Annotated in this window: 48 protein-coding genes and 11 pseudogenes; 30 read left to right on the top strand and 29 right to left on the bottom strand. The window is 68.9% G+C overall.

Features of this window, described 5'->3' with window-relative positions; all coding sequences use genetic code 11:
* Positions 1 to 235: 235 nt before the first annotated feature.
* Positions 236 to 826, bottom strand: a complete 591-nt coding sequence (locus ACIBAD_RS34930; protein WP_134068384.1) for a TetR/AcrR family transcriptional regulator — start codon at positions 824 to 826, stop codon at positions 236 to 238.
* A gap of 127 nt (positions 827 to 953) precedes the next feature.
* Here ACIBAD_RS34930 and ACIBAD_RS34925 point away from each other — a divergent pair, with 127 nt between their 5' ends.
* The 4 genes and pseudogenes from ACIBAD_RS34925 to ACIBAD_RS34910 all read left to right on the top strand — a co-directional run.
* Positions 954 to 1910, top strand: a complete 957-nt coding sequence (locus ACIBAD_RS34925) for an SDR family NAD(P)-dependent oxidoreductase (protein ID WP_398910883.1) — start codon at positions 954 to 956, stop codon at positions 1908 to 1910.
* A 70-nt stretch (positions 1911 to 1980) separates the two neighbouring features.
* Positions 1981 to 2400: a hypothetical protein gene (locus ACIBAD_RS34920; RefSeq protein ID WP_398910875.1), complete on the top strand. Its 420-nt coding sequence runs from the start codon at positions 1981 to 1983 to the stop codon at positions 2398 to 2400.
* Between the two features lie 508 nt (positions 2401 to 2908).
* Positions 2909 to 3436 carry a hypothetical protein gene (locus tag ACIBAD_RS34915; protein WP_398910873.1) on the top strand — a complete coding sequence of 176 codons (528 nt, stop codon included), beginning with the start codon at positions 2909 to 2911 and terminating at the stop codon, positions 3434 to 3436.
* 40 nt (positions 3437 to 3476) lie between these two features.
* A pseudogene (locus ACIBAD_RS34910) lies at positions 3477 to 3557 on the top strand (IS5/IS1182 family transposase); the annotation flags it as partial.
* 52 nt (positions 3558 to 3609) lie between these two features.
* Here the strand turns inward: ACIBAD_RS34910 and ACIBAD_RS34905 are convergent.
* Positions 3610 to 4569, bottom strand: a complete 960-nt coding sequence (locus tag ACIBAD_RS34905; RefSeq protein WP_398910871.1) for a MerR family transcriptional regulator — start codon at positions 4567 to 4569, stop codon at positions 3610 to 3612.
* 643 nt (positions 4570 to 5212) lie between these two features.
* On the opposite strand from ACIBAD_RS34905, the gene ACIBAD_RS34900 reads away from it, so the two are divergent.
* From ACIBAD_RS34900 to ACIBAD_RS34885, 4 genes are read left to right on the top strand one after another with little or no spacing between them, the layout of a single operon-like run.
* Positions 5213 to 5773: a TetR/AcrR family transcriptional regulator gene (locus tag ACIBAD_RS34900; protein WP_398910869.1), complete on the top strand. Its 561-nt coding sequence runs from the start codon at positions 5213 to 5215 to the stop codon at positions 5771 to 5773.
* Between the two features lie 11 nt (positions 5774 to 5784).
* Positions 5785 to 6174, top strand: coding sequence for a cupin domain-containing protein (locus tag ACIBAD_RS34895; protein ID WP_398910867.1), 390 nt, complete (start codon positions 5785 to 5787; stop codon positions 6172 to 6174).
* A gap of 14 nt (positions 6175 to 6188) precedes the next feature.
* The gene (locus tag ACIBAD_RS34890) at positions 6189 to 6773 is read left to right on the top strand and encodes a DUF4865 family protein (protein ID WP_134068389.1); all 585 of its coding nucleotides are present in this window, start codon (positions 6189 to 6191) and stop codon (positions 6771 to 6773) included.
* Positions 6767 to 7678 (top strand): phosphotriesterase, encoded by a 912-nt coding sequence (locus ACIBAD_RS34885; RefSeq protein ID WP_398910865.1) that lies wholly within the window; start codon positions 6767 to 6769, stop codon positions 7676 to 7678. The genes ACIBAD_RS34890 and ACIBAD_RS34885 overlap by 7 nt, the downstream gene beginning before the upstream one ends.
* Before the next feature lie 470 nt (positions 7679 to 8148).
* Here ACIBAD_RS34885 and ACIBAD_RS34880 read toward each other — a convergent pair.
* Both ACIBAD_RS34880 and ACIBAD_RS34875 read right to left on the bottom strand, forming a co-directional pair.
* Positions 8149 to 8769 (bottom strand): annotated as a pseudogene (locus ACIBAD_RS34880) (DUF2268 domain-containing protein); the annotation flags it as partial.
* Positions 8770 to 9149: 380 nt separating this feature from the next.
* Positions 9150 to 10008 (bottom strand): annotated as a pseudogene (locus ACIBAD_RS34875) (integrase); the annotation flags it as partial.
* 139 nt (positions 10009 to 10147) lie between these two features.
* Between ACIBAD_RS34875 and ACIBAD_RS34870 the strand changes: the two are divergent.
* The 5 genes from ACIBAD_RS34870 (at position 10148) to ACIBAD_RS34850 (ending at position 14793) form a co-directional block, all read left to right on the top strand.
* Positions 10148 to 10579: a GntR family transcriptional regulator gene (locus ACIBAD_RS34870; RefSeq protein WP_398910863.1), complete on the top strand. Its 432-nt coding sequence runs from the start codon at positions 10148 to 10150 to the stop codon at positions 10577 to 10579.
* Positions 10576 to 11517: an ABC transporter ATP-binding protein gene (locus ACIBAD_RS34865; protein WP_398910861.1), complete on the top strand. Its 942-nt coding sequence runs from the start codon at positions 10576 to 10578 to the stop codon at positions 11515 to 11517. The genes ACIBAD_RS34870 and ACIBAD_RS34865 overlap by 4 nt, the downstream gene beginning before the upstream one ends.
* The gene (locus ACIBAD_RS34860) at positions 11514 to 12470 is read left to right on the top strand and encodes a transporter (RefSeq protein WP_398910859.1); all 957 of its coding nucleotides are present in this window, start codon (positions 11514 to 11516) and stop codon (positions 12468 to 12470) included. The genes ACIBAD_RS34865 and ACIBAD_RS34860 overlap by 4 nt, the downstream gene beginning before the upstream one ends.
* Before the next feature lie 70 nt (positions 12471 to 12540).
* The gene (locus tag ACIBAD_RS34855; protein ID WP_398910857.1) at positions 12541 to 13344 is read left to right on the top strand and encodes a class I SAM-dependent DNA methyltransferase; all 804 of its coding nucleotides are present in this window, start codon (positions 12541 to 12543) and stop codon (positions 13342 to 13344) included.
* Positions 13345 to 14094: 750 nt separating this feature from the next.
* Positions 14095 to 14793, top strand: a complete 699-nt coding sequence (locus ACIBAD_RS34850; RefSeq protein ID WP_398910855.1) for a winged helix-turn-helix domain-containing protein — start codon at positions 14095 to 14097, stop codon at positions 14791 to 14793.
* 327 nt (positions 14794 to 15120) lie between these two features.
* Here the strand turns inward: ACIBAD_RS34850 and ACIBAD_RS34845 are convergent, their stop codons facing one another.
* From ACIBAD_RS34845 to ACIBAD_RS34835, 3 genes are all read right to left on the bottom strand, one after another.
* Positions 15121 to 15594 (bottom strand): hypothetical protein, encoded by a 474-nt coding sequence (locus tag ACIBAD_RS34845; RefSeq protein WP_134068398.1) that lies wholly within the window; start codon positions 15592 to 15594, stop codon positions 15121 to 15123.
* Positions 15595 to 16488: 894 nt separating this feature from the next.
* On the bottom strand, positions 16489 to 17160 hold the full coding sequence (locus tag ACIBAD_RS34840; protein WP_398910852.1) for a response regulator: 672 nt from the start codon (positions 17158 to 17160) through the stop codon (positions 16489 to 16491).
* Positions 17157 to 18332, bottom strand: a complete 1176-nt coding sequence (locus tag ACIBAD_RS34835; protein WP_398910851.1) for a sensor histidine kinase — start codon at positions 18330 to 18332, stop codon at positions 17157 to 17159. The genes ACIBAD_RS34840 and ACIBAD_RS34835 overlap by 4 nt, the downstream gene beginning before the upstream one ends.
* Positions 18333 to 18539: 207 nt before the next feature.
* Between ACIBAD_RS34835 and ACIBAD_RS34830 the strand changes: the two genes are divergently transcribed.
* The 5 genes and pseudogenes from ACIBAD_RS34830 to ACIBAD_RS34810 all read left to right on the top strand — a co-directional run bounded on the left by ACIBAD_RS34830 (position 18540) and on the right by ACIBAD_RS34810 (position 23328).
* Positions 18540 to 19460, top strand: coding sequence for an ATP-binding cassette domain-containing protein (locus tag ACIBAD_RS34830; protein ID WP_208328898.1), 921 nt, complete (start codon positions 18540 to 18542; stop codon positions 19458 to 19460).
* Positions 19457 to 20290 carry an ABC transporter permease gene (locus ACIBAD_RS34825; RefSeq protein ID WP_398910848.1) on the top strand — a complete coding sequence of 278 codons (834 nt, stop codon included), beginning with the start codon at positions 19457 to 19459 and terminating at the stop codon, positions 20288 to 20290. The genes ACIBAD_RS34830 and ACIBAD_RS34825 overlap by 4 nt, the downstream gene beginning before the upstream one ends.
* Positions 20291 to 20640: 350 nt before the next feature.
* On the top strand, positions 20641 to 21105 hold the full coding sequence (locus ACIBAD_RS34820; RefSeq protein WP_134068403.1) for a hypothetical protein: 465 nt from the start codon (positions 20641 to 20643) through the stop codon (positions 21103 to 21105).
* A gap of 623 nt (positions 21106 to 21728) precedes the next feature.
* Positions 21729 to 21977, top strand: a pseudogene (locus ACIBAD_RS34815) (serine/threonine-protein phosphatase); the annotation flags it as partial.
* A gap of 202 nt (positions 21978 to 22179) precedes the next feature.
* Entirely contained in the window at positions 22180 to 23328 is a 1149-nt protein-coding gene (locus ACIBAD_RS34810) for a pentapeptide repeat-containing protein (protein ID WP_398910846.1), read from the top strand.
* A 307-nt stretch (positions 23329 to 23635) separates the two neighbouring features.
* On the opposite strand, the pseudogene ACIBAD_RS34805 reads toward ACIBAD_RS34810, so the two are convergent.
* Positions 23636 to 23859, bottom strand: a pseudogene (locus ACIBAD_RS34805) (transposase family protein); the annotation flags it as partial.
* Between the two features lie 131 nt (positions 23860 to 23990).
* Here ACIBAD_RS34805 and ACIBAD_RS34800 point away from each other — a divergent pair.
* Positions 23991 to 24479 (top strand): DUF4265 domain-containing protein, encoded by a 489-nt coding sequence (locus ACIBAD_RS34800; RefSeq protein ID WP_134068404.1) that lies wholly within the window; start codon positions 23991 to 23993, stop codon positions 24477 to 24479.
* Between the two features lie 12 nt (positions 24480 to 24491).
* On the opposite strand, the pseudogene ACIBAD_RS34795 reads toward ACIBAD_RS34800, so the two are convergent.
* Positions 24492 to 25955, bottom strand: a pseudogene (locus ACIBAD_RS34795) (NF041680 family putative transposase); the annotation flags it as partial.
* A 718-nt stretch (positions 25956 to 26673) separates the two neighbouring features.
* Here ACIBAD_RS34795 and ACIBAD_RS34790 point away from each other — a divergent pair.
* The 3 genes from ACIBAD_RS34790 (at position 26674) to ACIBAD_RS34780 (ending at position 28876) form a co-directional block, all read left to right on the top strand.
* Complete coding sequence (locus tag ACIBAD_RS34790; protein ID WP_398910844.1) at positions 26674 to 26856, top strand: hypothetical protein; 183 nt, start codon at positions 26674 to 26676, stop codon at positions 26854 to 26856.
* Positions 26857 to 27059: 203 nt separating this feature from the next.
* Entirely contained in the window at positions 27060 to 28310 is a 1251-nt protein-coding gene (locus ACIBAD_RS34785) for a CHAT domain-containing protein (RefSeq protein WP_398910841.1), read from the top strand.
* Positions 28310 to 28876 (top strand): hypothetical protein, encoded by a 567-nt coding sequence (locus ACIBAD_RS34780; protein WP_398910839.1) that lies wholly within the window; start codon positions 28310 to 28312, stop codon positions 28874 to 28876. The genes ACIBAD_RS34785 and ACIBAD_RS34780 overlap by 1 nt, the downstream gene beginning before the upstream one ends.
* A 1355-nt stretch (positions 28877 to 30231) precedes the next feature.
* On the opposite strand, the gene ACIBAD_RS34775 is transcribed toward ACIBAD_RS34780, so the two are convergent.
* On the bottom strand, positions 30232 to 33036 hold the full coding sequence (locus ACIBAD_RS34775) for a hypothetical protein (RefSeq protein ID WP_398910837.1): 2805 nt from the start codon (positions 33034 to 33036) through the stop codon (positions 30232 to 30234).
* A gap of 527 nt (positions 33037 to 33563) precedes the next feature.
* Between ACIBAD_RS34775 and ACIBAD_RS34770 the strand changes: the two genes are divergently transcribed.
* A complete protein-coding gene (locus ACIBAD_RS34770) occupies positions 33564 to 34046 on the top strand; it encodes an Imm21 family immunity protein (protein WP_134068408.1) in 483 nt (160 codons plus the stop codon).
* A gap of 169 nt (positions 34047 to 34215) precedes the next feature.
* On the opposite strand, the gene ACIBAD_RS34765 is transcribed toward ACIBAD_RS34770, so the two are convergent.
* The 4 genes from ACIBAD_RS34765 to ACIBAD_RS34750 all read right to left on the bottom strand — a co-directional run bounded on the left by ACIBAD_RS34765 (position 34216) and on the right by ACIBAD_RS34750 (position 36481).
* Positions 34216 to 35190: a transposase gene (locus tag ACIBAD_RS34765; protein WP_398910835.1), complete on the bottom strand. Its 975-nt coding sequence runs from the start codon at positions 35188 to 35190 to the stop codon at positions 34216 to 34218.
* Positions 35096 to 35494, bottom strand: coding sequence for a hypothetical protein (locus ACIBAD_RS34760; RefSeq protein WP_398910881.1), 399 nt, complete (start codon positions 35492 to 35494; stop codon positions 35096 to 35098). Before ACIBAD_RS34760 ends, ACIBAD_RS34765 begins: the two co-directional genes overlap by 95 nt.
* Positions 35491 to 35727 carry a hypothetical protein gene (locus ACIBAD_RS34755; protein ID WP_398910885.1) on the bottom strand — a complete coding sequence of 79 codons (237 nt, stop codon included), beginning with the start codon at positions 35725 to 35727 and terminating at the stop codon, positions 35491 to 35493. Before ACIBAD_RS34755 ends, ACIBAD_RS34760 begins: the two co-directional genes overlap by 4 nt.
* A 547-nt stretch (positions 35728 to 36274) precedes the next feature.
* The gene (locus ACIBAD_RS34750) at positions 36275 to 36481 is read right to left on the bottom strand and encodes a hypothetical protein (RefSeq protein ID WP_398910833.1); all 207 of its coding nucleotides are present in this window, start codon (positions 36479 to 36481) and stop codon (positions 36275 to 36277) included.
* A 37-nt stretch (positions 36482 to 36518) separates the two neighbouring features.
* Here ACIBAD_RS34750 and ACIBAD_RS34745 point away from each other — a divergent pair, with 37 nt between their 5' ends.
* Positions 36519 to 37424 carry an RICIN domain-containing protein gene (locus tag ACIBAD_RS34745; RefSeq protein WP_398910831.1) on the top strand — a complete coding sequence of 302 codons (906 nt, stop codon included), beginning with the start codon at positions 36519 to 36521 and terminating at the stop codon, positions 37422 to 37424.
* A gap of 186 nt (positions 37425 to 37610) precedes the next feature.
* On the opposite strand, the gene ACIBAD_RS34740 is transcribed toward ACIBAD_RS34745, so the two are convergent.
* Complete coding sequence (locus ACIBAD_RS34740) at positions 37611 to 38480, bottom strand: alpha/beta hydrolase family protein (protein WP_398910828.1); 870 nt, start codon at positions 38478 to 38480, stop codon at positions 37611 to 37613.
* Entirely contained in the window at positions 38477 to 38914 is a 438-nt protein-coding gene (locus ACIBAD_RS34735; RefSeq protein ID WP_398910826.1) for an RICIN domain-containing protein, read from the bottom strand. The genes ACIBAD_RS34740 and ACIBAD_RS34735 overlap by 4 nt, the downstream gene beginning before the upstream one ends.
* A gap of 23 nt (positions 38915 to 38937) precedes the next feature.
* Between ACIBAD_RS34735 and ACIBAD_RS34730 the strand changes: the two genes are divergently transcribed.
* The gene (locus ACIBAD_RS34730) at positions 38938 to 39612 is read left to right on the top strand and encodes a response regulator (protein WP_398910824.1); all 675 of its coding nucleotides are present in this window, start codon (positions 38938 to 38940) and stop codon (positions 39610 to 39612) included.
* A gap of 19 nt (positions 39613 to 39631) precedes the next feature.
* Here the strand turns inward: ACIBAD_RS34730 and ACIBAD_RS34725 are convergent.
* Both ACIBAD_RS34725 and ACIBAD_RS34720 read right to left on the bottom strand, forming a co-directional pair.
* Positions 39632 to 39994 (bottom strand): annotated as a pseudogene (locus tag ACIBAD_RS34725) (transposase); the annotation flags it as partial.
* Between the two features lie 88 nt (positions 39995 to 40082).
* Positions 40083 to 40892 carry an aminoglycoside phosphotransferase gene (locus ACIBAD_RS34720; protein ID WP_398910822.1) on the bottom strand — a complete coding sequence of 270 codons (810 nt, stop codon included), beginning with the start codon at positions 40890 to 40892 and terminating at the stop codon, positions 40083 to 40085.
* A gap of 717 nt (positions 40893 to 41609) precedes the next feature.
* Here ACIBAD_RS34720 and ACIBAD_RS34715 point away from each other — a divergent pair.
* From ACIBAD_RS34715 to ACIBAD_RS34705, 3 genes and pseudogenes are all read left to right on the top strand, one after another.
* Positions 41610 to 42153, top strand: a pseudogene (locus tag ACIBAD_RS34715) (GNAT family N-acetyltransferase).
* A gap of 49 nt (positions 42154 to 42202) precedes the next feature.
* Positions 42203 to 42328 (top strand): hypothetical protein, encoded by a 126-nt coding sequence (locus tag ACIBAD_RS34710; RefSeq protein ID WP_398910820.1) that lies wholly within the window; start codon positions 42203 to 42205, stop codon positions 42326 to 42328.
* Between the two features lie 124 nt (positions 42329 to 42452).
* Positions 42453 to 42749 (top strand): hypothetical protein, encoded by a 297-nt coding sequence (locus ACIBAD_RS34705; protein ID WP_398910819.1) that lies wholly within the window; start codon positions 42453 to 42455, stop codon positions 42747 to 42749.
* 11 nt (positions 42750 to 42760) lie between these two features.
* Here the strand turns inward: ACIBAD_RS34705 and ACIBAD_RS34700 are convergent, their stop codons facing one another.
* A complete protein-coding gene (locus tag ACIBAD_RS34700; RefSeq protein WP_351369912.1) occupies positions 42761 to 42892 on the bottom strand; it encodes a hypothetical protein in 132 nt (43 codons plus the stop codon).
* Between the two features lie 145 nt (positions 42893 to 43037).
* Between ACIBAD_RS34700 and ACIBAD_RS34695 the strand changes: the two genes are divergently transcribed.
* Positions 43038 to 44183, top strand: a complete 1146-nt coding sequence (locus ACIBAD_RS34695; protein WP_134068415.1) for a hypothetical protein — start codon at positions 43038 to 43040, stop codon at positions 44181 to 44183.
* A 6-nt stretch (positions 44184 to 44189) separates the two neighbouring features.
* Here the strand turns inward: ACIBAD_RS34695 and ACIBAD_RS34690 are convergent, their stop codons facing one another.
* The gene (locus ACIBAD_RS34690; protein ID WP_134068416.1) at positions 44190 to 44534 is read right to left on the bottom strand and encodes a hypothetical protein; all 345 of its coding nucleotides are present in this window, start codon (positions 44532 to 44534) and stop codon (positions 44190 to 44192) included.
* A gap of 147 nt (positions 44535 to 44681) precedes the next feature.
* Between ACIBAD_RS34690 and ACIBAD_RS34685 the strand changes: the two are divergent.
* Positions 44682 to 46163 (top strand): annotated as a pseudogene (locus tag ACIBAD_RS34685) (IS1182 family transposase).
* A gap of 445 nt (positions 46164 to 46608) precedes the next feature.
* On the opposite strand, the gene ACIBAD_RS34680 reads toward ACIBAD_RS34685, so the two are convergent.
* The 9 genes and pseudogenes from ACIBAD_RS34680 to ACIBAD_RS34640 all read right to left on the bottom strand — a co-directional run.
* Positions 46609 to 46785 carry a VOC family protein gene (locus tag ACIBAD_RS34680; protein WP_398910816.1) on the bottom strand — a complete coding sequence of 59 codons (177 nt, stop codon included), beginning with the start codon at positions 46783 to 46785 and terminating at the stop codon, positions 46609 to 46611.
* 504 nt (positions 46786 to 47289) lie between these two features.
* Positions 47290 to 47677, bottom strand: a pseudogene (locus ACIBAD_RS34675) (transposase); the annotation flags it as partial.
* A 159-nt stretch (positions 47678 to 47836) separates the two neighbouring features.
* A complete protein-coding gene (locus ACIBAD_RS34670) occupies positions 47837 to 48247 on the bottom strand; it encodes a RidA family protein (protein ID WP_134068418.1) in 411 nt (136 codons plus the stop codon).
* Positions 48248 to 48368: 121 nt separating this feature from the next.
* Positions 48369 to 48497 (bottom strand): annotated as a pseudogene (locus ACIBAD_RS34665) (IS630 family transposase); the annotation flags it as partial.
* Positions 48498 to 48740: 243 nt separating this feature from the next.
* Complete coding sequence (locus ACIBAD_RS34660) at positions 48741 to 48959, bottom strand: hypothetical protein (protein ID WP_134068419.1); 219 nt, start codon at positions 48957 to 48959, stop codon at positions 48741 to 48743.
* Positions 48960 to 49034: 75 nt separating this feature from the next.
* Positions 49035 to 49334, bottom strand: a complete 300-nt coding sequence (locus tag ACIBAD_RS34655) for a hypothetical protein (RefSeq protein WP_398910813.1) — start codon at positions 49332 to 49334, stop codon at positions 49035 to 49037.
* Between the two features lie 736 nt (positions 49335 to 50070).
* On the bottom strand, positions 50071 to 50439 hold the full coding sequence (locus ACIBAD_RS34650; RefSeq protein WP_398910879.1) for a transposase: 369 nt from the start codon (positions 50437 to 50439) through the stop codon (positions 50071 to 50073).
* Positions 50330 to 50878, bottom strand: coding sequence for a transposase family protein (locus ACIBAD_RS34645; RefSeq protein WP_398910877.1), 549 nt, complete (start codon positions 50876 to 50878; stop codon positions 50330 to 50332). Before ACIBAD_RS34645 ends, ACIBAD_RS34650 begins: the two co-directional genes overlap by 110 nt.
* Before the next feature lie 364 nt (positions 50879 to 51242).
* Positions 51243 to 51465, bottom strand: a 223-nt coding sequence (locus ACIBAD_RS34640) for a transposase (protein ID WP_398910811.1), incomplete at its 5' end; no start/stop codon positions are given.

Here is a 51465-nt window from a genome sequence, read left to right as displayed (position 1 = left end):
GTCGCAATCCACACCAGGCCAGAAGGCCCTCACCCATTTCAAGATCCCTCAGCGGAGACCTACATCACCCGTCCACAACCTCCCTGGACAGAACAACTAGGGCCTGTCCGATGGGTCCGAAACCGGTTCCGTGCCTGTTACGCATTTCCTGACCCGTGTCAGTGGCTCGCGCTCCGCAACGCGGTCGGGGCTGCTGGACCGCTGACGTCACAAGAGGATTGCGGCCAAATCCGGGTCACGAGCTGGACGCCGATCCGTCCGCTCCGTACCGGAGGCCGTCGAGGAGCAGGTCGAGGAGGCGTCCGGCCCGTTCGCGCTGGTCGGGAGCGCTGGTGATCAGCCCGATGCCGGCCAGGCTGAAGCCGACATCGAAGGGGTCGATGCCCGGGCGCAGGAGACCGGCGTCGGCGCCGGCGTGCATCAGGGTGCCCAGCGCGGTGGCGAGCTTGTCGAGGGTCTCGGCGAAGGGGTCCGCACCGGATGCGACCGCGGCCCGCAGCGCGTCCGCCATGCCCTGCTTGGCAGCCAGGTAGTCGATGAAGTCGTCCATCCACAGGCGGATCGCCCGGTCGGGCGGGTTGTCGGCCAGCAGCTTCCCGGCGCTGTCGCAGACGCGGGCCAGCTCGTTGCGGTAGGCCGCCTCGACGAGCGCCTCGCGCGTGGGGAAGTGGCGGTAGAGCGTGGCCGAGCCGACGCCCGCGGCCTTGGCGATCGTGTCGATCGCGACGTCCGGGCCCTTCTCGGAGAAGGCGCGTACGGCCGCTTCGAGGATGCGCTCCCGGTTACGGCGGGCGTCGGCGCGCAACACGCTCGGCTTGGTGGTCAAGGCTGCTCCCTTCATCGGGGACCAGTCTAACTGGACAACCGGGGAGTTCCCCGCTTACCGTCATGACTAACCGGGGAACTCCCCGGTTACGGCGTTGACCGTGACGCTCCACGCGCAAGGAATGGCGATCATGACAGCACAGCAGCCCCTCGGTTCCGGCTTCGGGGCCCGCAGCACCACGGCCGACGTCCTGGCCGGCCTCGACCTCACCGGAAAGCTCGCAGTCGTGACCGGCGGTAGTTCCGGACTGGGGCTGGAGACCACACGCGCCCTGCGGGGCGCCGGCGCGACTGTCGTCGCAGCCGTCCGCCGCCCGGAAGCGGCCGCGGAAGCCTTCACCGCAGTGGACGGGGTCGAGGTGCGCCGTCTCGACCTGGGCGACCAGGCCAGCGTGCACACCTTCGCGGACGAGTTCCTGGCAAGCGGCCGCAGCATCGACATCCTCATCAACAACGCCGGCGTGATGGCCCTGCCCGAGACCCGCCTCGGACCCGGCTGGGAGGCGCAGTTCGCCATTAACCACCTGGGCCACTACACCCTCACGAACCGGCTGTGGCCCGCCCTGGCAGCCGGCGGCGGCGCACGCGTGGTCGCGCTCAGCTCGGCCGGACACCGCTATTCGCCGATCCGCTGGGACGACGTCATGTTCGCAAACGACTATGACAAGGCCGTCGCCTACGGACAGTCCAAGACCGCGATCGCGCTGTTCGCCGTCCACCTCGACGCGCTCGGCCGCGAGCACCAGGTGCGGGCCTTCGCCGTCGCCCCCGGTGCCGTCATGACCCCGCTCCAGCGGCACATGACCCGCGAGGAGATGATCGCCTTCGGCTGGATCGACGACCAGGGCAACACGGCCCCCAGTTTCAAGACCCCCGAACAGGGTGCCGCTACCCAGGTCTGGGCGGCCGCCTCCCCGCAGCTGGCCCACACCGGCGGCGTCTACCTGAACGACTGCGACATCGCCCCGCTCTCCCAGGACGACGCACCCGGAGTACGGCCCTACGCGGTCGACCCCGAACAGGCCGCACGCCTGTGGACCCTGTCCGCCCAGCTGACCGGCACCAACGCGTTCGCGAACCGGTGACACGACGGCACAGCGCACTCCCCTCCAAGAAGCCCGCACCTGAAATCTCTGCAAGAAGGGTCACGAAATCATGACGCACACCGATCTGGCCGCCGTCGCGAACGAAGCACAGGCATGGTTCGACAGCTACGTCGAGACATTCATCGGACTGGCAGCAAAGGGGAGCACCGATCCCGCGCCGCTCCTCGACTACTTCTCGGTGCCGATCAGCATGACCACGGGCACGGCCCACACCGTTCTCACCTCCGCCGAGGCGCTCTCCCAGGGACTCGCACACGAGCTGCGCGCACTGCGCGACGCCGACTACGGGGGCAGCAAGGCCCTCGACCCGGTGGTACGCGTGCTCAACGAGCGGGCCGCGCAAATCGAGGTGACCTGGGCGCGCCAGGACAGCCCGGGGCGGGAGTTCCAGCGTGTCCGTGTGCTCTACCTGGCCGCCCGTACCGACGCGGGATGGCGGACGGTCGCCTCCGTGATCCTGGCCAGCTGACGAAGCACATTGCCCGCGCGATCGCCCGCGGTGCGCTCGCCAGTCAGCGAGGTGACAGGACTCCGCCACAAGATCGCCAACGTGCAGTACGCGCTGATCGACGTCACGTCGATGCTCGTCGCCACGGCTTAGGGGCTATCCGGTGGGTCGGCGGGGTCCCCTTGCCTGCCTTCCAGGCCGGCGCCATGGACAAAGTGGCTTTGTGCACGAAGGTTCTGGCACAGATCTTGGGGAGCAGTCGCAGAGGGTTACTAGAGGAGGCGTCACTGTGCTTTCCCCGGTTCCATCAGAGCAGCGGTATCGGCAGCAATCGCGCTCCGGCGTGCCCGGCTGGGCCTGTCTCTTCGGCGGAACGGCAAGGTTGGGGTGGTAAATGATCTACGAAGGGGCGCGAGTCGTTTCCGACCATCGACTGCCGATGCGAGCAATAGGCGACTCCCCCGTATGGGGGATCGTGATCCCTCGCGAAGCCGACGCCATGTCATCGAGGTTCGGCGACGGTGGAGTCATGCCGATCAACCTTTCTCTGGGCGACACCGAGCGTCCGGTTCCGGGTTGGGCGCTCCGGCTCGCGAAGGCCCTTCCGTTCGTCGTCCTGCCCCACTGCCTGTGGCGGCTTCCGTTCGCCTTCGACTTTTCGATGGGAATGGTAGATCCGTCGGCACCACCCATGCCGTGGTGGGCCCCGGTCTACGTTTTCAGGCTGAGCATGCTCACCGAGGCACTGGCCCTGCTCTGTACGGGCCTGGTCAGCGGGTGGGGCGAGAGAGTCCCGGACTGGGTGCCACTGATCGGCGGTCGGCGGGTCCCGCCGCTCGCCGCGATCACTCCGGCGGCCTTGGGCGGACTGGGCCTGGTCGCGCTGTGGGACACCATGCCCCTTGCCTGGTTCGACCTGCTGGGCTTTCACGAGATCGCCTTCAGTAACGGCTGGTGGATGGTCCTGGCACGTGTGTGCATCAGCCCGGTGATGCTGTGGGGCCCGATCGTGCTCGCCCTTACCTACGCCTACTACCGACGTCGCAGAGCAGTCTGACTCCCATAGGCCAGGCCGGTGTGAATGTGATGATCTTGACGTGGCTGGTGTGATCACGGCGTCGGAGCCGTCCTGGATAGCCCCGTTCACCGGGCTGAGCCCGCGCCAGTTCGGGAGGCTGGCCGGCAGCCCCTGCTCGTCTGCGTGCAGGCCGAGCTTCAGGTCGCGCGTCCTCATTGCATCAGACGTTTGCGATTGTCGTCGTCGCTCTTGGCGAAGACGGTGGTGAACCAGGAGTAAACGGGAGCAAGCGTTGGTGATGCGGGCCATCCATTGATCATTGCCAGGAGCTGCCAGTAGCGCTCCGCGTGTGGGTCGGCCGTTGTCTGCAGGCGGGCGAGGAGCCAGCGGCGCAGATCGCTGTCGCCGGCACGCTCGAATGCGTGGGCGTAGAGGCCGCCCAGTGAGTCTGTAAGGGATGCACCCTCGGCAGAGGCCGGCAGGAGGCCGAAGGACGCCGCTTCGTCGATTCGTTCACGCATCGCTTGCTTGAGAGCGTCGTGCAGGGTGCTGACGTCCTGCTGGAAAGGCTCTTCCGCCTGGTCCTCAGCTGTGCGGCGTACCGTGACACGGAAGTCTGCGTTCTGGCAGAGTCCGGCGAGCTCCACCCAGGCCTCGACCTGTTCGGGCGTGGGATCGTCGGGGAGCTCAGGCATGGAGGATCGCATCAGGGACACGAACTCCGGGTTGGCGTGAAGGCCTTTGAAGGTGGAGTCGATGAAACCGGATACCAGGCGGTGTCGTTCGGCCTGGGAGAGCGTGGCGAGTCGGTGCATGAGGTCCATCTCCATGGTGGTGGGGCCGCGTCTGGCGATTGCGCGGAGTACTGCCCGGCGCAGGCGGAGAGTCTGGATCTGCACGTCCAAGGCGTTGGCCTGTGCTTCCGTGACTTCCGGTATGGACGCCTCCCGGTCCAGCACCTTGCGCACGGTCGCCAGGTCGAGCCCAAGATCACGCAGCGTGCGGGCTAGGTCCAGGCGTGCGAGTGCGTCGAGGCCGTAGAGCCGGTATCCCGCCGGGCTCCGGTCGGTTGGCGGGACGATGCCCTTGTCGGAATAGAACCGGATCGTCTTCACCGTCAGGCCGGTCCGGCGGGATAGTTCTCCGATGGAATAGAGCGTGTCGCTGTCCATGCCCCCAGCTTGATGTCTCCCCCCACGGGAGACTCAACCAGAGCCGAGACTTCCTGCGAGGACCACAGGCTCTGTGCAGGCGCCCAGAAACCCCCGCCCAGCGACAGACCAGCATCGTCGCGAGGCGTAACTGGAGCAGGATCATTTTGCGGAGTAGTTCGAATCCCGCTCGACCGTAGAGCTATCTCTTGATCTTCTTGATGCGGTTCACAGCGCCCTCGATGCTGCCGGAGCTCCAGTCCAGGGTGAGCCCTGCTGTCACGGCATCGGTCCTGGAGCAGATGGAGTGCGAAGCCGGTGAGGCCAGGGAGTGTGGCGCTGAGGCGGCCGCTGAGTATCTCGCCGAACTCGCGGACATGCCCGGCGGCTGTGTCCAGTTCGGGACAGCGGGCCAGGACGTGCTTCAGACCGGCCCGGTCTCCTTTGCAATCGAACACCAAGGTGACGTCCTGCGACGGCTCCCCAAGATCTGTGCCAGAACCCCGCTCTCGCCTACGCAGCCAGTCCGGGCGAGCGCCGCGGGCGACGCCTGCGGCAGCTCCCACCGCGTGCCAACAGCTGCGGGAGCGGAAACGGGGGCAGCAACCCGATGATTGGCGACCCCGGCTCGCTTTCTGTACCTACTAGTATGTACACTGCCTGCATGAGCACTCAGGACCGACTGATCGAGTCCACCCGCGAACTGCTGTGGGAACGCGGTTATGTGGGCACCAGCCCCAAGGCGATCCTGGAGCGCTCGGGCGCGGGCCAGGGCAGCATGTACCACCACTTCCAGGGCAAACCGGACCTCGCGCTGGCCGCGATCCGCCGCACCGCTGAGGAGCTGCGCGCCTCCGCGCAGAGCGCGCTGGACGGGCCCGGGACGCCGTACGAGCGAATCCGGGCCTATCTGGAGCGCGAACGCGACGTGTTGCGCGGCTGCCCCGTGGGCCGCCTGACGATGGACCCGGACGTGGTCGCGAACGAGGATCTGCGGGCCCCGGTGGACGAGACGATCGGCTGGCTGCGCGAGCAGCTCGCCCGCATTGTCGAAGAGGGTCAGGAACAGGGCCAGTTCGCCCGGTCCCTCGACGCGCGGGAGATCGCCGCGACAGTGCTCGCCACGGTGCAGGGGGGCTACGTCCTGGCCCGCGCGTCGGGCTCGCCCGCGGCCTTCGACGCAGGGGTACGCGGTCTGCTCTCCCTTCTTCGACCGGCATCCTGAGGAGTTCCCGTATGCACATCACGACAAGGCGACCCGACACCCTGCAGGGCCCGGCGGAGCACTTCACGGGCACGGTGTGGCTGGACGAGATAGCCGCCCCTGAGTCACCGTCCCGGTTGCGGATATTCAGCGTGCATTTCGCCCCCGGCGCGCACACCGCCTGGCACCGCCATCCGCGCGGCCAGGTCCTGCACGTCCTGGAGGGCGAGGGACTGGTCCAGCGCGAGGGCGGTGACGTCGCGGCGATCCGGGCGGGCGACACCGTGTGGATCGAGCCCGGCGAACGGCACTGGCACGGCGCCGCTCCCGGCACCTTCATGACGCATATCGCCGTCGTGGAAGCGGCTGAGGACGGCTCGACCGTCGAGTGGCACGAACACGTGGGCCACTACCCCGCCTGAGGAAGGAGCTCACGATGCACGCCATGCAGTACGAGATGACCCTGCCCGCCGACTACGACATGACCATCATCCGCGACCGTGTTTCGCGCCTCGGGCACGCCCTGAACGACTGGGACGGCCTCGGCTTCAAGATGTATCTGATGCGCGAGCGCGGGGTGCACGGTTCGTCGGTCAACCAGTACGCGCCGTTCTACCTCTGGAACACCATGGAGGGGATGAACGCCTTCCTGTGGGGAGGCGCCTTCCAGCGGCCCGTCGATGACTTCGGTCGGCCCGAGGTGCGGCAGTGGACGGGCCTGGCCTACGAGGAGGGCTCCGCGGCCCGCTCCCCCGCCGTCGTCGCGGTGCGCCGGCGACAGCGGGTCCCGGACGCCGTGCCGCTGTCCGAGTTCATGGAGGACGCGGTGCGCGAAGCAGGGCGACTGGCCGCGCAGGACGGCGCCGTACTCGCGGCGGCCGTCGTCGACTCGCACCGCTGGGAGCTGGTCCACTTCTCGCTCTGGGACCACCACACGCCCAAGGCCTCGGGCGAAGTCTTCGAGGTGCTGCACGTGTCGGCGCCCGGTAGGCTCGAACTCCCGCGCGGACGGCAGTGGTGAACCGCGTCCGCACAGTCCTCGGAGACGTGCGCCCCGAGGATCTCGGCGTGTGCGATGCCCACGACCACCTCTTCATCCGCAGCCCGAAGCTCCCGGGCCAGGAGCTGGACGACGTCCCGGCCGCACGCTCCGAACTGGCTGCGTTCCGCGCCGCGGGCGGTGCGAGCGTCGTCCAGTGGACGCCGTACGGCATGGGACGGCGGACCGCGGACCTGCCGCCGCTGTCGCGCGCGGCCGGGGTGCACGTGGTGTGCGCGACCGGGCTCCACCAAGCCGCCCACTACGACCCGCAGTTCCTCGACGCGCTGCGCGCCAGGCTCCCCGACCTCTTCGTCTCCGAACTGACCACAGGCATCGGCGCATCCGGCGTCCGCGCCGGGCTCATCAAGGTCGCGGCCGGCTTCCACGCCCTCGATGCGCACGCACACTGGACGATGGCCGCCGCGGCCGAGGCCCACCACGAGACCGGCGCACCCATAGCCGTCCACCTGGAGCACGGCACGGCCGCACTCGACGTACTCGACCTGCTGTGTGACGAGCTGGAGGTCCCACCTCACCGGATAGTCCTCGGGCACCTCAACCGCTCCCCCGACGGCGTGGTGCAGCGCCAGGCCGCGGAGGCAGGCTGCTATCTGGCGTTCGACGGGCCCTCACTCGCCCATCACGCCACGGACTGGCGGATGCCCGACGCGGTAAAGGCGCTGGCCGACGCGGGATTCGGCCATCGGCTGCTGCTCGGCGGGGACACCGTTGTCTCCGGGGCGCGGTCGGTCGACGGCGGCCCCGGGATGCCGTACCTGCTGCGCCAGTTGCGACCCCGGCTGGTCGCTACCCTGGGTGCGGAGCTGGTGAATCACATCCTCACGCGGAACCCCGGGCGGGCCTTCGCCGTCGACTGGCCCTGAGCCGGTCGGTTCGGCTCGACAAGATGGGCGGAAGGCCGACGCTTGTCACCGGTCCGTGGCGGGCAAGGGAGCGGGATACCGCGTCGACCGCGCTGCGCGGTCGGCGCGGTAAAGAGCGACGGTATGCCCGACGCACCCGTGGCCGGTGTCGAGACGTGCTCCTTCGCCGCCGCGTTGCCGACCGTCCGCTGCGCCGGCACCGACGACGAGATCCTGGGTCGGTTCGCATGGGTGCTCGTGCCCCAGTACGAGCCCTGCGGGCCCTCGCGAACACCGTGGTCGGTCTGTTGGTGCTCAACGGCGGGAACGGAAGCAGGTCTACCTCGATCGGCCTGGCGCTGATGGCGCTCGTTGACATCGGCCGCCCGATACCCGGACGTGGCCTCAGACCTGCTCGCTGGACCTCCCCAGCCACCGGCCGGCCGGCTGTCGGACCTCTGGCTGTGGGTGACGGCGAAGAGCGGTGTACGTCAGGCGCTGCTCGATACACCTGCGTTCGCGAGGATGTCGCGTGCGGGCAGCACCGTGCTCTGGGCGGCGGTGAGGCCGGAGGCTGCCAGATGGGCGTCCACGATCCGAAGGCCGGCGGCATATCCGGCGAAGTCAGGCAGTCCGACAGGCTGGTGCCCCATGTGCTGTGCGGTGGCGTCGCCGTACACGTACGCGGGCAGATTCTGCATCCCGGCCACATCGATCCCGGCCGCGACCTTCTCGCAGACATCGTCCAGTTCCGGGCCGGACAGCGCCGTCGTCCAGGGGCCCATGGCCGGCTCGCCCGCCAGTTCCCGTACGAACGCCTCGGCCAGCCCCTCGGCCACGACCTGTTCGCCGACCGTGACCGTCATCGGGTTCCAGGCCACGTTGGCATAGCGCACGTTGTGGTGGAGCTCGTGCGCGGCGACGTAGCCGATCTTCGCCAGGCTGGTCTCGGTGGGCCACATCGTCAGCTGGATCGCCCCGGGGATACCGCCCATACCGAGGTAGCCCGCGTTGCGGACCGTCAGCAGGTCGTCGTCGGGGTCGCCGAGTACCAGCACGACATGCACGGTCTCGGCGCTCTTGGCTCCGGGCACCGAGCCGCTCAGCCGCCGTGAGCGCGCTCAGCGCACTGGGTGCCGTGTGGCACCTGGCCCGCCGCAAGCCACCCAGCACTACCTGCGCATGCCTGACCGGGCCCCCGGCCTGGGCCGGCGGCCGCGTCATGACGCGGCCCGTTCTCGCGGTGGCGGCTGGCCGCCCAAGGAGCATGGCCTGTGGTAGCCGAGGCCCCTCCCAGCCGGGTACCGCCACGCTGGGAGGACACCGTGGGCGAGAAGGTGGGGAAGGCCTGCTCTCGCTTTCGCACCGAGGCTGGGCGGATGCTGAGCTGGGCCCGAGCTCCCCCAGCACTCGCGTCACCCCGCAGACCGTCGCCCGGCGGCGGGGGGCAGCGCGCGACGCGGCCGGGGCTGCGGAAGCCATCGGCGAACGACTGGAGGGCCTTCTGCCGCGGTTCGGGCATCTCGCCCGGCTCAGGATTGCAGAGGGCGTTGTCGTGTTTGAACGCGCAGATCAAGAACGCGTTGGGGTTGTCATAGAGCACCACACCGTCCCGGTCGAGGAACTTGGCTGCCCTCCTCGCGAAAGTCCCAGGGACGATGCGTCCCTCGAAGCGCGGGGTTCTGGGCAGCAGCAGTGAGGGCCCGCCGGGCGCCGGGGCCGGAAACCTTCTCCCCGGCGGCGAGGCGGTCGCGCAGACGGGCGGCGGTGTCGGCTGCGGCGAGCGCGGTCCCGATGTCGAGCTCGCTGTGAATGCCGCCTCGGCTGCGGGAGCCGTAGCCGCTGGAGGTGCGGACATCCAGGATGGTGCGCATGTGCCCGTACTGAATCGCGAGCGCGATCAGTCCGCCAGGACGGCGCGCGATGTGCCAGGCAAGGCTCCTTCTGAACCGTCTCATGCCGATCGCGCCGTGCGGGTCCTCGGGGATTGCCAGTACGGGCAGGCCCTGCGCCTCGGCTTCATGATTCACCCAAGCCACGAATCTCTCGATCCGCTTGCTCAGGGCGTTCTTCTTCAACGTGCCGTGGTAGCCGCGAGGGTCGGGGAAGTCGTGGTGAGCCGCGCTGAGCAGCAGTTCCCCCTCGGGCACCATGCGTTCCAGAACGCGGATGGCCCGGACCACGGGCGTGATGGCGACCCAGGGGACCTCACGTTCCTCGGCGTCGGAGACGTGATTGCCGTCATCGTCGGTGACGCTCTTGTAGTGACGGCTGCGGATCAGGTGTCGTCCGACGGTGCCGTCGGCGGCGGGTTCGGGGTCGGGGCAGCACCCGGACCGCAGGCCCTGGACTGCGTCGAGGCCGCCGTTGTCGAGCCGCTGGTCCTCAGCGGCGAGCTGCCCGACAGCCCTCTGTTTGACTCCTTGCCACGCTTCCATCATGCTTGTATTAATTCATTAGTGGAAGCATGATGGAACCAAAGAAGGTGACGTGGTCGAGTACCGGATCGACCGGAGCAGCGGCGTACCGGCCTACGTGCAGATCATCGAGCAGACCGAACGGGCTCTGCGGATGGGCACGTTAAGGGTCGGGGACAAGTTGCCCACGGCCAGGGAAGTGGTGATGGCGACCGCCATCAACCCCAACACCGTGCTCCGCGCCTACCGCGACATGGAGCAGGCCGGCCTGGTCGAACTGCGTCGCGGGCTGGGGACCTTCGTGACGCGGTCGCTCGCGCGGCCCGGCGCGGAGGACGACTCCCCCCTGCGCGCCGACCTCACTGACTGGACGGCACGTGCACGGGCGGCGGGATTGGAACGCGCCGACATCCTCGCGCTGGTCACAGCAGCCCTCGACGCCTACGACAACGGACCACACAGCGACACCCCGGGGGACCGGGAGCGGAAAGAGGAGGACGCATGACCGGGCCAACCGCCCCGGCCGCGCTGCAGGCCACGGGACTCGGATTCCGGTACCGGGCAAGGGGCGGCTGGGCTTTGAGGGGTTGCGAGTTCACCGTGCCCAGCGGCCGTATCACCGCTCTCGTCGGACGCAACGGCGCCGGCAAGAGCACCCTGCTGCAGCTGGCGGGCGGCCTGCTGCGCCCCCGCACCGGGGAGATACGCGTGCTGGACGCCGGCCCGGGTACGCCCGAAGCCCGCGCCCGGGTCGCTCTGCTCACCCAGGACAAGCCGCTCTACCCCCGCTTCACCGTGGCGGACACCCTGCGGATGGGGCAGAAGCTGAATTCTCCGTGGGACCGGGCCGCCGCCGAGCGGACCGTCCGCGAGGGTGGCATCCCACTCGCCGCCCGCGTCGGCGAGCTGTCCCCCGGGCAGCGCACCCGCGTCGCACTAGCCCTTGCGCTCGGCAAGCGTCCCGAACTGCTGCTGCTCGACGAACCGATGGCAGACCTCGACCCCTTGGCGCGGGGCGAGATCATGGCGTTGCTGATGGCCGAGGCCGCCGAACGCCGCATGAGCATCGTGCTGTCGTCGCACGTCCTGCCCGAACTGGAGCAGACCTGCGACTGGGTGTTGCTGCTGCGGGACGGCCGCATCGAGTTGAGTGAGGACGCCGACGAACTGCGCGAGAGCCACACCGTGCTGACCGGACACGCCGACCAGGCCGCCCTCCTCACCGGACACGCCGGCCGGGGCGATTCCCCGACCGGACCGCACACCGTCGTGCACCACCGGGCCGGCGGCCGCCAGATGACCGCCCTGGTCCGACAGCGCGGACCGCTGCGCGGCGACTGGCACGTCGAGCGGCCCCGCCTGGAGGACGTCCTGATCGGCTACCTGCAGGACACCGACCCGCTGTGCCCCGCCACCGACGAGCGGACGGAGGCGGCTGCGTGAACGGCTCCCTCTGGCTGGCGTGGCGCCAGCAGCGGACAGTGGTCGGCGCCGGTGCGGCGATCTTGGCCGCGGCCGCGGTGGTCGCCGCGTACTACCGCTCGCGCATGCTGGGCGACCTGCACAGCGGCCTGTTCGACCACTGCGAACCCGGTCCGCTGTCCTGCACGATGTCCGCCACCGGCCGGCTCCTTCTGTTGGACGTCGATCCGCTGCGGTGCCTGGGTGCGCTGAACATCGTCCTGCCCGTCCTGATCGGCGTGTTCTGGGGCTCCCCGCTGCTGGGCCGCGATCGGGAACTGGGCACGCACCGCATGGTCCTCGCCCAAGGCGTGAGCCGGGGCCAGTGGTTCGCCTCCCGCTTCGCCCTCGCCGCAGCGGCCACGACGGTCCTCTCAGGCCTCCTCGCGTGGGTTTTCGCATGGTGGTGGCGGCCCGCCGCCGACCGCAGCTACGGCCTGTTCTGGTACGCCAACACGGCCCTGAGCGGCTCGGGTCCCCGCGTCGTCGCAGCTGCCCTGTTCGGGCTCGCCGCAGGTACGCTGCTGGGTCTGCTGGCCCGCCGGGTCCTGGTCGCGATGGGCCTGACCCTCCTGGTCACCGGGGCGGTGATGCTCCTACTGGAGTGGACGCACAGGACGCGCCTGCTGGTCCCACCGCACACCTACGTCAGCGCCGGCAGCGCTTCGAAGCCGCCCATGGGCGAGAAGTGGTCCACCGGCAACTACGGCCTGATCACCGCCTCCGGCCGCCACGACGACGTGCTGAAGTGCCCCTTCCCGTCGAGCGCCGAGCTCAGGCAGTGCATGACCGAGCACGGGTACGTCGCCCGCTTCTACGAGGCCAACCCGGCCGGCGACTACTGGGCCTTCCAGTGGACCGACACCGCCGTCCTCGGCGGCCTCGCCCTGCTGCTGACGGCCGTCACCGTGCTGCTCCTGCGCCGCCGCGTCTGACCGCGCCGGCACACCACCACACCTGTCATCCCGCATCCGGGGTCACCCTTCGTACGGAGGTCGCTTCACCATGCCCGCAGACGCCACGTCGCCGAAGAAGCTGCACAACAACCGCGCCGCCCTCACCCACAAAGTCGGCTACGCCCTGCGCCACCCCGGCCGCGTCGCCCCGTACCTCAGCCGCGCCGGCCGTGACGCCTGGCTGCGCCTGAAGCACCCCGACCACGTCGCCTACTACCGGGCCGTGATGGCCTCCGACACCCGCCGCAACCCGGAGGCCGCGGTCGGCAGCCAGACCCACGACCGCTGGCTGGCGCTCGGGCAGATGCAATTCGACTACCTCGTCGAACACGGGCTGCGCCCCGAACACCGCATGCTTGACATCGGCTGCGGCAACCTCCGCGGCGGCTGGCGCTTCATCAGCTACCTCGACGCCGGCCACTACTACGGCATCGACATCTCGCCCGACATCCTGATAGCCGGCAAGAAGACCCTCACCGAGCGCCACCTCCAGGACAAGCTGCCGCACCTGACCATCACCGGAGACCTCACCCTGGACTTCCTGCCGAGCGACCACTTCGACGTCATCCACGCGCACAGCGTCTTCTCGCACTCGCCGATGGAAGTCATCGAAGAGTGCCTCGCCCACGTCGGCCGCGTGCTCACCTGCACCGGGTTCTTCGACTTCACCTTCGACCGCACCGAGGGCACCGAGCACCAGGTGCTGCGCGAGGACTTCTACTACCGCACCGAGACCCTCCTGGCCCTGGCGGCCAAGCACGGCCTGCACGCGCGCTTCATGGAGGACTGGGAGAAGCGTCCGCACGGCCAGTCGAAGATCCGTGTCAGCCGCGCGCCCCTGCCCACCACCTGAGTGAGCTCCGGCTCCGACAGGCTGTCCCCCCGCGGTGTCGCCGGTCGCCCCCGACCCGCCCGCCATCGCCGTGGCCCGACCACCCCTCGTCCCGCAGCCGCCCGGGACCCCGTGCAGCACCCGCCCCGGCCGGGCTGCCGCACCTGCGGGTGATCCCCCGCAGGCGCAGGGCGAGCACCAGGCCGGCGGGTACGGCGGCCGAGGGCCATGCGGGGAGACGAGGCCGCCACCTGGAAGGTCACCCACCGCACTCTGCCCGTGATCCGGCACCCTCTCGACCACGTGGACATCGTCCATGCGCTGTACTGCACCCGCATGACTGCACCCGCGTGCACACGGTCTCCGGCGTTTCCGGGGGCGGTCCCCGACGTTGCGGTGTCCTCGGTCGTCGCCATGGTGGTGCCGGCCTCCCTCACCTCCGGCCTCGGCGTCCGGCTTGCGGGCCGGCTTGCGGGCCGGTGGAGCGGGCCGGTGGAGCAGGCTCGGCGCGGCGCCGGCCCTCACGCTGCAAGCCCACCCTCTGTGGCGTACGCACAAGATGGCCGTCCGTGCCCGAGCAGCGCGATGGGGGCCTCGCTCGGGCTCGGCTTCCAGGATCTCGCCCCGGACCGGGCGGCGGCGATCCGCCGGTCCCCGCCGGGCATGCATGTGTTGGTCGCCGCGCGGAGGCAGCCGCGCAGATGCGGGGTCGGCACGGCGGCATCGGACCCGAAAGATCGTGTAAAGCATCCCGACAGGAAAGTCAGAGGCGTGTGCGCATACATTCTCATTGCGGAAGGCGGCGACCTTCAGGCCGATCTCCTCCGCCGGCTGCTGCTGGGGGAAGGTCATACCGCCGTCATCGGGCAGGACGGCCGGACCGTGATCGACCTGGCCGTCGGCCGCAGGCCCGACCTGATCGTCCTGGATCTGACGCTTCCCGAGATCGAGGGTCCGGAGGTCTGCCGCGTGATCCGCCGCGACGACGACGTGCCCGTCCTCGTGCTGACCGCCCGTTCCTCCGAGGAGGACGTACTGCTCGGCCCGGACTACGGCGCAGACGACTACGTGACCTGGCCGGACAACCCGCCGGAGCTGCTCAGCCGCATCCGCACCGTGCTGTGCCGCACACTGCGCCCCGCTGACGACACCCCCCTGTTACGGGCCGGCGGCATCACCGTCGACCCCGTACGGCACGTGGTGACCTGCGACGGCACACCGGTGCCGTGCACACCTGGCGAATTCGCCATCCTCCGGGCCATGACCGCAGAACCCGACCGGGTCTTCTCCCGCCGTCAGCTGCTGCTGCACACCGGCGGGGGTCACCGCACGTCCACCGAACGCACCGTCGACGTGCACATCATGAACCTGCGCAAGAAGATCGAACCCGACCCTCGCGCCCCCGTCCGGTTGCTGACGGTCTTCGGCGTAGGGTACCGACTCGCCGGCGGACGCCCTCGCGACCGTTAATGTTTCGTGCTGCGGCGGGACGGATGAGGCCGTGCGGCACGCCCTCAAAGCCGGCGCCGCTGGGGTGAGGAACGACACTCCTCACCCCAGCGGCCCGGCGGCTGCAGAGAAAGCGCTTGAGCTGCTTGCCGGCAGGAACGTCCTACTGGAACATCCGCCTTCCGGCGCCGTCACCGCCGGGGGACGATGAGCCCCTTGTCCGGATGGTGAGCGAGTTCCACCCACTGCCGCCGACTGCCCTCGGGGAGAGGCCGCCGGTCCATGTCGGCGGCGCCCGGGGCAGTCACCGCCCCCGTTCCGGTGTGCCGCACAGCCGGTTCCCGGTAGTTACCAGTTCAGGTTCAGCTCGGGGCTGTACGACTTGTCCTTCTCGGCGCCCATGCACTTCAGGTGGAGCACCGTCTGGTAGTTCCCGCGAACGCCGCCGGCGGGCTCGTTGTAGACGACGTGGCCCGACGCAACGCGCGGGGTCTCCCACTTGCTTCCGCCGTTCGGGCCGGTGTACGAGATGTACAGCTGGCACGGGGCCTGCTGCATGACCGGTGTCACATAGGCGTCGGGGTAGACGCTCGCTCCTCTGGCGCTGATGCAGGTGCGGACGTCGAGGATGGTCCGCAGGGGGTGCGGGATGGGGCTGCTCGGGTCCTGCATGGATGCGACGAGCCGGCTGTTGCCGCAACCACCGCCACTGCTGTTCGCCGCAGCCATCGCGGTACCGGGCATTGCCGCGACGGCTCCGGCCGACATCAGTAGTGCCGCCACCGCGTAACTCGACTTGCGCATCACAGTGCTGCTTGTCATCACGACCTCCAACGAGTCATCTGTCGAAGACGCGCGAACAGCGCGTCTCCACGCCTCCCCGCCCCGGTGGGCGGGGAGGCGTGCGACGAGCATCGCGAACGGATGTCAGGAAGTTGTCAGGGCGCCCCGCACAGCGGGTACGTCAGGACATCGGATCTCGGGACGCGGCGATGTGGCGGACGGCCGTTGGCCCGGCTCGAGCCCGCGCTGCCACGGGGCGGCGAGCCGGGCCGTCCGCAGGCGTGGCGTGGGGCGTGGATCTCTGACTCAGGTCACTAGCGCTCAGGGTGACCTTTTCCCCGCGCAGCAGTGGGCGGCGGGGTCGCCGTAGATCGTCATCTGCATTGTCCGGGGCGAGCACGGCTGATGAAGCGCAAGGCAGGCGCCCATCCCTCCAGGGCGCCCCGGATCCGCTCGCACAACCCGTCGACACCCGTGTACGGGCCGACGGGCGCAGTACCACGTGGGCGGGTGCCGTGTGAACGCCGTGCTCGGCGCCAGTGCGTGCCCAGGTGCCCGCGACGTGCCGCTCGGCGGTGTCTGCCGGGACTCCCCCAAAGGCCAGGGGTAGGGGTGCCGGTAAGAACGCTGCCACCAGCCGCAAACGGCGGTGATCTTGCTGGGCGTCACCCGTGTGGGTGAGTCCGGGGCCGTACGGCTGCGGTGGGTGAAGCTCTGCGAGGACGATCGGCGATCGTGGCCCGTACTCCATTGCGGACGCGCACTCCGCGGGGGAGGCAGCGAGCATCCCGGTGTCACACTCCGGGCCTCGCCGGAGCCGTGGTGAAGACGACGTTGCCCGATACGCTGAAGCGCCCCCGGGCAACGTCGTGAGCGGCGGGGTAGGGCTGTGCGAGGAACGGACCAGGAATCCGGTGTTGCTGTCAGACGCGCTCAGCTGGGCAGCGTGACGACCCCCATCTCATAGGCGGTGATCACGAGCTGAACCCGGTCCCGGGCGCCCAATTTGGTGAGGAGGCGCGACACGTGGGACTTGGCGGTGGCCACCGTGATGAAGAGGTCCTCCGCGATCTCGGTGTTCGACCGGCCGCGCCCGACCAGGGTCAGGACTTCCCGCTCCCGCTCGGTGATGCCCTCGACCAGCCGTGGGGAGCGTGCCGGGGCGGCTTCGGGGCGCCCGGCGAACTCCGCGATCAGACGGCGCGTGACACCCGGGGCGATCAGCGCGTCGCCGGCGGCGACCACGCGGATCGCCGCGAGGATGTCGTCGACCGCCATGTCCTTGACCATGAAGCCGCTCGCTCCGGCCCGGAGAGCGCCGTAGACATGGTCGTCCTCGTCGAAGGTGGTCAGGACGAGGACGCGGGCGGTCGCCGGACCGGCGGTGATCAGGCGGGTGGCCTCGATCCCGTCCATGCCGGGCATCCGGATGTCCATCACCACGACGTCGGGGCATACGTCCCCGACCAGTTGGACCGCCTCGGCGCCGGTGGCGGCCTCACCGACGACCTCCAGGTCGTGGTGGTCGGCCATGATCACGCGCAGGCCGGACCGTACCAGCGGCTGGTCGTCGGCCAGCAGGATACGTACGGGACCGGTCATCATCGGGCCTGTACCGGAACTCCGGCGGGGTCGGGCAGGGGCAGCCGCGCCGCCACCCGGAAGCCGCCATCGGGACGCGGTCCGGCGCTGATGCGGCCGCGCAGCAGAGCGACCCGCTCGCGCATGCCCACGATGCCGAAGCCGTGGGCCGGGCCGTCCTCGGTGGCGCCGCGCCCGTCGTCGACGATTTCCACGGATAGTTCCCCGTCCCCGTACTCGATGCTCACCCGGCAGTGTCCGGTGCCCGCGTGGCGGACCACATTGGTCAGCGCCTCCTGGACGATACGGTAGGCCGACAGGTCGATGTCGGCCGGCAACGGGCGCTGTTCCCCGTCGAGGCGCACGTCCACGCGTACGCCGGCGTCCGCCGTCGCCGCCGCCAGTCGTTCGAGGTCGGCCAGACCGGGCGAAGGCGTGAGCGGTGCCCGCCCCGAACCCTTCGCGTCCGGGTCGGCCTGACGGAGTGCAACCAGCGTGCGCCGAAGGCCCGCCAAGGTCTCTCTGCTGGTGGCTTCAATGGCTCGCAGGGCCTCGCGGGCCTCTGCGGGCTGTGTCTCAATGACCCGGCTTCCCACCCCGGCCTGGATGGCGATGATGCCGATGCTGTGCGCGACCATGTCGTGCAACTCCCGTGCGATCCGCAGTCGTTCGGCGACCACCGCCTCGGCCACCTCCTGTGCGCGCAGGGCCGCCGCGTGCTCGCGGCGTTCACGGCTCAGCAGACCGACCGTGCAGGCCGCGGCCATCGCGAGGACGGCGATCACAAGGTTGACGATCAGGCCCTCGCCGTGCGCGAAGCCGCCGACGAGCAGCACTTGGACGACGAGGGATGTGGCCACGGCGAAGGTCGAAGCACGCCGTGCACAGGTGGCGATGATGAAGCCCAGGACCAGGTCCACCGCCAGATACGGCAGGAACTGGCCCTGGTACGAGGCCGACAGGTCCACCTGGGCGGAGCTCGGGGGACCCACGACCACGGCGGTGGATCCGAGGAGCATCATGGCCAGGGCCAGGATCGGCCTGCGCCGTAGGACGCCGACGAGCAGGCTCGCCGCCAGCAGTGCCCCGATGCCATGGACTGTGCCCGAAGCGCGCGGCCCACCTCCTATGAGCAGACCCAGCGCGAGGACGTAGAGGACGCCACCCACCCAGGCCATGACCTTCGTTCTCGTCATCGGCGATGTGCCCTCTCAAGAGGAAGGTCGTGCCGTGCGACGTGCACGGGCGGCGGGGTCGTCGATATGCCGTTCATCCCGCGAGGCTATCCAGCCACCGGCCCCGCGGCATCGGCCCGTGGGCGTACGCCCACGGGCGAACCCGGCCGCACGATTGCCGCCCACGGCCCCATGACCGGACGGGGCCCTCCCGGCAGTGTTGTCCACGTGATCGAAGTCAATGAACTCACCAAGCGCTACGGCGGCAAGACCGCCGTCGACCAGCTCTCCTTCACCGTGCGGCCGGGCCAGGTAACCGGCTTCCTCGGCCCCAACGGAGCCGGCAAGTCCACCACCCTGCGGATGATCCTTGGCCTGGAGTCGCCCACCGGCGGCGCCGCCACCGTCAGCGGAGTCCCCTTCCGCAGCCACGCCCGTGGCCTGCGCCACGTCGGCGCCCTCCTCGACGCGGGCCAGGTCCATGGCGGACGCACCGCCACGGCCCACCTGTCCGCCCTGGCCCGCAGCAACAAGATCTCCCCTCGCCGGGTCGAGGAAGTGCTGCACGAAGTGGGCCTGGCTGAGGCGGCGACCCGCCGCATCGGCGGGTTCTCGCTTGGCATGAAGCAGCGGCTGGGGGTCGCCACCGCCCTGCTCGGCGACCCGCCGGTGCTGATGTTCGACGAGCCGGTCAACGGCATGGACCCGGAGGGCGTGCTCTGGATGCGCCGCCTCTTCCGGCGCCTGGCGGCCGAGGGCCGCACAGTCTTCCTCTCCAGCCACCTCATGTCGGAGATGGAGAACACTGCCGACCAGCTCGTCGTCATCGGCCGGGGCCGGCTCATCGCCGCCGAGTCGGTAGGGGACTTCGCGGCCCGCAGCACCGGCCTCGGCGTGGTGGTGGGCACGCGGCAGGCAGCCGAGCTGACGGCGGTGCTGAGCGCCGCGGGCGCATCGGTCGAGCCGGAAGGATCGGCGGGCGCCGAGAAGCTCGCCGTGACCGGACTGCCGGCAGACCGAATCTCCGCGCTTGCCTTCGAGAACGGGATCCTGCTCAACGAGCTGACCACCCGCACGGCCTCGCTGGAAGAGGCCTTCATGGAACTCACCGCCGACAGTGTCGAATACCAGACAGGACAGCCCCGATGACCGCCCCCGCCCCCGCCCTCGCGACCGCGGCCGCCGCATCCCTCGCCGAGCCGCCCGCCCGCTTCCGTGACCTGATCGCCTCCGAGTGGATCAAGATGCGGTCCCTGCGCTCCACCCCGTGGACCCTCGCGCTGATCACCCTGTTCGTCATTGGGTCCGCCGCCGTGGCCACCCTGGCGGACAAGGCCGCCGGCTCCGAACCCGCTGACTTCCTGGCCTACGACGCGTACCCGTCTACCGGTTACATGACGCTGATACTCGTCGCCGGCACCATGGGCGCCCTCACCGTCGTGAACGAATACAGCAGCGGGCTGATCCGCACCACCACCGTGGCCGTCCCCGACCGTGGAACGGTGGTGCTGGCCAAGGCAGTCGTCACCGCCGTGCTGTGGACCGTGGTCGGCACAGCCGCCTCCATCGGATCCTTCCTGGTCTCCCAGGCCATCCTGGAAGGGCACGGTGCCGGCGTTGCGATCACCCACCCCGATGTGCTCCGGCCGCTGGTGGCATCCGCGTTGCTGGCTCCTGTGTGCGCCCTGGTCGGCCTGGGCCTCGGCGTTCTGCTCCGGCATACCGCCGGGACCATGCTCACCAGCGTATTCGCCTTGCTGATGCTGCCCACCATGTTCTCGGAGAGCAACCGCTGGTCGGCCGATGCCAAACACACCATGGTGTCGGCCGCCTGGACCCGCCTGGTCATGACCTGGGAGCCGGACCCCGGATCCCTGGGCTACACCGCCACGCTCCCCGGCTCCTGGATCGTGTACGCCCTCTGGCCGCTGGTCGCGGTCGCCCTCGCGGTGATCGTCGTACGGCATCGCGACGTGTGAACGTGCCTCCGAGGCGCGCGTATCGCACCCCGGAGGCACAGGGGCAAGGCTCTCGATGCTTCTCGCAGCCTCAATGAATGAGACCGCTGATCGATATGGGGCAGATCACGGCTATCCGAATAGTGCGCCATCCGGGGGAATTGCTCACCCTCCATGAACCCTAGCCGAACATCCGGTGGGATTAACAACGCACGGCACTCACCAGCGATCAAGAAAAAATTCTTACTGAGGAGGTAAAGCAAACAGCCGCTGCAATCCAGGCCAAAAATACAAGCTTCGGGCAGTTCGGATTGCTGGCAGTCTTGGTATTGGGTGCGGTAGCGGGAATTTCCAAGAGCGGTGGAGGAGAGGTGATCCTGCTGGCCGCGCCGCCAGCATTGTATGTCATCCTGGCCTTTAAGATGCAGCTTTTTGGCGATGCTCTGGCCCTTGGGGTCTACATCGAGACCCTGCAAAGCAAGCTTAACGAGAGCCTGGAGGGAACCGGCATCAAGCTTGCATACAACGACGTCATGCACAAGAGTCTCTATCTGAGCATTCTGGGAATTCAAGTCATCTTCTTGATGCTCATCGTCTCCGCTTACGCTATTTCGGGTGCGGTCGCGTTCCATCTGAAGACCTATCGATGTTTGGGTATCGCCTTCTTCATTGTGAGTGTGCTCGTTGGAGTTGGAACTCTAGTCTTGGCCGTAATTGACGGGATGTCGTCTGAGTCCGCCCCTCAACGGCTCCTCGGTGGAGGATCAGCCGAGATGAAAGGGGTATTCGGCATCCGGAAAGCCAAGCCGGGAAGCGGGCAGGAGAAGCCAGGCTGAGGGCGGACGGGGTGGACCTCGGCCCCCTCGCGGTCCGTGACAATCAGTAGTCATTGGCTGGCTGGCGATGCGAATACGCGATACCTGAACATGCGAGCCCACCAGAGACGGCCTAACGAAGAGGCTCATCGGCGTTCCGGCACTCCAGAGCGTCGGTGACGACGCCCTGGAGTGCCGTTTCTGCGGTGAAACATCACGCCCGCCCGGGTGAAGCGCCCGCCGCTTTCTTCCCGGCCCGGCGAGCGCAGCGGCTACAACCCGGAACATGATCAAGAACCTCCTGAGCCGCGATCTGCCCACCTTCGCCCTCTCCGTCCTGCCCTTGCTGGCCACCGCCGTTCCGGCCTCCGCCGACATCTCAGCTGCGGCTGTCACTCTGCCCGCCGCGCCCGAGACGGTGTCGCTGTTCGAGGGCATCGATCGGATCACGGCGGCCGCCGAGTCCCGCGACGGCTACGTCCGCACCGCGCAAGCACTGGAACGCCGGCGCCATCCCCGACGACGGCTGCAACACCCGAGCCGAAGTGCTCCTCCAAGAAGCCGTCGACTACCCCGAGATCGCACCGGGCTGCAAGCTCGCCGGCGGACGCTGGTTCTCCCCGTACGACGACACCTCCTTGGAGACCGTCGGCGAGGATGACCGGCGCCTGCTCCGCCGGCTCTCCGGCTTGGTCGCCGACATGCTGGTCACCAAGAACGTCTACACCGACCAGTTCTTCCTGGCCCGGCGGCGGGAGCCGATGAGCGAGTCCGCGGAGTTCCAGTGGGGCCTGCTGCCGCCGCTGACGATGACCGTGCCGCAGGTCGAGGTGGCAGGCATCCTGGAGCCCGCCTACCGCGTGGCCGACGACAGCTTCGACTACGCCCTCAATTCCGGCAGCCGGCCGCCCCGTCGGGCCCAGCTACCACCAGGGCGGCAAGGCGGGTGATCTCCGCCTCAGCAAGCAGGCCGTCATCCCCCCGCGGAACCGACGGCAACAGCCCGCCGTCGTGGTGAACGTGAGAATTCCCTTCCCCCGAACACCATCCGAGTCTCGCGGTCTACGACTGTGGCACGTCTGGCTCGTCCTTCCCTTGGTCTTCATAGCCGCGGTCAGCATCGCCGGCAGCGTGTTCTACGCAGGATGGGACCTCCTCGGCGCCCACGGGATCAAGACGGAACGTCGCATCGACTCCAAGACCCTCTTTGACCTCGTCAAGCTCTCCTTCGGCGTCGTTGCCGGAGCTGGCGCCCTCGTCGCCCTCATCGTCGCCTACAGGCGCCAGCGCGTCGACGAGGACGGCGCCCTACGAGACGCGACCCGACTCCACAGCGAACGCTTCACCACCGCCGTCGCCCAGCTCGGCAACGAATCCATCGCGGTCCGCCTCGGCGGGGTCCACGCCTTGGCTGGACTCGCCGACGACGCCCCCAGTCCCAGGCTGCGTCAAACCTGCATCGACGTCCTGTGCGCGTACCTCCGTCTGCCCTACACCGCCGCAACAGACCTGCCAGCAGAGGACGCCCAGGCGCAACACGCCTACCTGGCCCTCCGGGAAGTTCGCCACACCGTCATCCGGGTCATCCGCGACCGTCTCAGCCTGGACTCAGGGCACCAGCTCACTTGGCAGGGTCACGACTTCGACTTCACAGGCGTCGTGTTTGACGGCGGTGACTTCGCCGGCGCGGTGTTCTCCCATGGCATGGTCTCCTTCAAGGGAGCGGTCTTCGCCAGCGGTGAGGTCACCTTTGCCGAAGCGGTCTTCGCCAGCGGCAAGATCACCTTCGACAACGCGACGTTCCCCGGTGCCGAAGTCAACTTCGGCGATGCGTTGTTCTTGGGCGGCGCGGTCTCCTTCCAGGACGTGCTCATCACCGGTGGCTCCGTTTCCTTCGAGAGCGCGCAGTTCTCCAGCGGCTATATCGACTTCTCCCAGGCTGCGCTCACTGGCGGCACTGTCTCGTTCCATGACGTGGCGTTCAGCGGCGCCAGGGTCAACTTCGCCGGCACGTATTTCGGCACACCTGTCGACTTCGTCCATGCGAGGCTCTCCGCCGGCGACATCACCTTCGACCGCGCGAACATCTCCTTCGACGCCGTCAGCCTCCCCGAGATGGCGGCTTCCGGCACCACGATCCACTTCCGCGATGTGCTGTTCACCGACAGCACTGGTGCCATCACTAACGCGGTGCTCGCCAACGGAAGGATCACCGCGAGCGGGCTACCAGCGTCCCAACCTTGATCATCCGCTGAGCCGAATCCAGGCCAACCGCCCGCGCCAAGAGCTACGCCCCTGCCCCGAAGCGCCGAGAGCGTCTCAACCACGACCTGCCGATCGGCGGCGGGGCCGCGGGGGGGGCCGAGCGACGACTCAGGGCCGCGGGGCGGGGTAGCGCCCTATGAGCGCCGGGGCCAGCCCGATGTCCTCAGCCCTGGCGGCTGGCGGTTTCCGAGCAGGTCGCGGTCAGAGCCGAGCGCGGGTGGGCGCGCGGCTCGGAAGCTGCGGCCCTGGCCGGGGCGGGGCCGGACGTCGGCACCCGCCCACGGACCGAGATCCCGAAGAGCGGGGCGAGCTGGCGCATCGTGAGGTTGGTGCGGTAGTACACGGCGACCAGCAGCACCCGCTCCGCCATCGGCAGGCACCACGGGCGGCCACCACCGGGCCCGTTCCCGCCCCGCTCCCGCACCACCTTCACCAGCTTCGCGAACCGATCCATCCGCAAGCCCGTGAACGTCTCCACCCACACGACTCAGCCCTCAACACCCCACCCATACAGGAAAAATGCCCCGGACTGAGCCTTCTGCAACACCCTTTAGCTTGAGCTTTAACCTCCGGCCGTGCCATGACGGCTGAGGTTGATCTCCAGCTCAGACCCGGTGCGAGGCCTCGTTGACGGTCGGCGCATGATGGCCGTCATGGAGAACGTGGTCGAGAAGGTCAAGGTCTGGTTCCGGTTCATCCCTCGCGAGGGATGGTTCCCCCAGGACACCGAGGGCCTGTGGGCGACGCCGCTCGGCGATGACACGGCGTGTGTGCAGAACATCCCGTTTCTCCAGAACGGGGTCGCCGAGGGCGATGTAGTGCGATACCAGACCGATGCCGACGGGCTCCACTGGGCTGTCGGGCGGGTTAGTTCGTCCGGCAACTGCACGATCCGTGTGGTGCCTGTGCCCAACGGTCCCCTGGGACGCAGTCCGCAGGCGGTGCATCAGCGCCTTTCAGTGTTCGAGCTCGGAGGCGAGGTCTTCAGCGAGGACTTTCCCATGGTGGCCTTCACCGCACCGGCAGGCGCGGACTTCGCCGGGATCAAGACTCTCCTGGCACAGGGGCAGACAGAGGGATGGTGGCACTACGAGGTCGGATGTGGCACCGCCGAGTGGTGGAACGCCTGAGCCTGCCGGCTCTCCGATTCGTCGAGGTTTGGTGCCGACCTTGTGATGTGCGGGTCGGGTGTAGGACTCGCCTGTGGCGAGGACGCGTCCGACGTCGTATCGGGTGGCGGGTCTCCGGTTCTTCGAGCCGGGTGGGCGGCCGGGGCCCGATCGAGTGGGTTTCGGTGCACGGGCTGGAGTGCCCGTCTTCGCGCGGAGGTTCCTGAACCCCCGGCGGACTCGGGCGGGGGTGAGTCTGTTCGGTTCCGCTGGCCGTTCCCACGGCCGGCGGAGGTCGCGCGCGAGTGGCCGGGCGAGCCGGAGTTGGGCGTGGGCGGCCAGGACGAGCCAGGTCCAGCGGTCGGCCGCGGCGGAGTCCCGGAGCTTGGGTCGGGTCCAGCCGAGCGTCTGCTTGAGCAGGCGGAAGGTGTGCTCTACGTCGAACCTTCGCAGGAAGGCCTGCCAGCATCGGTCAACGTCGTCCGTGGTGGCGCCGGTACCCGACCACCAGAGCCAGACGGGCTTGTTGACCCCGCCGCTCGGCAGTTTCTCGACCGTCAACCTGATCACGGTGCCCTCGATGATGGGCAAGGGGCCGTCGTGATCACCCAATGCCGCCCGGCGGGTCAGCCGGGGGCGTAGCCGGTCCCAGGCCTGCGCGGTCGCTGTCCCGTACCGCTCGGTGTCGGTCACGGTCACTACCGCCACCTCTCCCCAGGTCTCGGGGCTGCCGAAGACGAACTCACCTCCGTGCTTGGGCGGGCGCCCGCCCTGCGGCGGGCAGATCCACGGCACCGGGACCGGCTTGCGCATCACGCGGTCGGACCGGAGCCGGCCCAGCACCTCGATCGGCAGGTCAGCCAGGAGGTGGGCGATACGAGGCGCGTCGTATCCGGCGTCCAGCACGACCAGGACGTCTCGGTCATCGTCCCGCCACTGGCCGGCCTCGATGAGGCGTTCGATGACCTCGCGGACCTGACCGGCGGTGACGGCGGCCAGGTCCGTGCCGGGCTCCAGCCGAATCGCGTCGAGCAACGCGGTCCACGAGGTCCGGCCCGTCTCCAGCGCGGCGACGATCGAGTACGGCCAGCCGGGCACCATCTGGTGCTTGCCCAAACCGCGGCCGAAGGTGTGACAGAACGAGCGGTCCGAAGACGTGTCGGCGTCCGGGCGCAGCCACGGGGAGACGTCCACCGCCAACACAAGGCGTCCATCGGCGGCCCGGGGCAGCGGCACACCGGCCAGGGCCCGCCTCAGCCGAGCTACGTCGATCCGGCCCCGGTTCAGCCCGGAGTACAGGGCACCGTGGCCGCGTCGGTGCTCGGGAGCGAGAGCCAGGTCCACGAGGGTGCGGACGGGACCGTCAGTGCACAGCAAGGCGTCGCACAGCTCGAACAGCGCGTCGCTCCGGGAGACCAGGCACGAGTACAACTCGGTACGGAATTCGGTCACCGCCGCCAGCGCGCCTCGTTGAACCTCGTGTCCGGCCAGTTCCACGATCCCGGCCTCCGTGCCGCAGCGACCCTGGTCACAGGATCAAGCCCCGGCCCCTGGCGCATCCGGTGAACTGGAGAAAGCCGAAGCAAGTTCGATCCGCGTTCGACAGCGGACGATAAACGACAAGCTGAGTGGTTGTTTTTCATCCTGGAGCATGGCCACAGCTGAGGTCTGTCAGCGGGGGCCGTTACCTTCGCCGTCATGACGACACATTCCAAGCCGCTGAGGGACAGCCCGCTGATCTGCCCGGCCAGCGCGCCCAGCAGGACCAGGGGCCAGGCCGGCAGTGCCACCACCAACCCCGCGCTCCCCGCGCCGACGGCGGATGCCCGCCGGTCCTCCGCCAGGGACAGGTCCGGCGTCGCCTGGACCGCGGCAGGGGCGGCGCATCGAGCCAGTGGCGGGTCGCCAGGCCCAGCCCCACCACACAGGCGAAGGCCGTGCAGCCACCGATCAGGTCGGCGTAGTTCAGGTTGCTGGCCGGTGTGACGTCGCGCCTTCGGTGAGGTCCCGCCGGCTGCCACGATGCTCGTGTGCCGTCGGAGCCGGACATCGTTCGGGGCGGCGGAGTGTGGGCCCCTGGGGCCGTCTGCCCAGAGCGCGAAGCCGACAGAGCCTGACGGAGAGGGGAAGCGGTCGGTGAGCGCTGACGGAGCCACAGTCCACGGGAATCCGATCTCCCGTAGGGTGCATGGCGAGCCTGACAGGGAGATCCCTCGTGATCAGCAGCTCTCCGCAGACAGCCCCATCGACCATGGAGGCCCGCAACAAGTCGGCTCGGGTCAGTATTTGGTCGGCTGCCATGGTCGTCATTCTGATCGTGGCCATCTTCGCGACGCCGATGTTCTGGTTGATGTACGGCAGCTACTACTCATTTGCCATGTTCGTCTTTTGGCCTTGATGCCATCCCGGCCGGGCATCTTGGCCGCCGCCGCGGCAAGCGCCTGGGCGGCCGCGACCGCGGTGGGCTGCCGAGTCGGATGGACATGCTGACTGATCCGGCTGCCCGGAAGGCAGGAAACTGTGCCGTCCGCATTACGCGAACGCGGGTCTCCGCTTACCCTTCGTAAGGGAGGTCGAGGGGCGGCAGGTGGGGGGAGTCGGGTGTCGGCCGAGAGCGTTCGCGTCATCCTGGTTGAGTACTACGTCACCGAGCACGGCATCCGCATCTTCGGGATCGTTCCCGAGGCGGACAAGCCGGAGATCCTCACTGTCGGGCTGACACGAGCAGAGTTACGGGCTTCGGCCAAGGCCTTCTACGCCCTCTTGCGCCGTAAACGGTTCCGCATGACCGACCACCTCGCGGGAGAGGCACTGCGGGCGCTGGTGCGGCCGATCGAGGATTGGGCGGCACCCGGCGACGTCGTGTATCTCGTCCCGCACGACGCGCTGCACCGGCTGCCTCTCCATGCCGTCCCCCTCGACGGCGCGCCACTGGCCGACCGGAACCCCGTCGTGCTGGCACCCAGCGCGTCGGTGTTGCGGTACTGCTGGTCCCAACGGAAGGCGACGCGCTCGTCGGTGCTCGTCGTGGCCGCCCCTCCCTCCGATCCGCCGATGACGTTCGCGCACACTCAAGCTACAGCGGTGAGTCGGCTGTTCGCGGAGCCTGAGGTGCTCGTCGGTGTGCAGGCTTCACGTGCCGGGCTGCTGGAGCGGTTGCGGGCGGGAAACGGATCGCCCGACGTCCTGCACTTCTCCGCCCATGGTGTGTTCGAGCCGGTCGATCCGATGCGCTCCGGTGTCGAACTGGCTGATGGCAGACTGACGGCTGAGGACGTCCTTGGCCTGTCCTTGGCTGTGGATCTGGTCGTGCTCGGCTCCTGCGAGAGCGGCCTGAGCGACCGGCGTCCCGGCGACGAACTGATCGGGCTCACCCGAGCCCTGCTGTACGCGGGGGCCGCGTCCACGCTGGTGTCGTTGTGGCGGGTCGACGAACTGTCCACCGGCTTGCTGCTGACCCGCTTCTACGAGGAGCTGCGAGCAGGCAACAGCAAGGCGGAGTCACTTCGCCGTGCCCAGACGTGGCTGCGCGGGCTCACCCACGCCGACGTCCTGCGCCATGCGCAGGATTTCCGGTCCACGCTGGCGGACGGCTCTCCGCTTGGGATGGTGTTCCTCCTGGAGCAAGCCCGGCTGTTCGCCGGGGCCGGTGACGTCGGGACAGCTCTGCGGATCTACGACGAGTTGTGCGCCAGCCGTGGCCTGGCGGACGGTCTGCGTGCCGCCGCCCGGGTCCAGGCCGGCCAGGTGCGGCTCGCCCGGCCGGTCCTCGAGCGGCGCTCGGGAACGGAGAAGGCCTTTCCCGATCCGTACCACTGGGCGCCATTCGTGCTGACGGGAGACTGGTGCTGATGACCTCCGGCCCTACGGTGTCCGACCTCATGAGCACCGACTTCGATACCGCGCACACGGAGCCGGACGGTTCCGACTTCCTGATCGGTCCGGGTAGCCCGGGCGGCTCGGGCAGTGGGGACGCCCCGGACCGCACCGGCCGTCCCCTGGTCCTGCTGGACGGGGCGGGCATCCCGTGCGCGTTGACCAGGCCCGACGGTCGGGGGCCGGTCGTAGTGGTCTCCGCGCGGTTGGACATCGTCGTGCTGCTCACCTCGGCCGACATCCTCGACGTGCTGGACGGGGCGGCCGGGTTGGTGGTGGTGCGGGCGGGAACCGTGGTGGGTGTGGTGCCGGTGGACGCGTTGCGTGAGGAGGCCGTCCGTCTCCTGGAGACGGCAGGAGCCCAGCTGGGGATGGACTCGGATCCGCTGGGACGGCCGACGGACTTTCCTGACCCGGTCCGCATCACGTGCACCGCCTGTGGGGAGGCCAACGAGTTCGAGTACTACGTCGAGTGGAAGGCGTACACCTGCCAGAGAGGCGCCCATCGCCTGGTGCCCCCGTCCCGTCGTGGCGGCACGTGATGGGCGTGCTCGACACGGCCGCCGGGGCCCTCGAACAGCGCACCCTGCGCGCCGTGTTCGTCCCCGTGCTCGGATTCCTCATCGCCCTCGGCGGACTGGTCGTAGCGGGAGTCGGCTGGTCGGCGAGCGTACGATGGTGGGCGGCGCTGGACGGCTCGGCACGGCTGGCACTCGCGGGCGTGCTGCTGGTGGCGGCCCTCCTGATCAGCCAGCTCATCGCGGCGCAGCGTACGGCGTTGGTCCGTCTGCTGGAGGGCTACTGGCAGAAGCTTCCGCAGGCGTTCACCGAGAACGGCCGGCGCCGCCAGGCCGCGATCCACCGCGGGCTGCGCATCGACGATCCCCGCTGGCACCTCTACCCCCGCGACAGCCGGCTCCTGCTGCCCACGACGTTCGGCAACGTCATGCGCGGCGCGGAGCAGTACAGCACCGACCGGTACGCGATCCGGGCGGTCATCGCGTGGCCCCGCCTGTACCCGACGCTTCCTGATTCGTTCCAGCACACTCTTGCCGCGGCACTCGGCGAGCTGGAACTCGCCGTGACCATGTGCGCCCTGGGGGCGGCGTTCGCGCTGACGGGCACCGGCATCGCGGCCTGGCTGCTGCCCTGGTACGCCGTGGCTCTGTGCTGGTGGGGCGGATTCATGGTGGCATGGCTCGCCTACCTCGCTGCCATCGGCGCCGCCGAGGCGTACGGCCGGCTGCTGCGGACGGCCTTCGACGTCTACCGGTGGTCGCTGGTGGAGGCCATGGGTCTGCGTCGCCCCGCCCACCACGAGGACGAACCCACCTTGTGGCAAGCCCTCGACCGGCTGTGGGTCAGAGGCGCAGTGCATTCCGACGAGTCCGCCCTCCTGGACCACGCGGCCCCGGGGGCCGAGCCCTCGCCGTTGCGGCCGCCCCCGGCACAGCCGGACCCTCCGTCACAGCCGGACCGGGCCGAGCACGAACACGACGCCCCGCAGGACGATTCCACGGAGGGTGGCGTCCGGAGCGGCAGGCCGTCAGCGGGCTCCAGGAGGCGGTGGCCCCTCGTCGTCGTGATCCTGGGATTGGTGCTCGGCGGCGGGACGGCTGCCGCGCAGGCCTGGACGGAACCGACGACCGCGCAGCGGTCCGTTCCGCCCTACCGACCCCTGGCCCCCGCCGACCTGCACGGCGGCCACGCTCGCGACATCGTCGGCCGCTACCCGCTGCGCCGCCTGGCCGCCGGGCAGGCCGTCTCCACAGACCTGCTCGGCCCCCGGCTCGCCGACACGGCACTCGACGGCAGGACGGTCCTGCCGATCCAGCTCGCCGAGGGGCACCTGCTCGCGGACACCGTCCGGCGCGGGGACAAGGTCACCATCATCGTGTCAGCCGGCACGATCGTCCCCGACGTGCTGGTCCTGGACTTCCGGGGCGACTCCGTGATCGTCGCGGTCGTCCGGGCCCACGCCGCCGACCTCCTCACCGGGAGCGGCCCCCTCAACGCCCTGCCCGGCTGACCCCGCCTCGGCCAGAAGCGTCCGCACCTGAGCGAAGGTGATGGGCATGCCCCGACGCAGCGCCACGTACTCGGCTGCCCGTCCGCCGTGTTCGGCCAACGTGTCCCACGCTGTCAGCTGCCGGTCACGGGCGCGGCGCCGGGCCCTGAGCGGCCCGGCCCTGTCGACCGCCACCCGCATGCGCCGCGCCTCGACGCGCAGGCTCCGTTCGGCCACCGCCTCCCTGCCGAGCAGCCACACCAGGTCCACCGCGTCCTCGTCCAGACCGGCCCCCTCCAGGCCTTCCATCGTCTCGAAGAGGTGACGCTGCGCCGCGCTCTCCGCGTCCACGGCCTTCGCCCATCTCAGACCGGGCGACCAGCCGTCCTCGTCGCGCGGGGGCGTGACCCTGTACCGGTGCGGAGCCAGGTACGCCTGACCGATGCGGGCCCTGCTGCGCTCGACCTCTTCGGTCGCGCGCTCCACCCGGAGCATCGCGGCCACGACGTCGGTCAGCCCGTCGACCTCGGGCCGGGGCACTCGTTCCCCGAGCAGATTGACCAGGTCCCGCGACCGGGCCCGCTCCACCAGGTCGAACGCCTTCACCTGATCGGCCGCCTCGTCGACCAGCAGTCCCACCACGTCCTCGTACAACGGTTCCGTGGTCGTCGCGTAGGCGATTCGCGCTTCGCCGTCCAGCACGTTGGTGCGGTCGTCGTCCCTGAGCGCGATGGCTTGCTCCAGACAGGCCAGGGCGCGGCGCGGATCGGTACGGGCGAACACCTCGCCGCTCAGCTCCAGCAGTTCCGCCGCCACGGCCCCCAGTCCCCGCCGGACCAGCTTCAGGGCCGTGCGGTACAGGACTTCCGCGCCGCGTTCCGGGACGCCGGAACCGAGCAGCGCCACTCCCGACCGAATGGCTCGTCTGCCGGGTACGTCGAGCATCCCGTTGAGCACACCGCTCACGAACGCACGGATCCGCGCGTTGCCCGGGACCTGCTCCCGGATCAATTCGACGCCCCGAGTGAACACGTCCAGGTCGTCCGGCGAGGACCGGAAGCGACCTCCGACCGCGGCCGCGGTGATCGTGACCGTGTGGCGCAGTTGCTGGATCTTCTCGGCGCCGGCACTCTCCGGGTGGAACGGGACGCGCCTCATCCGGTCCACGAAGGCGTCGAGCCGCGGATCGTTCCGCACGTACAGCAAGCTGCCGACCTCGATGGTCGTCCGGGCGCGCAGCGCGGGAACGACGTGCGGGCTCAGCAGGGCGTCATCGAGCGGTTCGAGACCGCCGAGCCCGATGTCGAGGCCTGCGAGCCAGGCGTCCTTGGCGATCAGGACACGGATGTTCGGCAGTCCAGCCCTCCGGCACAGCTCGGCGGCGTCCAGCAGGGCCCGCTGCCCGTCCTCGGGGTAGCCGTGCAACAGGTACGTGTACCCGAGTGTGGTCAGGCAGCGGATACGGCAGGCCCGGTGCTCAAGGCGGACCTCGCGTGCGGCGTCCTTCGCTGGTGTGGTCAGGTTGAGCAGGCGCACCGCCTTGTCGCTCCAGTGGACCGACAACTCCACATGGCGTACCTTGCCGCCCAGGAAGTTCTCCCAGTGCCCGGGCGCGGGAGGGATGAACACGCCCTGGGAGATCCGCGCGGCGGATTCGTCGAGCACCTTGACGAGAGTGAGATCGGGCTTGCCCGTGCGACCGTACGTGGCGTCGTACCGCCAGGTCTTGTGCAGCCACTCCTCGTCACCCTGATTCGTGTACCGCATGAACAGCGAAGCATCGAGCCGGTACAGCCAAACGCAGGGCCGCTTCATGAACAAGGCCAGGAACAGCAGGTGCAGCGCGACCGCGAGGCCCAGGGTTTCCGCCGAGCCCGTTCCGGGACGGGCCGTGAGGGTCAGCGCACCGAGCCACGCGGGGAGCAGCAGGAAGCCGTAGGCCGCGCTGAACACGGTCCGGTGCCGCACCTGCGGGGAACCGACGACCGAGACGAACACACGCTCGCAGAACCTGGCGTAGACGGTCAGGGCCCCACTGAGTGCCCCGGCCACCAGCAGATAGACGAGGACGCCGGACAGCCGTTCCCGGCTTCGCGCAGCGATGACCGCGCCCACCGGGCTGAGCGCCAGCAGTGCAGCACAGGTGATCCACGAGAGAGCGGAGACCTGCACCTCCATCCGTCGATAGCGGCTCAGGCTGCGTGTGGCCTTCAGGAACTGCTGGTGCATGAGGCCGGTCAGTCCCAGGACCACCAGCGACGACAGTGCCGGTTCCCGTGCCCACAGCACCAGGGGCACCAAGAGAGCGCCGTGGGCGAGCCACTCCACCAGCCGCGGTAGGCGATGTCCCGGCTCGTCCAGCCCGTATCCGGTGAGGACGAGCATGACCTCATCGATCCGTCGGCTGCTCACCGCGTCGGCCAGCGACCATTGCACGATGGCGAACACCAGTACAAGGGGCAGGAACCACCACAGCACGGCGGTCGACGGAACGCCCTGCAGCAGCAGCGCCGCGGCACCGCCGACCCCGCAGGCCAAGCTGCCGACCCCACCGACCGCCGCACCGAACAGCACCAGGAGCGTCAGCGTCAACGGGCCGCCCGCGGTGAGCGCGGCGTAGGCATCAGCCAGTTGCCAGCCGGCACAACCCCAGAGGAGCAATTTGGCCAGCCGACGCAGTGGACTGGTGCGCACGAACCGAACGACCAACGAAAACCACGATTCTTCACCCACGTGCCCTCACCCGGTAGTAGAGGTTGGCGTGCGCAGTTCAGGTACGGAGAGGAATCAGATTCAAGCCACTTCTCATGGTATGCGTCGGCCACCGTTGATCGTGCGGAATCAGCCGATCGGTCCGCGTGAGTTCCGCGTCCTGTTCAGCGGCGCGCCGGGCGAGTCTGTGGACCTGCCGGCCGGGCAGTACGGCGGTTCCGAGGAGTAACCAGGCTCTCGACAACACGCGGGCTCACACGGACCAGGACGGTGTGAGTGTCTACGGCGTACTGGTGATCGCGGTCCAGCAGCCCGGCTTTGTCGGTGAGTTACGGGTTATGGCACAGATCTTGGGGAGCCGTCGCGGAGGGTGGCGATATCGTTCGATTGCAAGGGGTGATCACGACCCTGGGCCCGTCACTGCGCACCTTGACCACCAGGCATGAGCCTTGTCCGACCCGGCACATACGCTGTCGCGACGGCACTGAGATCCTGAAGGTGGAGGCGGCATGTCTTTGACGTGGTTGGAGACGGAGGGCGGCCCGTTCATCGTGGTTCCACGCACCGCGCTGCCGCACTGGTCGGGAACGGAGGGCGACTACGACCGGGCTTGCGAGGTGATGGATTTCGTTGGAGTCCTCGCACTGCCTGGCGGAGCCGAGGCGCTGGTCCTTGGGGACGAACCTCTCTCCACCACTTACCTTCCTGAGTACCGAGTCCTCGTCCGCTGGTGCTACGCGGAGAGCGAGGACGGTGTCGCCGACATCATCCGGGCGGGAATTCCCATCGCCGAGTGGGAGGAAGGACCTGCACTGAGCACCACTGGCGAGCTCGTGATGTTCGATGCCGCTTACTTCGGCACCGAAGTCGGGACACTCACGGGCAGTGCCGCTCTCGAACTCGCCGCTGGCCGCTACCGGGTGGACTCGGCAAGCATCGAACCCAATGACCTGACGTCCTTTCGCGTCCACCGATTCGTCGAACTGGCCTGACCCAATGTTGTAAGGGTCCCGGGGCGTCGCTGCTGAGGGTCACTGAAGCAGGATCTCTTGCGTAGGAGTTCGAATCCGGCTCGCCCGTAGAGCTGCCTTTTGATCTTCTTGAGGCGGTTCACGGCGCCTTCGATGCTGCCGGAACTCCAGTCCAAGGTGAGGCCGGCTGTCACTGCGTCGAGGTCCCGGAGCAGGTGGAGTGCGAAGCCGGTGAGGCCGGGTAGCTGGCTGGCGTCGACTGCGTCGATCCAGGCAGGGAGCGTGGCGCCGAGGCGGCCGGTGAGTATCTCGCCGAAGTCGCGGATGTGTCCGGGGCCGTGTCCAGTTCGGGGCAGCGTGCCAGGACATCCTTCAGGCCGGCGCGGTCGTCCTCGCTCAGCGTGGCGGGGTGTCGGGTGAGCCAGCCCGTCACCTGGCGCACCCGCGGAGGCCGGGGCGGTGTGCCGACCGGAGTCCCGCGGAGGGTGGCGATGTGGGCGCGCACCATCTGGTAAGTGACGGGCGCGTTGGCGGCAACGAGTTCGCTGTGGAGGCGGGTGACGCTGGTGCATCCCGCGGCGAATCGGCGATCCAGGTAGGGCTTGTAGGGGTCCAGCCTGCTTGGCCGGGGCCGGTTCTCGCGGATGGTTTCCTGCCAGCGTGTGGCGTTCGCGTAGCGGAGCACAGTGTTGAGACCCCAGCCCAGGTGCCGGGCAATCGCCCGGCGTGAGTGACCTTGGGCAAGAAGCTCGTGGACCAGGGCATGTGCCGCCTTCTTCCGCTCGGCCCGCCGGCCGGCGGGCACCGGGTCGTCCTGGGACCGACCGGAAGCCAGTCGGGTGGCCTCCGGCAGCATGCCGCTGGACGACGGGTTGCGCAGGCAGTCTCGGTGGGCGGCGACGCAGGTCTCCACGGCTCGGCCGAGGCCCTGCCACAGATGGAACCGGTCGGCGACCTGTAGGGCGCCGGGGGCACCGCGCCGGGCGCCCTCGGCGTAGGCGCCCGCCCGGTCCCGGCAGATGATCTCCACGCCGGGGTGGCGGATCAGCCAGGCGGCCAGTGGCCCGGCTTCACGGGTCGGGAGTACATCGACCACGCGATGGTCTTCGACGCTGATCAAGACGGTGGAGTAGGTCTGGCCGCGGCGGATCGCGAAGTCGTCCACGCCCAGCACACGCGGCGTGCTGAACAGTGGATCGGGGCAATGCCATGACCCTGCGTAACAAGGTCATCCGTCCCGTGCCGAAGCCGAGCTGGGCGGCCAGCCGGGCGCCGGCCCGCCCGGCCAGCGCGAGCCCCACTCGCTCCAGGGCGTGGTTGAGCCGCCCGGTGAACCGTGCATGCGGGGCAGCCAGCCGCGAGAACGGCTCGGCAAACGTCCGGCGCGGGCAGTCCGCCGACGCGCAGATGAAGCGCCGGACCGTCAGTCGGATCACAAAGCCCTGATCAGCGAGCGGTAGGTCCTTCAGCCTCCGCTGATATCGGTCGTGGACCCGGTCCGAGAAGCGGCCACAGTCCGGACATCCAGAGCCAGCGCTCGGCCACTCGCCACCACCTCGACCGTGCCGAACGCGGCCGTCACCGCCTCGACATCCACATCGTCGATCCCGTCGAACACCAGAGAGTCCCAGAACGGTGCATCGGTCTGCATGACCAGCACCATCACCGTCCACAACCGACCGCAGCAGTGCTCGGCAGACACCTGAGGGAGCGTCAATTCTGTCCGTGGGACGACAAGGCGTACGCCGTCTCACACGAACCCGTCTCCTCACAATCGAACATCGAGGTAACGCTCCGCGACGACTCCCCAAGATCTGTGCCAGAACCCACTTTTGGGAGAGTTCCCCATGATCATCCGCCTGCGACGGCCCTTCCGGGTCATCGCCCTGGCCACGGCGCTGCTCTGCGGCTTGGCCGCCGTTCCCCTGATGGCCACCGCTGCGAGCGCGGCGAGCCCTGTCTGCATCAGCGGCACGATCCAGTACGACTACCAGTCCGCCGAGGACGGTACGGCCAAGCCCATTCGTACCAAGCCGCTCCGGAAAGCCCGCGTCGAACTGATCGGTGCCGAGAAGAGCACTGACACGCCGCATGGGCTCAACGTTGTGGGCCTGACGGACACCAGCGGCAACTACAACCTCTGCTACACACCCACCACGACCACCTCGCTGGGCAGCGTGTCGGTGAAGGTCTGGGCCTACAACAACCTGTGGCGGGTCGTCGACGAGAGCGCCAACAAGTACGCCTTTTCAGACGGCTGCGATCTCCAAAGTCACCGGCAACAGGAACCTCGGTGTCGTCAAGCCGGCCACGTCCAGCTCACGCCCCTTCCACATCTTCGACACGCTTTTCACGCTGTGGACGAACCGCGCCAACCCGACGAGCGAGTGCTGGTCCGCCCAGGAGAGCGACAGCAGCGCCTGCAGCCCGCTCATGGTGTACTGGGGCGAATCCACCAGCCCCAGCGCGTCCTACGACGGCTACGACAACAGGATGTATGTCTACGGTGCCGCGGCGGACACCGAGCACGCCATCCTGCACGAGGGAGGCCACTTCCTCATGAACCGCCTCTACGGCGGGCAATCCCCGCTCGTCCAGAACTGCCGGCAGCATTTCGTTCCGTGGGTCAGCTCCGAGACCTGCGCCTGGTCGGAGGGGTTCGCCGACGCCGTGGCCGCCTACCTGCTGGGCGATTCCCGCTACGTCCACCCCGACGGCACGAGCGAGGGCTTCGCCTACGGCGCCTCGTGGCAGGTCGGCGACCAGGTGCAGGGCAACGTCGGCGGCTCCCTGCTCGACCTGTGGCGGGGCGTGGACAACGGCATGGCCAAGACCCTCACCGCCCTCACGACGCAGAGGCCGGACACCTTCTCCGCCTACTTCAACACCGTGCGCCCCAGCGCGAACCCGCCGCTGTCCACCAGTGCGGACGCGCTGAGCAAGCTGGCACCGCACACCATCGACTACGGGCCCGCCCTCGCTGGCAACGGCGCGTACTACAGCCTCACCGACGGCGGCGGCCTGGCAGTCGACCTCACCAACTCCTGCGCAGCCGGCTCCACCGTCATCGTCGCCGCCCGGGACACCAGCCGCGGCTCGCAGCGCTGGAAGTTCGACGCGAACCCGGACGGCACCGTGCGGATCACCAACGGCTGCGCCCAGCCCCTGACCCTCACCGCCGGCACCGACGTGGGCAACCCTGTCACCGCCCAGGCGTTCGGTTCCGCCAACGCCTACCAGAAGTGGACCGTCGCCAAGGCCAACGGCACGCTCAAACTCACCAACCCGCAGACCGGATTCGTCCTCGACATCAACGGCAAGACCATCTCCGCGGGCACGGCGGTGACCACCGTGTGGTCAGGCAGCGCGAATTCCCAGTCCTGGGCCGCACTTCCCTAACCCGCTCCACACCTGGTACCCCGTCCACCACCTGGCGGGGCACCAGGCATTGCGGCCCTGCGGCCCGGGGCTCCATGGAGAACGAAGCCGCAATGGAGGGAATGTAAAAGGAACGGTGTGCCGCAGCGCCACGGGCTGTTCGAGATAGGGACAGAACCGGGGTCCCGGCTTGTACACCGCGCGCGGTCAGCCAAGGTGCTGCAGGAAGAAGGTGGCCGCCTCCCTGCCAACCCGCACGCGGACGGTCGGGTCAGCAGGATCCGGCGCGAAGAAGTCGTCGTGGCGAACGTGGGGGCCGGCCGATCGGCCATTCGCCGTGGGAATATGCTCCAGGTACGGCCTGGTATCGACTTCATAGGGGTTGACCGAGTCCGCCCCTCCCCAGCGGATCTCCACCGGCACCTGCACGGTTGCCAGACTCTCCGGGGTCACGAAACCGCCGACGCCTGGGGCCACCTGGAAGACCGCTCGCATCCGGGAATCCAAGAGGTCTGCTCCAGCGCCTTCCAGCACAAGCCGCGACGACTCGTCTTCCGGATATTTCTTCCGCAGCGCCTCCACTACGCCGGGGAATTCGGGAATGTCAGGCAAGGGCAGCGCCCCCGACAGCACGGCCCACGCAATCTGCGGGTCGACGCGGGCCCCGGCAAGTGCCGCCGCCGTATAGCCGCCGAGGGAGAATCCCGCTGCGCCGACCGGACCGAGAGGCTGTTCCCGAGCGAGCGCATCGAGGGCGAAGGAGACGTCCCGGGGCCGTTCCCACACGTGGAGAAAACCCTCAGGCTCGTAACCGTCGACAAAGTTGTTGCCGTGGTGGTCAAGGGCCATCACCCGGAATCCCGCCTCACGCAGCGGACGCACCAGCCACTCCATGTCTCCGCCCGAGCCCCCGGTGCCGTGCGAGACGACGACCAGCGGGGCGGGTGCGGTCAGGGGATGCTCCGGCTCCCATAGGTAGAGACGGACGGGACGCGGATGAGCCGGATCCCGCAGATCATGGCGGGACTCGTCGTACAGAACGCGTATCAGCGGATGTTCCCGTACAGAGATCGTCATGGCGACATCGTAGAGAGACGGCCAGGCCCTGATACCACTGGCCGACCCGCACCCTGGCGTCGTGCAAGTACGAAGACGAAGAACGAGTTGAGGGTGAACCGCTGGGCCGGGCGGCCGTAGCAGCGGTTTTGTACGAGTACCGCGCCATCGGCCGTGGGCGAGTTCCGGATGTCCAGGCGCTTCCCGGAGTGGGCCACCGTGACGGTGGAGATGCCTCGAAAGGGAGCGGCCTGGGGCTGGCCCGCGAGCGTGTCTGCGCTGTCAGATGCGGAAGCGGCCCGGCTTTCGGCCCTGGACCGCCCATGCGCGGGCGGTGAGCTTGTCGTTGAAGCTCCGCGATCGAACGAACCTCGAACTTGATCAGCGGCGCTTGACGGAACTCTTGATCGACTGATGTGGGGAGTCCGTGAGGTGGATGCTTGGTGCAAACGCATTCGCCGCAACGAAGGAAGCACTTGTGACGATCCGAGTCCTGATTGTTGATGATCAGTCCCTCATCCGTTCCGGACTGCGCTCGGCCCTCGAAGCCGTCTACGGGATCGAGGTCGTCGCCGAGGCCGCCGGTGGCGCGGAAGCAGTGAGCGCCACCCGGGAACACCGGCCCGACGTCGTCGTCATGGACCTCCACATGCCGCACATCGGCGGGGTAGAGGCCACTTTTCAACTGATGCGCCTTGAGGACGCCCCGCGAGTGCTGGTTCTGACCACCTTCAACACCGACGACCTGGTGATCGAGGCCCTGAACGCGGGGGCCGCCGGATTCCTACTGAAGGACATCAGGTCCGATGAGCTGACAGCCGCGGTGCGGACGGCTGCGGACGGTGGCACCGTGCTGTTGCCCGAGATCATGACGAAGCTGGTCAGCCGGGCGCAGGCGAGGACGCCGGCCGGGTCCAACGGCTGGCGAGAGAAGATCGATTCGCTGACGGACAGCGAACGCGAGGTCCTAGATCTCATCGCTGCCGGGTATACCAACCAGAAGATCGCCGAAGTGCTCCATCTGTCTCTCGCCAGTGTCAAGACGCACGTGTCTCGTATGCTCGCCCGCCTCGGTCTCGACAACCGCACACAGGCCGCAGTTCTCGCTTACGAGGCCGGTCTGGTCGGCTCAGACCAGACCGGTGGCCGCTAGGGCCTGTGTGAGGTTGTGATCAGTCGGCGGGTTTGAGGAGGTCGTCGATCCAGATTATTGCGGCGCGGAGGTGGAGGCCGGCGAGGTAGCTTTCGGGTGACTTGTCGTAGCGGGTGGCGATGCCTCGCCGGGCTTTCAGCTTGTTGATCAGGCGTTCGACGGTGTTCCGCTCCTTGTAGAGGCCGGTGTCGTGGCTGACGGGCCGGCCGCCTCGTGCGCCCTTCTTCTTGCGGTTGACGGCCTGGTCCCGTTTCTCCGGGATGACTGCTTTGATTCCGCGTTTGCGCAGGTAGGCGCGATTGCCGCGCGATGAGTAGGCCTTGTCCGCGGCGACCGCTGCGGGTCTGGTGCGGGGCCGGCCGACCGGCAGCCGGACCCGCACCCGTGTCCCGGCGAGACGGTGCGCCGGGCCGCTGCCGCGTGAAGCGCGAGGTGTTCGTGAGAGCGAGCACCGGGGCCTGGGGTGGACGTCAGCGCCAGTGCGCGGCCCATGCGCGGGCGGCTGTGATCGTGTCGTCGAGCTCGGTCATGCCATGCTCGCGCCAGTCCTCCCAGGAACGCGCCTCCGCCTCCGTGAGAACTCGCACCCCATCGCGAGGAGCCGTGGCGAACGCGGGGATGGTCTGGGCCCAGCGCGCCGCGTCTTCGACGCTCTGCTTGCCGTCGAGCACCAGGCGGAATCCCCAAAGTGCGGCGTCGATCCATGCGGGGCCGCGCATGGCCCATGCCCAGTCGATCATCCACACCCGGCCGTTGCGCTCGACCATGAAGTTGGTGGCGGCCGGATCCGAATGCACCAGCCGGTCCCCCGTCAGGAGGCCTTCGTGGGTGGGGTCGCAGTACTCCCCCCACCGGTCCCACGGCGTCAGCCGCACCCCGTCAGGCGCGGGCAGCAGGCTTAGCTCGCGCAGGGCCGCGGCGACCGGCTCCAGATGGTCACCGTCCTCGCCGAAGTACGCCCATGCAGACGCGTGGGCGCCCTCGAAGCAGAGCAGCAGCCACCCGCCGGCCTCTTCCTGCCACAGCAGCTTGGGGGCGACGGCGGGAACGAACGGGGCGACAGCTGCTTCGGCCCGCAGCTCACCGATCCGGGGGTGGTCCAGCGGCAGGCCCTTGACGAACACCATCTCCGGGCCGGACTCCGGCCAGAACAGCGACGCGAGCGCGGAACTGGTCCCCGACTCCACCTCCGCTCTCGGGCAGTCCTCCCCCACCCGGGCCGCGATCGCCTGCCGGGTTTCGTCGGGAAGCTCCTCGAACGGGAGCCGGTCAACGCGCATGACCGGTCAGCCTCCTGTCCGGGGCTGCTGCGGATTGTTCGGCGGGAACGGCGGGTTCTTGTCCGGACGGGTCGGCGGATCAGTCGACGGACGCCCCGGCGGCGGCTTAGACGTCGGCCCGGGAGAAGACGGACGCCGATCAAGCAGAGGAACGGTCATGGCGCGAAACTACCCGCCACCTTCCCACCGCCACCCAGCATCGGCGACATTGGCCATAACGCGCCGCCACCCCCGGGCCACGGACTCCCCAGCTAGCTGGCGTAACCCTCCCGAGGCAACTGTGCCGCGGTCTTGCGACAGCCGGCCCGCGCCGGGGAACTGGGACACCCGTCCTCCGGCAGACATGCAAAGAGTCCCGCCGTCCCTCTACAACGGGACGGCGGGACTCGGTGGAGCGCTGGGCAGGCCTTGCACCTGCATCCCCCCACGGGAAGTGGGGTGTCTTTCCTTGGACCACCAACGCGCGTCAGCACGCCCCGTTCCGGGAGGCTAGCTGAAGACCAATACTACGCCATGGTCTTCTCTGTGCCCACCGACCCGCGCTGCGTGGTGGGTCACGGCAGGACGGAGGCCAGCGCGGCGGTCACGGCGGCTAGGAGTGTGGGTCAGTAAACAAGAAGGCGTGGCTGCCCGTCAGCCGCGATGCGACAATCCGTCCGCATCTTGATCCAGATCCGCGTCCCGGAGGTTCGCGTGGACATCGCCTCGCTGCTGCCGATGACCACGGCCCGGTTGTCGTTGCGTCTGTTCACTCCCGGCGACGCCGACGATCTGTACGCCTACCAGAGCCTGCCCAGCGTGGCGCGCTACCTGTACCGGCCGGCACACACGCGGGCGCAGCGAGCAGGTTGCGGCCGAGCGCGCGGCGTACTCGGTCTGGTACGCGGACGGGGACAAGCTGGCGCTTGCCGTGTGCCGACGCGATGAGCCCGGCCTCCTCGGCGAGGTGACGCTCACCCTGGCCGATGCCCGCGCTGCCCAGGCCGAGATAGGCTGGACTGTCGACCCACGTCACCAGGGGCAGGGCTATGCGACCGAGGCGGCCCTGGCGCTGGCCCGGTTCGCCTTCGACAGGCTGGGCGTGCACCGGCTCTACGCACGGCTGGATGTGTTGAACACCGGGTCCGTGCGGGTCTGCGAGCGCCTCGGGATGCGTCGGGAGGCGCACCTGGTCGAGAACGACCTCGACGGGGACCGCTGGGGAAGCGAGTACATCTACGCGGCGCTGGCCGCCGAGATCGGCGGCCGATGCGGCAGTTGAGCCCGACGCGCCGCCCCCTGTCCGTGCGGGCACTGGCACAATGCGAGCCATGGACGAGATGCAGCTGCCCCACTCGGGCTGGAGGAACGGTGAGGTCCCCGTCACGCACGCCCCGGACGGTGCGGCCACGGTGGCCGAGACCAAGGGCGGGGTCCTCGGCGGCTTCTACGTCTAGGGCGTGATCGACACTCCCGAACGGCTCGAGCAGGGCAGCATGCTCACGGCGTTCAGCATCGGTAGCGGCCGGGCGCGGGTCATCGTGCCGAGGGAGTACACGCACCTCAGGGTGAGGCCGGGCCGTGGTGGCCGGTTCCCCCCGCTGGAAGTTCGGGTTCCGCGGCTCCGGCTCGCTCGCCGAGCTGGGGAACGCAGCCGAGGGCAAGGGCGAGGACGTCCTCCGCTACACCGGCGGGCGCACCACGGTGCGGTTGGAGCTGAAGGAGGCCGGGCGCGTGACCCTCCGGCTCCGGTCGTTCAGCGGTGATTACGAGGCAGAACTGATCACCTGCGACGGGCCCTTCCGCGGCACCGTCGACCTGCCCGGCCCCGGCCTGATCGAGGTGGACAGCCGGGTCCCCCGGACGATCACCGTCTGAGTGGCGCGCGGTCACCGGTGCTGCCACCACCAGATAAGCGCCGTGGTCATGGCGGTTCCGACCGCGGTCGCGGACCCCTTGACGACGGCGAACAGCACCGACCATCCGGCCCGCCGGACCTCCGCCTTGCCGAGCTTCTTCATCGACCTCACCTCTCCTCTTCGGTGCTCCCATCCTGGGCAGCGGTGAGGCGGGAAGGACGATTGCGGACATCATCGGATTCGCACCCGACAGAACCGAGCGAGCTGGCAAGCTGTCAGACAGTCTCGGACACCTGAGGGGGCGCTGATGGCGAGGTTGCGACGTCCGGAGCTGCCGGTCGGCCCGCACAGCGAGTTCAACACCGCACTGCACGAGCTGCACCATCGGGCGGGCTGGCCTTCGGTCCGGGTCATGATGGACGAGGTCGGGATCGGTGAGGCCGGGCGCAGCAGGATCTACGACGCCTTCAGCAGCGTACGGCTGCCGACCTGGGGCCTGGTGGAGCTGATCGCGGAGAGCCTGGCCAAGCGGGTCCCCGGCCGCTCGGCGGACGCGGAGCCGACACTTCTGCATGAGCTATGGCTGGCGGCGAGCGGTGCTCCCGTACCGGAGATCCGGCGTCCGGCCGAATCCGAGTGGTTCGAGGAGGAGTTGGCCTCGATCAGGGCCGTCGTCGATGCGCACGCCCGCGCGCTGCTGCTGGCCGAGCTGGCCTCGCGGATGACCGAGGACGACGAGCGGCGGAGCCTCCAGGCCGAGGCGCTGCGGTCCGTCCGGACGATCCGCAACAACCGGTCCTGCGCCAGGGCGCTGGTCGAACTGTCTTCCGGCCTGGATGCCGATCAACGCGGGCAGGCGTTGACGGACGCGCTGAATTTCGTCCGCAGCATCGGCAAGGAGGAGGAGCGGGTGGAGACGCTGGCGGAGGTGGCCTGCCACCTCGACGGCGAACACCTGCGCCAGGCCCTGGGGATCGCTCGGGCGCTCAGGCACCCGGCTCCCGCCCTGATCGGCCTTGCGAAGAACCTCAAGGACCGCGAGGGCACCAGCCATCGCGCACTGCGCGCCGACGCGATGGCGATCGCCGACGAGGTCAACGACGACGTCGCGCGGTGCCGGGTGTACGAGGCGATCGTTCCCTACCTCGACGGCGACGAGCCGGACGTCGTACTGGAGGCCGTCCGCCACATCGAAAACCCCTTCTCCGCCGCGGGTCTGCTGGCCAGGCTGGCCAGGCAGGGGCTGACCGACGAGCAGCGGGACCGGGCGCTGGCCGCGGCGTACGCGCTGGACAGCCGGAAGGCGCGCTCGGAGGCGTTCGTCGGGCTCGGGCCGTACCTGGGCCCCGACCAGCTGGCGACGGTCATAGCCGACGTCGACAGGATGGTGGGGGACGAGGTGTTCGAGAGCCGGCTGCAGACGCTTCAGGGGCTCGCGAGGCAGCTGCCCTGATCCGGGCTACCGCCAGTCGTCGGTTCCGCCCAGCAGCGCGACCAGCTCCAGGCCGGGATCGTCCGCCTCGGCCGACCACCGGTCGTGGGTCGCCGACCAGAGCGGTGCCAACTGCAGTGGCCACGGCAGCCGGTAGCGGTGGACGAACGGCGGCCGACCGGGGTGGTGGACGACAATTCGCTGTCCCAGCAGGTTGCTCCAGTGGTGGACCTTGGCCTCGGCGGTGACCGCGGTCTCCCGGTCGCCGATCCGCAGCACCCGCCGGCCGTCCACCTCGCGCAGCATCGCGGCCTGTCGGCCGAGCTGCCCCGACCAGAGGACTCCGGCCTCCACCGGGCTCGCAGTCGCCATCCCACCGCTCACTCCGCAGCGCCCCGACAAGGGCGAGTACAAGATCTGCCACCCGACAGACTAGGAGCGTGTCTCGGGAACGGGCAACCCGCCTGCGTCTCGTGATCTTTCGTGCGGGATGATCCCGGTATGCGTGGCGAGGATGGGCTGTTCGAGGTCGAGCCGGTCGAGGTGAAGCGGACGCCGGGTCGTGCGGCAGCGGTGGACAAGACGTTCCGTGCGTTCGACCCGCATCAGGTCCTGCTGCTGCCGCCATCGCTGGACGACTGGCTGCCCGAGAGCCACCTCGCCCGGTTCGTCGCGGACCTGGTCGACGAGGTACTCGACCTTGGACCGGTCCTGGCGGACTACACCGAGAAGCGGGGCTATCCGCCCTACGATCCCGGGCTGATGGTGCGTCTGCTGGTCTACGGCTACACCACCGGCATCCGCTCCTCGCGGGCGATCGAGCGCAAGTGCGCCGACGATGTCGCGTTCCGGTTCCTGGCCGCCGACCAGGCCCCGGACTTCCGCTCGATCGCCCGGTTCCGCCGCCGCCACCTCGACGCCTTGGCCGACCTGTTCAACCAGTCCCTCCACCTCGCGGCCAAGCTCGGCATGGTCAAGATGGGCCGCGTCGCCCTGGACGGCACCAAGCTCGAAGCGAACGCCTCCAAGCACAAGGCGATGAGCTACGGGCGCCTCGTCGACAAGGAAGAGCGGGTAGAGGCCGAGCTCGCCCAACTGGAGGCGAAGGCCGCTGCCCTGCTCCCCGACGCCGAGGCCACCGACGAAGCCGAGGACGCCACCTTCGGCGTCGACGGCAAGGACATGGACCTGCCCGCCGAGCTCGACCGGCGCGAGAAGCGCCTCGCCAGGCTGCAGGCCGCCCGCGCCCAGATCGAGGCCGAGGCCGCCGACAAGGCCCGCCGGCACGCCGAGGACAAGGAACGACGCCGCCAAGACCGCGCCCGCACCAGCGACGAGTAGGCCGTCACCGACGCCGGCGAGGCCGGCGCCGCCAAGGCCCGTCCGAAGCCGAAGGCCCAGGCGAACTTCACCGACCCCGACTCGCGGATCATGAAGAACAGCGACGGTGCCTACATCCAGGCCTACAACGCCCAGGCCGTCGTCGACGAGGCCCACCAGGTCAGCACCGCCGCCGACGTGACCCGCAACGCCTCCGACGCGCTGAACTACACCACGATGCTCGACCAGTCCCACGCGAACACCGGCCGCCACCCCAAGCAGGCCCTCGTCGATGCCGGCTACTGCTCCGAGACCAACCTCGAAGCCGCACGGGACCGTCAACTCGCTTGCGGAACCGACACATTCATGGCCACCGGCCGCCTCGCCCACGACGAGCAGGTCCCACCCGCACCACGCGGACGCATCCCCAAGAACGCGACCCTGAAAGAGCGCATGGCCCGCAAACTGCGGACCAAACCCGGCCGGAAGGCCTACAGCCGCCGCAAGGCCACCGTCGAACCCGTCTTCGGACAGATCATGACCTGCCAGAACGGCCGCCAACTCCTCCTGCGCGGCGAGGACGGCGCCCGCGGCGAGTGGCGCCTGCTCGCCGCCTGCCACAACCTCCGCAAGATCTTCCGCCACGCCGGGACAGCAGGGATCGCCGCCCTGGCCAGCTGACCCAGCCGAACTCCCCGGCCACATCACGAGCCCTGCCCGCCGGACACCCGGCGGGCAGACCCCCTCCAGAGCCCCACACAGGCCCCAACCGGGCCGCCGCGACCGATCCGCCAGTCACGGGAGCGGAGCCGCTTGCTCGTTACTGACCCACACTCCTAGGGTCACCACCGCCCGCCCGCACGCAGGCGGGGTAGCTGGCGCAGTCGAGAAGGGGGGCACCACGGCGCCGCCCGACTGGGCGGCGTCAGGGCAGCAGGCGCGAGCGCACGGGCGGAAATTCTCCGGGACGAGCGGCCACACGAACCTGAGCTTGAAGGGCGTGCAATCGGTGTCGTCGGTGTACAGGTCCTCCAGCCGGTCGAAGTCCTGTTCGTTGTAGGCGGTGGCCCGTGCGCGAGCTTGTTGCTGTCCATTGGGCTGGGTCTTTCGGTGTCTGAAGCCCTGTTCAGGCGTATTTGCCGAGGTCGCTGGCCTTGAGGGCGGCCTGGTCGTTGATGCCGATGACGCAGCCGTCCGGGTCGCGGAAGTAGAACATGCGCTGGCCGGTATGGTCGGTGTCGGTGTCCTTGATGATCTCCGCGTGCCGGGCGATACGGTCGTGGGCTCCGTCGAAGTCGTCCACGCCCAGATAGAACATGCCGGCGAAGCCGATGGGGGTGTCGGCCAGGCTTCAGGTCGGCGTTGCTGTACAGCATCCCGCAGAATCCGCCCTGGTAGAGCAGCATATGGATGTCGTCGCCGGGGCTGGCGGTGCTGGAATCGACGTCGAAGCCGAGCTGCTTGTAGAACACGATGCTGGCCGCGGTGTCCTTGACACAGACCAGGCAGCCCGGTATCGGGCCAGCCCACCGCCCGCTGGCACCACCTCGAACCCGCCGACCAGCCCACCCGCACCTGCCCGCAGTGCACCCCCCACCACACCCACAGAACCACCACCCAGGCATTGGCCTACCACCCCGCACACCAGCGCCTATGCCCACGCCACCACCAATGGGCCACCCCTGCCGCCGACCGTGCGTCGCTGGACACCCATGCACTACCCGAACTCGGCCAGGCTCACCACGCCCACCAACGCCTCACACGCCGGCCCGACGCCACCACCGCCTACCAATGGGCGAGCACGATTTTCGAGGGCGGCGACGAACGAGTACGGCCAGCCGGGGATGAACTGGTCCGAGGAGCGTCCGCTGCGGCCGTAGACGTGGCAGAACAGGCGATCCGCGCTGTGCGGCGCGTCAGGACGGAGCCAGTTGATGACATCGACCGCCAGGACCAGGCGCCTGTCGGGGGCCCGCGGTATCGGCAGACCGGCCAGCACCTGCCGTAACCGGGGGTACGTCCACGTTCCCGTGGTTCAACGCCTCGTACATCGCACCGTGCCCACGCCGGTGCTCGGCCACCAGCGTCAGATCCACCAGCGACGTCACCGGGCCGTCCGCGCACAGCAATGCGTCCACGAGCTCGAACAGCTCGTCCCCGCGCACGGTCAGGCAGTCGCATAGGTCCTCCCGCAAGCGTGACGCTTACGCGAACGCATCCCCGGGACCGGCGTCTGGCAGCAGACGCACCTTCCTGATCGGTGCACCTTGGTCGGAGCACATGATCAGACGAAGGCCGCCCCAGCGTCCCGCGCATGCCCAGCCGGGCTGCCCAGTTCGATACGCCGTTCGAAGTCAGTCAGGCAGCGCCACGGTGAGATCCACCTCGACGAGCTGTCCCGGAAAGCCCAGCTGGGCGACGCCCAAGAGCGTGCTGGCGGTGGTAAACGCCGGACCCAGGGCAGACTCGGTGAGCCGACGCCATGCGGCTCCGAGAATGTCCCTCTCATCGCTCCGCACGTAGATCACTGACCGCACCACATGTTCAGGCTGGGCACTCACCGCTGCCAGGGCAGCGAGCGCGTTCGCGACAACCTGGTCGACCTGCGCCTCGGGGGAACCGGAACCGACGAGGTCACCATTCCGATCAAGCGGGCACTGTCCCGCCAGATAGGCGGTACGGCCTGCCTCCACCACGGTGATGTGGTGATAGCCGGGTGTCTCGTGCAGCTGCTCGGGGTTGATGCGGGTGATCTTCTCAGTCATGTCAGCGAGTCTGACCGGCGTGGTGCCAGCACGCACCGCATTTTCTCCACCGGCAAGCATTCCGCAGTGACGTGAGGTTAAAGAACAAGCTGAGGCTGAACTCGTGGTGTCGTGCCGCTGATCAGGCGGGTCTGATGGTCAGGCCTGTCTCGGCGAGGCAGCCGTCTGTGAGGTGACTGCGGTACTGGATGTGTCATAGGCCGCGTCGGATGCGCTGGTCGAGGTGTTAGGGGGTGCTGAAGGCGACGTCTGGGTCGGGGGACCGACGGTTGGGGGCCGTAATGGTGGGCGGTGGGGTGGGAGGCCGACGGGATGGAGCGTCGGCGCAGGGACGCGACAGTATGGGGGCCTGTCCGCAAACCCGACACCTCCTGACCGGGGAGCCGGCCCGGCGCATAGTCCCGCCGGCAGCGCGTCGGGAGGCGTGTTGAGGCCGCTGGCACGAGCGCCTCGGGTCGTCGGCAGTGAGCCGACGACCCTGGGTCGTGATTGGTCAGTAGCCGCTGCTGCCGTAGACCCGCTGGCCGTTGTACGTGCCGCCCTGGCAGTACCAGTAGCCGCTGCTGTGCTTCACCGGGTAGCCGCCGCCGTACTTGCAGTCCCCCCAGGATACCTGGGGTGCCGCCTCCTCGGCCGCGAAGGACCCGGTGACGCTCATTCCTGCGAAAGCCAGAGTTGCGAGGGCCAGGCCGATCAGTTGTCGAACGCGCATGACTTGCTCCTCTCGGGGTTAGCCCGTTCGGGCCTTCCCAGAATGACTCCGCGGCGTGTCCGTAAGCACGTGCGATTACTCCAATCGGGTGACCCGGGGAGCGGCAGAACGCTCCTGGTCGTCATCGACAAACGCCTCCAGCGCCGAGCAGGCCCGCCCGCTGCTGCCCACCGACGGCGCACCGCTGCCCTGCTCCCCTCCCGCCATACCCTCGACGTCAACGCCCGCCCGCACGACCTGGACATCCTCGACGGGCCCGCCTCCATGGAGCTGCTGCGCCAGGCCCTGCACCAGGCCTGTCGCATCGGCGACAGTCGCATAGATGTCGGCGTACACGAACGTGGCTCTGGCAAGATTTTCGTAGCCGGAGATCATCTCGGTGACACGGTCGGCCGGTTCGCATAGTGGCGGCGGAGGTGGGGGCGATCAGGACGACGCGGTGGCGGGGGAGTGAGACGCCGGCGCGGCCGGCCATCAGGCGTTTCTGTAGCTTGACGTCGGTGATGCGGCCTTCGTTGACCCCGGAGCTGTAAGGGGTGGTGATGCCTTCGGCGACGGCATGCCGGTCCTCGTGCAGGGCTCCGGCGAGGCCGGCGAGAGGCCAGTCCGCTGTTCGCCAGGTCATTCAGCCAGCTTGGCGAGGGTGTGGCCTCCCGGTCGTCGAGCATGGCCGCGAAGCGGCGGACCAGGTCGTGGGTGTGCCTGAGTTCTGGGCAGTGATCGAGGAGCCGGGGCAGGCGGTCCTTGATGTGCAGGTTGCGGCGGTCGGGGTGGGTGGTAATCCATCGGGCGGCTTCCCGCGGGGAGGGTGGTCGCTCGCGCGGCTCGTCGAGGGGCAGGCCTCGTCGCAGTGGTGCGACGGCCATTTTCACGCGCTGGTAGTGGCCGAGGTAACCCTTGGCCTGGAGTTCCTCGTGCAGGATCTTCGCGCTGTGCTCTCCCTCGTCCCAGCGCTGTTGCAGGTAGTCGAGGTAGGGGTCCAGGGTGGAGCGCTTGCGGGGCGGCCGGCGCATCACTTCCTGCCAGGTCCGGGCCAGGGCGTACTTGGCGACGGTGCGGCGGTCCAGGCCGAGTTCCCGGGCCGCGGAGCTGTAGCTCCGGCCGGTGCGGGTCAGGGCCTGCACGGACTCGAACAGCCGGCGGGCATGCTCCCCGGCCCGGGTGTTGGCCGCGGTGTGCTCAGCGGCTTCCTTGACCGGTGCGGGATCTGTCTCGCTGACCGGGGACAGTGCTGCGGGCAGGCAGCCGCGGTGGGCGGAGCGATGTCCTGAACGCGCCGGGACGGGCCCTGCCACAGGTGAAAACGATCGCTGACCTGGACGGCGTCGGGGGCACCGTCGGCAATGCCCTGCCGGTAGGTGAGGGAGCCGTCACGGCAGGCGATCTCGACTCCGGGATGCGCGCGGAGCCATCGGCTGAGCTGTTCGGCATCGCGTCCTTCCCAGAGTGTGAGCGGGAGGCGGGTGGTGGCATCGACCAGGAGGGTGCCGTAGGTGTCGCCGTAGAACGCGAAGTCGACCCCACCCCAGCACCCGGGGTGTGACCAGCGGCGGCAGCGGCATCCGCATCAGCTGGGCGAGCACGGTGCACCGCGAGAGTCCGACGTTCATGACGCGCAGCATCCGGGCCCCGCCCCGGCCCGCCAGCACCACGCCGACTGACTCGACCAGGTGCTGCAGCAGCGGCGTTCGCCGCTGGTAGCGGACGGTCAGCCGAGGGACCTGTTCGGCGAAGGTCACCTTCGGGCAGGACGGGTTCTCGCAGTACAGACGGCGCACGGACAAGTCGATCCGGACGGGCCGGCCGCCGAGCGCCGCATCGGCGAGGTGCCGGACATAGCGGCTGTGGGTCCAGTCGCTCAGGACACCGCACCCGCTGCATCCCGCTGGAACACGGGAGCGGGTACGAGCCTCGATCACCACGACAGGACCGGAAGTATCAGCCGAGAACACCAGTAACCCGGCCAAGTGCGGTAAAAGCTTTGACAGTTCAACAGAACACACTCAAAGGCTGCCCACACCGCAAACCAGGCGACTGTCCGCATCGGGATGATCTCCGGCTACGAAAATCTTGCCAGAGCCAGCTCAGTCGTACGCCGACACGTTGGACGCTGTCCTCGACCAGTCCCACGATCCCGGCCTCCGTGCTGCGTTGTCGCTGAGCACAGGATCGAACGACGGCCCCTCACACATCCGATGAACTGGGTAAATCCCGAGCAAGTTCGAGTTCCGTTCGACGGCAGACCATAAACGACAAGCTCAGAGGTCGTTTTATCCTGCTGTTTCATCCTGGGATGGGATGGTTGATAGGCATTTTTGGGTCGCGCCAGGAGATGGTGTTCTCGCCGGTGAGGCGGCGGGCCATGAGGTCGGTCATGGCGAGGTGGATCATGGCTTCGGAGCGGTGTGGGTGGGTTTCGTAGTCGCGGGCCAGGCGGCGGTGGAGCATGAGCCAGCCGTAGGTCCGCTCGACCGCCCACCGCTTCGGGATGGGAGTGAAGCCCCTG

This window comes from Streptomyces sp. NPDC051109, from assembly GCF_044455885.1.
GTDB lineage: Bacteria > Actinomycetota > Actinomycetes > Streptomycetales > Streptomycetaceae > Streptomyces.
This window is presented reverse-complemented; position numbering and strand designations above follow the sequence as displayed.

Bases quoted from the DNA above. Each gene is read 5' to 3' on its own strand.
- ACIBAD_RS34710 (WP_398910820.1), top strand. From the start codon at position 42,203: ATGGACGAGATGCAGCTGCCCCACTCGGGCTGGAGGAACGGTGAGGTC.
- ACIBAD_RS34915 (WP_398910873.1), top strand. From the start codon at position 2,909: ATGCCGATCAACCTTTCTCTGGGCGACACCGAGCGTCCGGTTCCGGGT.
- ACIBAD_RS34700 (WP_351369912.1), bottom strand. From the start codon at position 42,892: ATGAAGAAGCTCGGCAAGGCGGAGGTCCGGCGGGCCGGATGGTCGGTG.
- ACIBAD_RS34920 (WP_398910875.1), top strand. From the start codon at position 1,981: ATGACGCACACCGATCTGGCCGCCGTCGCGAACGAAGCACAGGCATGG.
- ACIBAD_RS34825 (WP_398910848.1), top strand. From the start codon at position 19,457: ATGACCGCCCCCGCCCCCGCCCTCGCGACCGCGGCCGCCGCATCCCTC.
- ACIBAD_RS34800 (WP_134068404.1), top strand. From the start codon at position 23,991: ATGATGGCCGTCATGGAGAACGTGGTCGAGAAGGTCAAGGTCTGGTTC.
- ACIBAD_RS34720 (WP_398910822.1), bottom strand. From the start codon at position 40,892: ATGCGCGTTGACCGGCTCCCGTTCGAGGAGCTTCCCGACGAAACCCGG.
- ACIBAD_RS34895 (WP_398910867.1), top strand. From the start codon at position 5,785: ATGCACATCACGACAAGGCGACCCGACACCCTGCAGGGCCCGGCGGAG.
- ACIBAD_RS34660 (WP_134068419.1), bottom strand. From the start codon at position 48,959: ATGCGCGTTCGACAACTGATCGGCCTGGCCCTCGCAACTCTGGCTTTC.
- ACIBAD_RS34865 (WP_398910861.1), top strand. From the start codon at position 10,576: ATGACCGGGCCAACCGCCCCGGCCGCGCTGCAGGCCACGGGACTCGGA.
- ACIBAD_RS34905 (WP_398910871.1), bottom strand. From the start codon at position 4,569: ATGGACAGCGACACGCTCTATTCCATCGGAGAACTATCCCGCCGGACC.
- ACIBAD_RS34695 (WP_134068415.1), top strand. From the start codon at position 43,038: ATGGCGAGGTTGCGACGTCCGGAGCTGCCGGTCGGCCCGCACAGCGAG.
- ACIBAD_RS34740 (WP_398910828.1), bottom strand. From the start codon at position 38,480: ATGACGATCTCTGTACGGGAACATCCGCTGATACGCGTTCTGTACGAC.
- ACIBAD_RS34840 (WP_398910852.1), bottom strand. From the start codon at position 17,160: ATGATGACCGGTCCCGTACGTATCCTGCTGGCCGACGACCAGCCGCTG.
- ACIBAD_RS34900 (WP_398910869.1), top strand. From the start codon at position 5,213: ATGAGCACTCAGGACCGACTGATCGAGTCCACCCGCGAACTGCTGTGG.
- ACIBAD_RS34855 (WP_398910857.1), top strand. From the start codon at position 12,541: ATGCCCGCAGACGCCACGTCGCCGAAGAAGCTGCACAACAACCGCGCC.
- ACIBAD_RS34780 (WP_398910839.1), top strand. From the start codon at position 28,310: ATGACCTCCGGCCCTACGGTGTCCGACCTCATGAGCACCGACTTCGAT.
- ACIBAD_RS34890 (WP_134068389.1), top strand. From the start codon at position 6,189: ATGCACGCCATGCAGTACGAGATGACCCTGCCCGCCGACTACGACATG.
- ACIBAD_RS34655 (WP_398910813.1), bottom strand. From the start codon at position 49,334: ATGATCTCCGGCTACGAAAATCTTGCCAGAGCCACGTTCGTGTACGCC.
- ACIBAD_RS34770 (WP_134068408.1), top strand. From the start codon at position 33,564: ATGTCTTTGACGTGGTTGGAGACGGAGGGCGGCCCGTTCATCGTGGTT.
- ACIBAD_RS34670 (WP_134068418.1), bottom strand. From the start codon at position 48,247: ATGACTGAGAAGATCACCCGCATCAACCCCGAGCAGCTGCACGAGACA.
- ACIBAD_RS34835 (WP_398910851.1), bottom strand. From the start codon at position 18,332: ATGACGAGAACGAAGGTCATGGCCTGGGTGGGTGGCGTCCTCTACGTC.
- ACIBAD_RS34735 (WP_398910826.1), bottom strand. From the start codon at position 38,914: ATGCGTTTGCACCAAGCATCCACCTCACGGACTCCCCACATCAGTCGA.
- ACIBAD_RS34745 (WP_398910831.1), top strand. From the start codon at position 36,519: ATGTATGTCTACGGTGCCGCGGCGGACACCGAGCACGCCATCCTGCAC.
- ACIBAD_RS34690 (WP_134068416.1), bottom strand. From the start codon at position 44,534: ATGGCGACTGCGAGCCCGGTGGAGGCCGGAGTCCTCTGGTCGGGGCAG.
- ACIBAD_RS34845 (WP_134068398.1), bottom strand. From the start codon at position 15,594: ATGACAAGCAGCACTGTGATGCGCAAGTCGAGTTACGCGGTGGCGGCA.